This is a genomic window from Polaromonas sp. P4_F4, from assembly GCF_056401355.1.
The window spans coordinates 56,887-111,800 of sequence record NZ_JBFUJO010000016.1 but is presented as its reverse complement, the minus strand read 5'-3'; the positions used below and the strand labels follow the sequence as shown (position 1 = coordinate 111,800).

Below are 54,914 nucleotides of genomic sequence, written 5' to 3'. Positions count from 1 at the left end.
CCAGTGCCACAAGAGGCCGGCCCTGCAGCGCGGCCAGGGCGATCTGGCTGCCATCGGCAGCAATGGCATGGTCAGCCAGTTGCCGGCTGGAGGTGAATCCTTCAAAGGCCGGCTTCAGGCCGGTGTGCAGCACCAGGTCCAGGCCTTGCTGCTGGCGCTCTGGCCACGGTTCGCGCAGTGGGCCGGCCGGCAGCAGCCAGCCGTTGCCGACACCCCGGTCATCAAACACGGCAATTTCAATATCCCGCTGAAGGGCGTAGTGCTGCAAGCCGTCGTCGCACACCACGACGGCCGTGGAGGGGTATGCCGCCAGCAGCAGGCGCACGGCATCCGTCCTTTTTTTTGCCACAAAAACAGGAGCGTTTGTGGCACGTTTTATAAGGGCCGGTTCATCACCCGCCTGGGCCGCAGGTGTCCCGGCACCCACTTCCAGACTTTCATGGCCGGACCGTCCGTAGCCGCGTGACACCACGCCGACATGCAGGCCCTGCGCCTGCAAATGCCGCACCAGGGCCAGCACCAGCGGCGTTTTGCCCGCGCCACCGGCCACGACATTGCCGACCACGATCACCGGAACCGCAAAGCGACGGGATTCGAGCATGCCGCTGCGATACAAGGTCCGGCGCAGGCGCACGACCAGGCCGTGGAGCTGCGCCAGTGGCCAGAGCAGGCAGGCCAGCCAGCCTCGTGTGAGCCAGGCCCTCACCAACAGGTTTCTCACGCGTTTCTCGCCATTTTGTGAAGGGAGAGCCGGCCGCAAGCCCCGAAAGCTATTTCGCGCCGGCCATGGCGCTGCTTTGGGTGGCGAAGGTGATCTGCGTCAATCCCTGGCGGCGGGCCGCTTCCATGACCGTGATCACCGCCTGGTGTGTGGCGCTGGCATCGGCGCTGATGATGATGATGCTCTCTTTGCCGGCTTTTGCCGCTTCGAGCAGTGCCGCACCGAGCACCCCGATCCCGCGGCCTTCCACCAAAGTCTTGTTGACCATGTAGCGGCCATCGCTGCTGACCGCGACGATGACCTCTTTGGGGTAGTCACGCTGCTGCTCAGCGTCGGCCACTGGCAGTTTTACCTGCAGCTCGGTGAACTTGCTGTAGGTTGTGGACAACATCAGGAAGATGAGTACAACAAGCAACACATCGATAAAGGGGATCAGGTTGATCTCCGGTTCATCATGCGGATGGGGGCGGAAGTTCATGAGCCGCTGCCGCCGGCGAGGCTCCGCGCCTTGCCCGAAGTGAAAAGCAGGGTGGTCATGGCTATTTCCGCAGCGTATTGAGGTGGCGTACGAAGCGCTCTGCAGCCAGTTCCATGGTGAGCAGGTAGCCGTCAACCTGGGCCCGGAAATAGCGCCAGAAAATCAGGGACGGTATGGCCACCATCAACCCAAATGCGGTGTTGTAAAGGGCGATGGAGATGCCTTGCGCCATCTGTACCGGGTTGGCCCCGCCAGAACTGCTGACGCTGCCGGCGCTGGCCTGGGCGCCGAAAATCTCGATCATGCCGATGACGGTGCCCAGCAGCCCCAGCAAGGGCGCCGCAGAGGCAATGGTGGCCAGGGCGGCCAGGTACCGCTCCAGCTTGTGGGCTGCCTGGCGACCGGCTCCCTCCAGGATGGAGCGCAAATCGTCCTCGCTGATCCGTGGATTGGCATTCAAGGCACGAAACCCGCTGGCCAACACTTCGCCAAGAACCGAGTTTTGTTCCAGCTGCGACACCACATCGGGTGCGGGAATGGCGGAACGGGAGACTGTGATGGCTTCGTCAAGCAGTCTGGGCGGTGCCACTTTGGGGGTTTTAAGGCTGGTAAAACGCTCAATGACCAGCGCAAGTGCCAAGACGGAGCAGGCAACCAAGGGCCAGATCGGCCAGCCTGCGGCTTGTATGATCGAAAACAATGCACATCTCCAAGCAAGTAATTTGTCTGGATTATGGCCTACCAAAATCAGGCCGCAGGTTTTACGTGCGGTCTGCGGGCCTGTTTCAAAAATGGTGTTCCTGTAAGACTTAACTCACAGAACATGTGGATAACTTTGTGAGCAAGTGGGCGCCATGGGGTTCGCGAGCCGCGCCAAATCGTGCTTGTGACAAAACGATGAAAATTTGAGCAGAATTAAGTTATTCAAAATCAATGAGTTACACGAATTCATCGCGATGTCCGAGTGCAGTTGCCGCTTTTCTCCGCGCCAGGCCGTGCGCTGTGGAGTATTGCCCCCGCATTTTCAAGGGGTTTGGCCATGTTTGAGGTGTCGCCCCGTCCTGAAAAACCGCCCGTCACCGGGCGCGAGCCCGGCATGCGGGTGTGGCCGGTGGGCTCGTTGTTGCGGGCCATTGCGGACAGTCTGGAGGCCCGCTTCAATCCGGTGGCCGTGCAAGGCGAAATCAGCGGCTTTTCGCGCGCGGCCAGCGGGCACTGCTATTTTTCCCTGAAGGACGAACAGGGGCAGGTTCGCTGCGCCATGTTTCGCCGCGCCGCCAGCTTGCTGGACTTTTCGCCGCGCGACGGCCAACTGGTCGAGCTACGGGGCCGACTCGGTGTATATGAGCCGCGGGGCGAGTTGCAACTGGTCGTCGAATCCATGCGGCAGGCGGGGCAGGGCAACCTGTTTGAGCAGTTCCTGGCGCTCAAGGAAAAACTCGAAACAGAGGGCCTTTTTGACGCGGGCCGCAAGCGGGCGTTGCCGCTGCTGCCCCGCGCCATTGGGGTAGTCACCTCTCTGGGCGCCGCGGCCCTGCATGATGTGGTGAGCGCTTTGCAGCGCCGCGCCCCCCACATACCGGTGGTGATCTATCCGGCCAGTGTGCAGGGCGGGCAGGCCGCAGGGGAGTTGCGCGAAGCGCTGCTCAAGGCCTACCGGCGTGACGAGGTGGATGTGCTGCTGCTGGTTCGCGGAGGCGGGGCCATGGAAGATTTGTGGGCCTTTAACGACGAACAACTCGCACGCACGATAGTGAGCTCGCCGGTGCCGGTGATCAGCGGTGTGGGGCACGAGACGGACTTCACCATCGCCGATTTTTGTGCCGATGTCAGGGCTCCCACCCCGACTGCGGCTGCGGAGTTGTGCGCGCAGCCGCAAACTGTCTGGCTCGACACCCTGGGCCTTGTACTGAAGCGTTTGCAACGCGGGGTGGATCGGCACATGCAGTCGCATGCCCAGCGTCTGGACTGGGCTGCGGCCCGTGTCAGCCGGCCCTCTCATCTGGTGACCCGCCAGCAGGCTCTTCTGGCCGGGCTCGCGCAAAACCTGCGGCACGCCATGCGGTCCGCCCTGATGCGCGAAACGCTACAGGTCCAGGCGTTGGACACGGAGCTACCCAGGGAAATCGGGGCAAGTTTGCAACGCAGCCGGGAACGGATTGAGCGTGCACAATTGCGACTCGAATTGCTGGATCCGAAACTGGTGCTGCAGCGCGGCTATGCCTGGCTGGCGGACATGCAGGGTCACCCTGTCACTCGCGCAAAGGCAACGTATGCGGGGCAGCCTCTTCGCGCTACCCTTGCGGATGGCGAGGTCGATTTGACCGTATCTGCACCTCGACTTATTTAGTTTTTACAATGACCCGGACAAGTTTTTAACCACCACGAGGAAAATCATGGAACATAAGCTCCCCCCGCTCCCCTACGCGCTTGACGCACTTGCCCCGTATTACAGCCAGGAGGCTTTTGAGTATCACCACGGCAAGCACCACAACGCTTATGTGGTGAACCTCAACAACCTGCAAAAAGGCACTGAGTTTGAATCGATGACGCTGGAAGAGATCATCAAAAAATCCAGCGGCGGCGTGTACAACAACGCGGCTCAAATCTGGAACCACACCTTTTTCTGGAACTGCATGAAGCCCGCGGGCGGCGGCGAGCCCAGTGGCGCACTGGCAGCAGCCATCAATGCCAAGTTCGGCTCTTATGCTGCGTTCAAGGAAGCATTCGTCAAATCGGCCGTCGGCAATTTTGGTTCCGGCTGGACCTGGCTGGTGAAGAAAGCCGATGGTTCGGTAGACATCGTCAATACCGGCCCGGCAGGCACGCCGCTGACAACCGCTGACAAGGCGCTGCTGACGGTGGACGTCTGGGAACATGCCTATTACATCGACTACCGTAACCTGCGTCCCAAGTTCGTGGAAACCTTCCTGTCCAACATGGTGAACTGGGGCTTTGCGGAAGCCAACTTCGCCTGACGCGGAGAAGGAGGAAAAGGACTTCGGTCCTTGCATGAAAAAAGCCGACCTCGCGTCGGCTTTTTTGTTTTTTTAAATGAGGCGGCCTCAGCCTGCCGTTCTCAGCCTGCGGTTGTTCAGCGCCTGGCCTCAAAAAGTGTGCCATTCAGGCGGGCGCCGGCCTTGATGCCCTTTTTGGCGAACCAGCCCTTGTTCATCTCAAGCACATAGCGCACCGGCTGTACCGAGCAATGCGATTCAGTCGTCTGGGGCTTCATGTCTGCAAGGTTCACGATGGTGCCATCGTCGGCCACAAACGCGGCGGTCAGTGGCAGCAGTGTGTTTTTCATCCAGAAACACTGCTGGGAGGGCTGTTCAAAGATAAAGAGCATGCCTTCGTGCTGGGGCATCGCCGTACGGAACATGAGTCCGATTTGTCGTTGTTGTGGAGTCGACGCAACCTGGGCGTCTATCTGGTGCATGCCGGCTCCCAGCGTTACCCGTGGGAGGTCGGTTTGGGGGGCATCCTGGGCGAACACACCGCCTGAGGTCACGAGGGCGCAGCTTATCAGTGCCTGGGTCACACTTCGGGCGACCTTGCGCGCGGCAAGTTTTATAAACATGGGTTCATGATAAGTTGAGTTGGCTGGCAGCATAAACGACGCCCATGAAAAATGCCCGCACAGGGCGGGCATTTTGACCGAAGTCCCAGGAATTACTTCTTGGCTTCAGAAGCTTTGGCAGCAGGCTTTTCTGCTTTCTTGGCGGCAGCGGCTGCAGCTTTTTCTTCTTTAGCTTTCTTGGCTGCAGCAGCTTTTTCGGCTTTGGCAGCTTTAGCGGCAGCGGCTTTTTCGGCTTTGGCAGCTTTAGCGGCAGCGGCTTTGTCTTCCTTGGCAGCTGGGGTTGCAGGGGTGGCTGCGGTTGCAGGCGTAGCTGGCGATGCGGCGGTAGCTGGCTTGGAGGCGGCAGCCATAGGAGCGCCGGCGTGGCTGGCGGCGAAAGCGCCAGTAGCGAACAGGGCGGAAATCAGTACAGCGAGGAGTTTGTTCATTTGGAGTTTCCTGAAATAACGTTATTGGAAGAATGCCCCCGAAAAAACTCGTGGACTGTACCGTAACGAAAACGCTTTCCCGCCGGTTGACACGCAGCCCGCATAAATTTCGGAATATTGTTTTGCGGCTAGAATTTAGGGGTTTTTACCTAACTGCTGAAAGCGGCGTTTCTTGTTGACGCCATCAGCGCTCACCGGAGACTTCTTAAACATGTACCAGCACATCAAGGTGCCCGCCCAAGGCCAGAAAATCACCGTCAATGCCGACAATTCACTGAATGTGCCTGACGAGCCGGTCATTCCGTTCATCGAGGGCGACGGCACCGGCGCAGACATTACGCCGGTCATGCTGAAAGTGGTCGACGCAGCCGTGGCCAAAGCCTACGGCGGCAAGAAGAAAATCCACTGGATGGAAGTGTTTGCGGGCGAAAAGTCCACCAAGGTGTATGGCCCCGACGTCTGGTTGCCGGAAGAAACGCTGCACGCCGTGCGCGACTACGTGGTGTCCATCAAGGGCCCGCTGACGACCCCCGTGGGTGGCGGTATCCGCAGCCTGAACGTAGCGTTGCGCCAGGAACTGGACCTGTATGTCTGTCTGCGCCCCATCCAGTATTTTGCCGGTGTGCCTTCCCCCGTGAAAGAGCCACAAAAGACCAACATGGTCATCTTCCGTGAAAACTCGGAAGACATCTACGCCGGTATCGAATTCGAATCGGGCAGCGACAAGGCCAAAAAACTCATCAAATTCCTGCAGGATGAACTGGGCGTCAAGAAGATCCGCTTCCCCAACACCTCCGGCATCGGCATCAAGCCGGTCTCCAGCGAAGGTACCGAGCGCCTGGTGCGCAAGGCCATCCAGTACGCGATTGACAATGACAAACCCAGCGTGACCATCGTTCACAAGGGCAACATCATGAAATTCACTGAAGGCGGTTTCCGCGACTGGGCCTACGCCCTGGCGCAAAAGGAATTCGGTGCCGAACTGATCGACGGCGGCCCATGGTGCAAGTTCAAGAACCCGAAAACGGGCAAGGACATCGTCGTCAAGGACAGCATTGCCGACGCCTTCCTGCAGCAGATCCTGTTGCGTCCGGCCGAGTACAGCGTGATTGCCACGCTGAACCTGAACGGCGACTATGTGTCCGACGCACTGGCCGCCCAGGTCGGCGGCATCGGCATTGCCCCGGGCGCCAACCTGAGCGACACCGTTGCCATGTTCGAAGCCACCCACGGTACCGCGCCGAAATATGCCGGCAAGGACTATGTGAACCCCGGCTCCGAGATCCTGTCCGCAGAGATGATGCTGCGCCACATGGGCTGGACCGAGGCCGCTGACCTGATCATCAGCTCGATGGAAAAGTCGATTGAATCCAAGAAAGTCACCTACGACTTTGCCCGCCTGATGGAGGGCGCGACCCAGGTCAGCTGCTCCGGTTTCGGCCAGGTGATGATCGACCACATGTAAAGCCAGCCAGGCTTGCCCCTGCAAACCGCCCGGGAGCGATTCCGAGGCGGTTTTTTCATGGGCGCAGAATAGTCAAATATGTCACGCTTGAATGTCGCGTTCCCGCCACCAATTTCCCCATTGGGCGCACTGGACTATATCGGTCGCTAGAATGAATTCCATGGCCAGCAAATCTCCCAAATCCCCGGCGCAGCCGCCGGCACCTGTCGTCAGACCCGATGATGTCAATGGCGGGGATTCGGTCGTTCTGGAGCGCCGCCCCCAAAAGACCAAACCGCCCCAGATGTACCAGGTGGTTCTTCTCAATGACGATTACACCCCGATGGAGTTTGTCGTGGTGATCATCCAGGAGTTTTTCAACAAGGACCGTGAAACTGCCACGCAGATCATGTTGAAGATCCATCTGGACGGCAAAGGCGTGTGCGGCGTGTTTTCCAAAGACGTGGCCGCCACCAAAGTCGACCAGGTGACCGAAGCAGCCCGAAAAAACGGGCACCCGCTGCAATGTATTAGCGAGCCCATTGAATAATGACAAATCCGGCCAATATTCCATTCAGAAGTCAGTGAAGTAAAACGTCAGCAAGCCGAAAGGAAAATCAATGATTGCCCAGGAACTAGAAGTCAGCTTGCACATGGCCTTTGTCGAAGCGCGGCAGCAACGTCACGAGTTCATCACGGTTGAACACCTGCTGCTTGCCTTGCTGGACAACCCCAGTGCCGCTGAAGTGCTGCGCGCCTGTTCAGCCAATGTGGATGATCTGCGCAAGTCGCTTGCCAATTTCATCAAGGACAACACGCCGCAGGTGGCAGGCACCGACGACGTGGACACGCAACCCACGCTGGGTTTCCAGCGTGTGATCCAGCGCGCCATCATGCATGTGCAGTCCACCGGCAACGGTAAAAAGGAAGTCACCGGTGCCAATGTGCTGGTCGCCATTTTTGGCGAAAAGGATTCCCACGCGGTGTACTACCTGCACCAGCAGGGCGTGACGCGCCTGGACGTGGTGAATTTCATCGCCCATGGCATCAAGAAGAGCGATCCGCCCGAACCCGCCAAGAGCGGCGAAAGCGCTGCCGAGAATGAGGAAGGCAGCGAAAAGAACGAGAAGGCTTCTCCGCTGGAGCAGTTCACGCAGAACCTGAACCAGCTCGCCAAGGATGGCAAGATCGATCCCCTGATCGGTCGCCAGTACGAGGTCGAGCGGGTGATCCAGATTCTCTGCCGCCGCCGCAAAAACAACCCGCTGCTGGTCGGTGAGGCCGGCGTAGGCAAGACTGCCATTGCCGAGGGTCTCGCCTGGCGCATCACGCAAAAAGACGTGCCGGAAATCCTGGCCGAGGCGAACGTGTACTCGCTCGACATGGGTGCCTTGCTGGCCGGCACCAAATACCGCGGTGACTTTGAACAGCGCCTCAAAGGCGTGCTGAAAGCGCTGAAGGACAAGCCCAACGGCATCCTGTTCATTGACGAAATCCACACCCTGATCGGTGCCGGTGCGGCCTCGGGCGGTACGCTGGACGCGTCCAACCTGCTCAAGCCTGCGCTGAGTTCCGGCCAGCTCAAGTGCATTGGCGCGACCACCTTCACGGAATACCGCGGTATTTTCGAGAAGGATGCGGCCCTGTCACGGCGCTTCCAGAAAGTGGATATCGTCGAGCCCACGGTGCAGGAAACGGTCGAGATTCTCAAGGGTCTCAAATCGCGCTTTGAAGAGCACCACAGCGTCAAATACGCCGTGGCCGCACTGCAGGCCGCGGCCGAGCTGAGCGCCAAGTACATCAATGACCGCCATCTGCCCGACAAGGCGATTGACGTCATTGACGAGGCGGGCGCCGCCCAGCGCATCCTGCCGGCCAACAAGCGCAAGAAAACCATCACCAAGACCGAGGTCGAGGAAATCGTGGCGAAGATTGCCCGCATTCCGCCCGCCAACGTCTCCAATGATGACCGCGGCAAGCTCAAGACCCTGGAACGCGACCTCAAAAGCGTGGTGTTCGGCCAGGACAAGGCGCTGGACGTGCTCGCGTCGTCTGTCAAGATGGCGCGTTCCGGCCTGGGCAAGGACGACAAGCCGATTGGCTGCTTCCTGTTCTCCGGCCCCACGGGTGTCGGCAAGACGGAGGCCGCCAAGCAGCTGGCCTACATCATGGGCATTGAGCTGATCCGCTTCGACATGTCGGAGTATATGGAGCGCCATGCCGTGAGCCGCCTGATCGGCGCGCCTCCGGGCTATGTCGGTTTTGACCAGGGCGGTTTGCTGACCGAGGCCATCACCAAGAAGCCGCATGCGGTGCTGCTGCTCGACGAAATCGAGAAGGCGCACCCCGACATCTTCAATGTGCTGCTGCAGGTGATGGACCACGGCACGCTGACGGACAACAACGGGCGCAAGGCCGATTTCCGCAATGTGATCATTGTCATGACCACCAACGCCGGTGCCGAGACGATGAACAAGGCGACCATCGGCTTCACCAACCCGCGTGAGGCGGGCGACGAGATGGCGGACATCAAACGCCTGTTCACGCCCGAGTTCCGCAACCGCCTCGATGCGGTGGTGAGCTTCAAGGCGCTGGACGAAGTCGTCATCCTGCGCGTGGTCGACAAGTTCCTGCTCCAGCTGGAGACCCAACTGGCCGAGAAGAAAGTCGAAGTCACCTTCACCGACGGGCTGCGCAAGTACCTGGCCAAGAAGGGCTTTGATCCGCTCATGGGCGCTCGCCCGATGCAGCGCCTGATCCAGGACACGATTCGTCGTGCGCTGGCCGATGAGCTGCTGTTCGGGCGCCTGATTGACGGCGGCCGCCTCACCGTCGACATGCAGGTCACCACGGACGAGAAGGGCGTCGAGACCGGCGAGGTCCAGCTCGACATCCAGCCGCTGCTGAAGAAAGAGGGCAAAGCCAGGCCCGAGGCAGAGGCCGCAGAGACCAACTGACGACGCGACGACGCGGATTTTCAGCGTACCCCCAAAAGGCCGGTAGCATCATGCTATCGGCCTTTTTCATGGGCCTTTTTATGATCCTTTTCATGGCGCTATCAAAATAATAGCTACCCGCGACCAAGCTATCTGGGTCAGGGCTCAATTTCTCCTATAAATATTCCAAGCATCAATCCATGGCGCCGCACACCTTCCTCTGGCACGACTACGAAACCTTTGGTCTGAATACCCGGCGCGACCGGCCTTCGCAATTTGCCGGCATCCGGACGGACGCCGAACTGAACGAGGTGGGCGAGCCGCTCATGCTCTATTGCCAGCCCGCCAACGACTACCTGCCCGACCCGGCCTCCTGCCTGATCACCGGGATCACGCCTCAGCTGTGCCTGGAGCGCGGGATCCCAGAGCACGCGTTTGCCGCGCAGATCGAACAGGTGCTGGCCGAGCCCGGCACCATCGGCGTCGGCTACAACACCATTCGTTTTGACGACGAGGTGACGCGCTACCTGTTCTGGCGCAACCTGATTGATCCCTACGCGCGCGAGTGGCAAAACGACTGCGGCCGCTGGGATTTGCTGGACGTGGTGCGCATGGCCTATGCGCTTCGCCCCGAGGGCATTGTCTGGCCCGTCAAAGAGGACGGCAAACCCAGCTTCAAGCTGGAAGACCTGGCGCGCGCCAACGGCCTGCTGCACGAAGCCGCGCACGACGCGCTGTCGGACGTGCGCGCCACCATTGCCCTGGCCCGGCTGATTCGCACGGCCCAGCCCAAGCTGTTTGATTTTTGCCTGGGACTGCACAAAAAGGACCGGGTGGCCGCTGAACTGGGCCTGCCCGCCAGTCGGCAAAGCGCCATGCCGTTTCTGCATGTGTCGGGCATGTTCCCCCCGGAGCGCGGTTGCCTGGCCGTGATGTGGCCGCTGGCGACGCACCCAACCAATAAAAACGAGTTGCTCGCCTGGGATCTCGCGCATGACCCGAGCGAACTGCCGATGCTCGACGTGGCCACGCTGCGCCAGCGCCTGTTTACCCGGGCCGCTGACTTGCCTGAAGGCGTGCTGCGCCTGCCGCTGAAGTCGGTGCACCTCAACAAGTCGCCCATGGTGGTGCGCAAGCTGCAAACCCTGACACCCGAGATGGCGGCGAAGTGGGGTGTGGACATGGACGCGGCGCTGCGCAATGCCGAAAAAGCGGCCGGCCTGCCCGACATGAGCGCCATCTGGCCCGAGGTGTTTCAGCGCCCGAAAGAAGCCGCGCCCGACGTGGACGAAGACCTCTATGGCGGTTTTGTCGGCAATGCCGACCGGCGGCGGCTGAACCAGCTGCGCGCGCTGTCTCCTGCCGAGCTGGCCCACAGCCGCACCGGCTTTGACGACGACCGCCTGCAAGAGCTGCTGTTTCGCTACCGGGCCCGCAATTTTGCGGACACCCTGGCGCCGGAAGAAGCCGAGCGCTGGGAAGCGCATCGGGTGGCGCGCCTGCTGGAAGGCGAGGGCGGCGCGCGCAATGTGGATGCGCTGTTTGCCGAAATCGACACGCTGTCAGAAACGGCCGACGAGCGCGGCCAGGCGATTCTGGGTGCGCTGTATGACTACGCCGAGGCTATTGCGCCGGAGTTGTAGCCCAGGTTCGTTTGTCGCAATCGATGGCTGGATTCGGGTTCAGCCCTCACCCCAGCCCTCTCCCAGGGGGAGAGGGAGTAATTCGCACAACACCATACAACCAAGCCCTATAACCAACTTTTTGCAAGAGCTGCAAGGCTGCAAGAGTTGAAAGAGTGCCCCTTCTTGCTCCTTCTCCCTCTGGGAGAAGGTTGGGATGAGGGCCGTTCCCGCTTCGGTATTTGTCTTTTTCCCCAACCGGTGCCTTGTTTCTCTGGAGTCAAATAGACATATAGCCCAATGAATACCAAGGAATGAGGCTATTAAATTAATAGCATCACTCGGTCGCAGCCCGCCAGGGCGCATGTTTCTCCATCACGCCTTGATAGAGCGCACTCGCTTCAAACCCCGCTAGCCAGACCTGCAACCGCGGCCAGGGCTGCGCTGCAAACCATGCGGCATCGGTGTGCGCAAACTGCCGCACGAAAGGCAGCAGGGCCATGTCGGCCAGCCTGGCGGTGGGGCCAAACAACCAGCCTTTCCCGGGCATACCGGGCACACCGTGCAGCATTGTTTCCAGCTCACCCAGCCAGCGCCCAGCCGCGGCACGGTGAGCCTGTGCAAACCCTTGGGCGTCACCGGCTGACTCCTGCGGGTACCGGTTGGGGTATTTGTAGCGGTCCAGGTGCTGCTTGAATTCATCATCGTTCTGGCTGATCAGTGCCTGCATGTCCGCCATCGAACCGTGTTGCGGTACGAGCCAACCCTCCGGGTCGTTTTGCCCCAGCGCCCACAGCATGATGTCCAGGCTTTGCTCGATCACCTGACCATCCGGCAGAACCAGCACCGGCACGGTGCCCTTGGGCGATGCGGCCAGCATTTCGGGCGGCTTGCTGCGCAGCACCACCTCGCGCAACTCGCAGCGCTGGCCACTCACGGCCAGCGCCAGCCGTGCGCGCATGGCGTAGGGGCAGCGGCGAAAGGAATACAAAACCGGCAGGGGGCGGTCTGCCGGGGCGGTTGAGGCGGGCGTCACGGCCGGGTTCAGGACTTGTCCTGCTGCCGCACGCCAATATGCGGCTGCTGGCGCGCCTCGGCCAGCTCGACCTGGCGCTGGCGCTCGCGGTAGCCCTGCTTTTGTTGCTCGGTTGTGGTCGCGTGGCAGCGCGCGCAGCTCACCCCCAGCTCGAACAGCGGGGAGGCCCGGTCTTCCTCGCTCAGCGGATCGCGGCAGGAGCGGCACAGCGTGTAGTGGCCCGCGTGAAGGCCGTGGCCTACCGAGACGCGTTCATCGAACACAAAACACTCGCCCTGCCAGTAGCTTTGGGCTTCAGGCACGGTCTCCAGGTATTTGAGGATGCCGCCTTCCAGGTGGTAAACCTCGTCAAATCCCCTGGAGCGCAGGAAGGCCGTGGATTTCTCGCAGCGGATGCCGCCGGTGCAGAACATGGCCACCTTGGGCTTTTTGCCGTCCACCGGGGCCAGGCGGCCGCCTTCGGCCATCTCGCGCTCCACCCAGCCCGGCAGTTCCGAAAAGCTGAGGGTGGCCGGGTTGATGGCGCCCTGGAAGGTGCCAATGGACACCTCGTAGTCGTTGCGCGTGTCAACCAGCACCACCTCGGGGTCGTCGAGCAGGTGGTTCCAGTCCGCGGGCTTGACGTACTGGCCGGCCATCAGGGCGGGGTGCACCTCCGGCACGCCCAGTGTGACGATCTCCCGCTTGAGCCGCACCTTCATCCGGTAAAACGGCATGTGGGCTGCCCAGGCTTCCTTGTGCTCCAGCGTGGCCAGGCGCGCATCCTGCCGCAAAAAAGCCAGCACGGCATGTACCCCCTTGGCCGGGCCGGCAATCGTGCCGTTGATGCCTTCTGCGGCCAGCAGCAGGGTGCCTTTGACACCATGGGACTCGCAGCAGGCGAGCAGGGGCGCCTGGAGCTCGGCAAAGTCGGGGAGCTCGACGAATTTGTAGAGGGCGGCAGTCAGGAATTCAGGCATGGGAGGTGAAATAAAGCTGCGCCTCACAGCGCTGCAGCTTCAATCGTAACGGGTTCGTGCCCTCCATTGGGGCGGTGGTGTTGTTGGCGAAGTGACTGCGAGCGCTTGAGCGTTCAGCTCACCCCAAGTTCACCCAAAATCTGCTCTTTCATCTGCTGCATTGCCGGACTGGACAGTTTGCGCGGGTGCGCAAACGGCACCTCGAAAGTCGCCTGGATGGTCGCCGGGCGCGGCGACAGCACCAGGATGCGGTCGGCCATGAACAAGGCCTCTTCCACGTCATGCGTGATGAGCAGCACGGTATGTCGCTCTTCCGACAGGATTCGCATCAGCTCGGTGCGCATGCGCAGGTTCATCAGCGCATCCAGCGCGGAGAAGGGCTCGTCCATGTACAAAATCTCGGGCTTGACCACCAGCGCACGCGCCAGCTCCACCCGCTTGAGCATGCCGCCCGAGAGTTCGTGCGGGTAGCTCTTTTCAAAGCCCTTGAGGCCCACCATGTCGGTGTAGTGGTCGGCCAGCGCGGCCTTGTCGCCATGGCCGTTGCCGTTGAGCCCGAACATCAGGTTTTGCTGCACCGTCAGCCACGGAAACACCGAGCCGTGCTGCGAGATCACAATGCCCTTGGGGCTGGGCCCGTTGCGCTGCGCGCCGTCGATGCTGATGCTGCCCGAATCCGCGTGCTCAAAGCCCGCGATGATTTTTATCAGGGTTGATTTGCCGCAGCCCGACGGCCCGACGATGGCCACAAACTCACCGTCGGCAACCGACAGGCTGACGCCATCGACGACGGGCAGCGCCGCCTTGCCCGGGGCAAAGCTCTTGCGGATGTCCCTGACTGAAATCTTGGCGTCTTTAACGTCCATAGCGCCACCTGATCGATTTGAGGCCTTCCAGGCGGCGCATCGTGCCGTCCAGCAAAAGTCCGATGACGCCAATGATGACCATGCTGGCGATCACCAGGTCGTAGCGGTTGCCTGCGTTGCGTGAGTCCATGATGAGGTAGCCCAGGCCGGAGCGCAGGGCGATCATTTCTGCCGCCACCACGACCAGCCACGCCACGCCCAGGCCAATGCGCATGCCAACGATGATTTCGGGCAACACGGCGGGAATGATGACCTGGCGGAACAGGGTGTAACGCGACACGCCAAAATTGTCGGCCGCCCGCAGATAGCGCTTTTCGATGGTGTGCACGCCGGCAGCGGTTTGCACAATCATCGGGAAGACCGACGCGATAAAAATCAGGAAAATCGGCGAGACATTACCCACGCCAAACCACAGGATGGCCAGCGGAATCCAGGCGATGGGTGATATGGGCCGCAGGATCTGGAAGATCGGGTTGAGCGTGCGGTAGGCGCCCTCCACACGGCCCATCCACAGCCCCATGGGCACGGCGACCAGGGTGGCGCTCAAAAAGCCGATGCCCACCCGAAACAGCGACGCGCTTATGTGCTCCCACAGCGTGCCGTCTGCGACCAGCTCCATGGTGCCGGTCACTACCTGCAGCGGCGTGGGGAAAATCACGCTCTCGGTCTGCAGCACGATCACCCACCAGCAGGCGATCAGCGCCACCAGCACGGCCAGCGGCGCGAGGATATTTTTTAGTTTTTCCACCCAAACCCTTCGCTTACAACAATTGGTTTCTTAGCGCCGCATACGCTGCGGCCGCACGCCACTGCAGGCGCTCCCAGGCGGTTTCCGGCTTGGGCACAACCACCACGCTCATCTGCCCGCTGGCATGCGCGGAGCAGGCAAACTGATAGTTTGACGCCACCTCAAACGGCAGGCGGAAACTCTGGCCGGGCATGATCAGCACCGGCCCGAATGCCTGCGGTACATCGTCCAAATTTTTCAGGAGCAGCACGTCGTTCAGGCCCAGCGTGAGGCGGACTTCGGACGGAAGAATCGCGAGCTTGTCGCCGGCCATCCGGCGCGCCCAGGTGCCCTTGGGGATTTCGAACAATTCGACCCTGGACATGGCGGAGACGGGGGCAAGCGCGGCCCATCCGAATGCGCCCAGCGTGCAGGCGGCAAGCATCAACAGCAGCAGCCAGACGCGGCGCAGGGACTTCACTTGTCTCGGCACGCTTATTTCTTGAGCAAAATTCTGGCGTCATGCACGATGTCGTCGGCACTGCGCCCGAAAGGCATTAGCCCGCGCAGGCTACCCTGGCGGTCTACAAAGTAGAGGTAAGACGAGTGGTGCACCGCGTAGTTGGTCTTGCTGCCCTCGACCATTTCTTTTTTTGCGGTGATGCCGTAGTCCTGGCGCACCTTCTCCATCTGGGCCGGCGTGCCGGTGACGCCGACAAACGTGGGGTCAAAAGCCGCCAGGTACTTGCGCAGGAGGTCCGCCGTGTCCCGCTCGGGATCGACCGTAACGAAAACCACCTGCACTTGATCGGCAAGCGTGCCCAGCTTCTGGCGTGCCTGCGCCAGCATCGCCAGCGACTCCGGGCAAACGTTGGGGCAGGAGGTGTAGCCGAATTCAAGAATGACCAGCTTGCCGCGGTAGCGGCTCAGTTGCAGGTCGGTGCCGGCTGTGCTGCGCAAGCTGAAGTCCGGCGCCATGCGCGGCGGCTCGAACACGCCGGACTTCAGGCCCGAACTGGCAGCCGCGCCAGCTGTGGCGGCGAAAAGAAGCAGCGAAAAAAAGACGGGTAGTGCGCGATTCAAGGGGTGTCCTGAAGTCAGAGTGTGATGGTGACGGGCTTGATGTTTTTGACAAAACTCTCGTCCACATAGGATTCGTAAGCGACCGGGCGCTTGATGGTGCCGGCTTCGAGCGACAGCTTCATCAAATCGTCAAACTCCGCCTTGATCATGCGCAGGTCGCCATAGGTCACACGGTCCGCCGGGTTTTCCATGACAAAGCGGATGATGTTCGGGTCCTGGTTGAAAAATTTGCGGCCCGCAGCAATATCCACGGCCTTGTTGCGGCTGGCCGGCCCCAGGTCAAGCCAGGTGCCGGCCGCCTGCACGTAGTTCACCAGCTCCTGGACCAGCGGGCGGTTGTCCTTGATCAGTTCTTCGCGCACCGTGAGCACGCAGCAGATGTAGTTGCGCCATTCGTCGCGTGTCATGGACAGCGGACGGGCATAGCCCGCGCGCTGCGCCGCCGCCCCGAAGGGCTCGCCGGTGCAATAGGCATCCACCGCTTTGGCGTACAGGGCGGCAGGCATGTCGGGCGGAGCCATCTCGATGATCTCGATGTCCTTGGGCGTCATGCCCTCTTTGGCCAGCATCTTGCGCAGGAACAAAAAATCGACAGCAAAGCGGCTCGGGATGGCGATTCTTTTGCCTTTCAGGTCGGTAAATCGCTTGTGCGCGGAATCGGTGCGCACCATGATGACCGCGCCCGAGCGGTGCCCCAGCGAGACGATCTTGAGGGGAATTTTCTTGTCGGTCAGGTCCATCACCAGCGGCGCCAGCATGTAGGCCGCCTGGATGCGGCCCGTCATCAGGGACTCCTTGATCTCCGGCCAGCCGCTGTACTTGCTGTATTCAAACTCAAACGCCGGGCCGCCGCCCTTGGCATTGCTGGCGGCCTTGGCCATGCAGGCGACTGGCAGGGTGAGGTTGCAGGTAACAGGCAGGCCGCCGACCAGAATCGACTTTGCCGCTGCAGCCGAGGAAACGGCGGGCAGGCAGGGCAGCGCTGCCGCCATGGCCCCGGCCAGCACCTGTCTGCGTTGCATGCCCTGTGGGCTTGCCTTATGGATTGGGTTCATCGCCGGTACCTTGCTGTCATTGAATGGTCAGTGCGCAAGGGATGGAAGGCCAGTGGCCGATGCGAACATTCATTTATTCATTGTAGGTTGGCAGCCCTTGACGAGGTCCATAGCAAGCCCCTGGCAAGTTTGTTCAGTAGTTCTTCATGGTAAACGAGGCACGGCCTCCAGTCAGCCGCCGGCCAGCCGGGATTGTGAGCAGAAGAAGCTGCGGACCCGGCCGTGTATCTTGTGCCGGGCGCCAGCGCATTGACTTCAGCTGAAATGCACAAGGTTGAGAATTGGCAGCGGGCCGCCGGGAAACTGCGCCAGGCGCCCACCCACAGCCAAAGAGCCGAGGTCGATTCCCGAGAATCCGAGCTGGCTGATCAGTGCAGCCACGGTCGCCTTTGCCTTGACGTCGTCGCCCGAGAAAAACAGCACGCGTTTGCCGCCCTGGTCGGYGGGGTCTGTGGCCAGCAGTTGCGCGACAAGGTGGTTAAAGGCCTTCACCACGCGCGCGCCGGGCACCAGCTCGGCAAACACTTCGCTGGAAACGCGGCCGTTCAGGTCTACGGGCGTGAGCGAAGGTATTTCGACCGCGTTGTTGGCATCAATGACGACACGGCCGCCAAAGTTGGGCAAACCGGCCAGCGCGGCAGGCAGGCGGCCCCAGTTGACGGCTACCAGCACGATGTCTTTTGAGGCCGCCTCCTTGACGGTGCCGGCGTGGATGGTGGGGCCAAGTTCGCGCACGATGTCCTTGAGCGAGTCCGGGCCGCGGCTGTTGGACAGCGTGGCATGGATGCCCTGGCGGGCCAGGGCTTTGGCAAATGCCGAGCCGATGGCTCCGGCGCCGATGATCCCGATGGTGGGGGTGTTGCTTGTGGTTGAGGGGGTAGACATAAATTCACTCCTTGGTTGTTGATGGGTGAATGATGGGTTTTTGATTGCCTTTTGATAAGCCGGTAATTGGTTGAATTATTTTCAAGCATTGCTTTAAGATGGCGAAATGGAAACCCTGGCCAACCTCGAATCGTTTGTTCGCAGCGCCGAAGGCCGCAGCTTTTCCGTGGCGGCGCGGCGCCTGGAGCTGACGCCTGCCGCCGTGAGCCGCAATGTGGCCATGCTGGAGCGAAACCTGGGCGTACGGCTGTTTCAGCGCTCAACCCGCAAACTCACGCTGACCGAAGCCGGTGAACGCTTCCTGGCGTCGATTGGCGGCAACCTCATCGCACTGCAGTCCGCCATCGCGGCCGTCTCCAGCGACAGCGGCGACCCCGTCGGCTCGCTCAAGGTCAGCATGTCGCCTACCTTTGGCATCGACTACATCGTGCCGTTGCTGCCGGCTTTTCTGGACCGTTATCCGCTGATTCGCCCTGACTGGCACTTTGAAAATCGCCCGGTCGACCTGATCGCCGAGGGGTATGACGCAGCTATCGGCGGCGGCTTCGAGCTGTCGCCGGGCGTCGTGTCGCGCGCCTTGGCCCCGATCCACCTGGTCGCCGTGGCGTCGCCCGCCTATATGGCAGGCCAGCAGGCCCCAGCCGACCCTGCGGGCCTGGCCGGGTTCAAAGGTATCGCTCTGCGTTCCAGCGGAACGAGCCGGGTTCGCCAGTGGGTCATGCGCGATGCGGCCGGTGCTGAGGTTCCAGCAATTTTTATGGAGTCAATGGTCATGAACGACCCGACCGCCATGCGCGCCGCGGCGCTACTGGGCCTGGGCGTGACGCTGCTTGCCGTGCCCGACGTGCTGCCGTGGCTTGAACGCGGCGAACTCGTCAGGCTGCTGCCGCGCTGGTATGTGGATGCCGGCGCGATCTCGATCTATTACGCCACGCGCAGCCTGATGCCTGCCAAAACCCGCGTGTTCATCGATTTTGTGGTCGCGGCTTTCGAGCGCGATCACCTGGGCCGGCGTTTTGCCGGAAGCCTCGGCTAAGCGGCCTGACGGCCTGCAAACACGGCGGACTTGACCCACAATCCTTGTCTTCGCATCTCTCTGAAAGCCACCTCATGACCCAATCCCTCAAAGTCGCCGTGATGGGCGCCGGCGCCGTCGGTTGCTACTTCGGCGGCATGCTCGCTCGCGCCGGGCACGAGGTGGTGCTGATCGCCCGGCCCCAGCATGTGGAAGCCATCGCCCGCGACGGCCTGCGCATGGAAACCAAAACCTTCGACGAGCATGTGCGCCTGGCCGCCAGCGCAGACCCGGGCGCGGTGCAGGGCGCCAACCTGGTGCTGTTCAGCGTCAAGTCCACCGACACCGAATCGGCCGGCGCGCTGATTCGGCCGCACCTGCCGGCCGATGCCCTGGTGCTGTGCCTGCAAAACGGTGTGGACAACGCCGACCGCCTGCGTACCGTGCTGCCGCAGCACGCCGTGGCCGCCGCGGTGGTGTACGTCGCCACCGAAATGGCCGGCCCCGGCCACGTCAAGCACCACGGCCGCGGCGAGCTGGTGATCGAGCCGGCTGTTTCCAGGTCCTTTTCCAGCGAAGGTGTGGCCCAGGCCCTCATTGCCGCCGGTGTGCCGACCGAGATTTCTGACAACGTGCGCGGCGCGCTGTGGGCCAAGCTGATCCTCAACTGCGCCTACAACGCCGTCTCGGCCATCGCCCAGCTGCCGTATGGCAAAACGGTGCAGGGCGAGGGCGTGAAAGACGTGATGAGCGACGTAGTGGCCGAATGCCTGGCCGTGGCCAAGGCCGAGAGCGTGCAGGTGCCCGGCGACGTAGACGCCGCCATCCGCAAGATCGCCGAAACCATGCCCAGCCAATTTTCATCGACCGCGCAAGACCTGGCGCGCGGCAAGCGCAGCGAGATCGACTACCTCAATGGCCTGATCGTGAAGCGCGGCGAGGCGCTGGGGATCAACACGCCGGCGAATCGGGTGTTGTGGGCGTTGGTGAAGTTGATGGAGTCGAAGAGACCTTAGGACCCTTAGGGCCCGCGTTCTCGCGCGCCTTCGAAGGGAGGGGGCAATCTCTTCGCTTCAGCGCTCCGGGTTGCCGAGCAGTGTGGAGATCACCCGCCAGTGCCGCGCTTCCCGGCTGCCAATTCAGACCTGCTCTGCCGCCGCCTGCGCAAGCAGCCAGGTGCGAAATACCTTGAGCGCTTCGAGCCCGGACGATTCTTCCGGATAGACCAGGTAGTAACCGCGTGTAGACACCCATTGCTTCCTTGAAAGCCGGCGCAACCGGCCGGTCGCTACCGCATCGTTGGCCATGAAGTCAGGCAGCAGCACTGCGCCCAAACCTACCACCGCAGCATTCAGGGCCATCGACATCAACTCGTAGCGTGGCCCCTCTTGCCCGGTACCGATTTCGATGCCGGAGTGGTCGAACCATTTTTGCCACGCGTCCAATACCGTCGTGTGGTGCACCAATGCGGACAACGGTGTCCGGGACGTTAGCGATTTTCCGTTTTTGGCGATCCATGCCGGTGAGGCATACGGTGACATCGCCAGCGGCAAAACAAAATCGTTGTGCAGCCCGGCACGCTTCCCGTCGCCAAATTCGAGTGAAGCGTCCACCGGCGTGCTCTTGAAATCAACCGACCCTACTCGGGTGGCGAAATTCAGGGTGATCTCGCTGTACGCGCGCGTGAAGTCTGGCAGGCGCGGAATTAACCAATAGCTGCCCAGCGACGCGCCGACCGACAGCGTGAGCGAACCCCCGCGTCCCTTAAGGGCCATAACATTGGCCGTCGCGCGTTCGAGGCGCTGGAGAATGGTGCTCACTTCGTCCAGGTAATAACGGCCGGCTTCGGTGAGGATGACCGCATCCCGGCGCCGCACAAACAGCTTTACGTCAAGGCGGCTTTCAAGCGCCATGATCTGACGGCTGACTGCGCCCTGCGTCAAGTGCAGCTCTTGCGCGGCTGCAGTGAAGGACCGCAACCGTGCGCTAGCCTCAAGGCATACCAGGGACATAGTGGAAGGTGCGCGCAACATCATGGTGCATGAGAAAAAAACATGGAAGACGCACAAATTGTCGTTTGTAGCTAAAGATTTGTCCAAGCATCATTCAGTTTTCTCATTGCCCAACCTTAAAGGCAGCCCCCATGACCGAATTAAAAGCGAACCGGCGAACGCTCCTCAAACTAGGTGCCATCGCGATGGCCTCATCGCCCCTGCTGGCACGCGCTGCCTGGCCAGACCGGCCCATCCGGCTAATCGTGCCGTCTGCTGCAGGCGGCTCGCCCGACAACATTTGTCGCATCCTGACTAGCGAGTTGATGAAGACGCTGGGGCAGCCTTTTGTGATCGACAACAAGCCTGGCGCAAGCGGCAACATTGGCATGCAGGAGATTGCACGCGCCGCGCCGGATGGCTACACCCTGGGCTACGGCAATGTGGGCACGCTGGCGATCAACAGATCCCTTTTTGCGAAGCTGCCTTACGACCCCGACAAGCAACTGGTCCCGGTAGCGCTTATCGGCTATGTGCAAAACGCGCTCGTCGTCAGGAACGACCTTGGCGTGAAGAACGTGACCGAGTTGATCGCACTGGCCAAATCCAGGCCCGGCAAACTCAGCATGGCTTCTCCAGGCAACGGCACCACGGGCCATCTGGGTGGTGAGTTATTCAAGAGCATGACGGGCACCTTTATGACCCACGTGCCCTATCGTGGCAGTCCGCAGGCCATTCAGGACCTGATGGGCGGTCAGGTCGACCTGATGTTCGATAACCTGTCGTCCATCGCACCGCACATCAAGAACGGCCGTATCAAGGCACTCGGCGTTTCAGGCCGGGCGCGCAGCCCGCTGTTTCCCGACGTGCCGACCATTGGCGAGTTCATCAAGGGCTATGAAACTACTGCTTGGGGCGGTATCGTGGCGCCCGCCGGCACACCGCGCGACATCGTGATGCGGCTCAACGGCGAAATCAACAAGGTACTGGGTAACGCCGCGATCAATGAGCGCTATGCTGCCATTTCCTTCGAGACAACCATCGGGCCGCCCGACCGCCTGTTTGATCGCGCCCTGCGGGAGACACGGATGTGGGCGGAGGTCGTCAAGCGCGCCGGCGTTCAGGTGGATTGAAAGCGTATGTTCGATTTCATCATTGAAGGCGGCGAGGTCATTGACGGGACTGGGGCGGCCCGGGTGCGTGCCGACCTGGGTGTGTCCCAGGGAAAAATCGTCTCCATCGGCGACCTGTCGTCTGTGCCGGCGAGCGAACGGGTAAGCGCACACGGGCGGATTGTCGCGCCGGGCTTTATCGATGCGCATACCCATGATGACCGCTTGCTGCTCATGCCCACGGTGGGCCCCCACCCCAAGCTGTCACAGGGCGTGACGACGGTTGTGTCCGGTAATTGTGGGGTCAGCCTTGCCCCGCTGGAGACTGAAAATCCGCCACCGCCGCTGGACATCCTGGGAACGGACGGCTGGGTATACCGGAGTTTTTCGGCATATCTGGATGCGCTGGCCCAGTCCAGTCTGGCCGTCAACGTCGCCTGCCTCGTCGGCCATTCCACGCTACGGGTCAAGTATGTGGCGGACCTTGAAAGGGCAGCGACGCCTGCGGAATCGGCGGGCATGGCGGCCGAGCTCACTGCCGCACTGGCTGCAGGGGCTATCGGGCTGTCGACGGGTTTGTACTACCCACCGGCAAAAGCCGCGACGGCCGAAGAAGTGATGGCCGTAGGCGCGCAGCTCAAGGCAGCCGGGGGCATCGTGACCATGCACATCCGCGACGAAGGCGATGCCATCGACGAGGCGCTGCGCGAGGCACTGCACATAGGCCGGGAACTGGGTGTGGGCACCGTGATTTCCCATCACAAACTGGTCGGCACAGCCAACCACGGCCGGTCCGTGCAGACATTGGCCATGCTGGAGCAAGCGGCGCAAGGGCAGTCGGTGTGCTTTGACTGCTACCCCTACAACGCTTCGTCCACCATGCTGCTGTCGTCCCGTGTGAAACAGTCGAGCGATGTGCTTGTGACGTGGTCCCAGCCTGAGCCTGGCGTTGCAGGACGCTCCCTGAAAGATCTTGCGCGCGAGAGAAATCAATCCGCAGAAGAGGTGGCGCAAGCATTGCAGCCGGCCGGAGCCATCTACTTCGCAATGAGTGAGGAAGACGTCAGCCGTATCCTGAGCCACCCGATGGCGATGATCGGCTCGGACGGCCTGGCACATGACGTGCGGCCGCATCCGCGCTTGTGGGGGACCTTTCCCCGGGTGCTGGGACACTACGTGCGCGAGAGAAAGCTGTTCCCGCTTGAGGCCGCCATCTACAAAATGACGGGACTCACCGCACGGCGTTTCGGCCTCGCCGGCCGGGGAACCCTGGCAGTGGGAAATCACGCGGACATCGTTATCTTCGATGAGCACCGTGTGAGCGCCAACGCCAGTTACGAGCATCCCACCGAAGTAAGTTCGGGGATCGATGCAGTTTTTGTCAATGGCCGCCTCGCCTGTCGCGATGGCCTCACCGTCTGCGTGGATGCAGGCACGGTGCTCCGCAAGCAGGGTGCTTTGCCATGACCGCGCCGCATGTTGTTGGCATTCTGGGGGGCATGGGTCCGGCGGCCGGCAGTGACTTTTCAAGACTCTTCGTCAATGCCTGTGAAGTTGTTCTGGTCGCGCGGGGCGAGCCCGTCACCGACCAGGCGTTCCCCGAACACTGGCTGGCCCAAGTCCCCCTGCCAGACCGCACTGAAGCCCTCTTGGGAGAAAAAGAAACGCCGCTGCCAGGAATGCTCAAGGCCCTGCGGCAACTATCGGCGTTAGGGGCCAGGTCCGTCGCGGTGGCCTGCAACACCGCACATGCCTGGCATGAGGAACTGCAGGCTCGCTGTCCCGACATTGAACTGTTGCACATCGTCAGGGAAACGACCCGGCAACTGGCTATCGAGGGGGTAACCGCTGTCGGGCTGATGGCCACGGTGGGAACGCACCGCCTCGGCTTGTACGAGGCCTCTCTTGGTCGCGCGGGAATTCGCCATTACGTACCGACCGCTGAAGAGCAGGCGCTGGTCATGCGAGGAATCGTTCAAGGCGTCAAGGGAGGTGACCTTCCCTTGGCGCGGGCCTGTTTCGAAGAGGTCGCCGGGCACCTGGCGCTTCGGCATGGTGTCAAGACCCTTGTCCTCGCCTGCACGGAAATCCCCCTGGCGTTGCAATCCGTCCCAGGCTACCCGGAGGTGCGCCTGGTGAATCCGGCTGATATGCTGGCGAAGGCGTTGGCAGAACGTGCGTATTCGCAAGCAGGCTTCTTTGGCTGACCAAGCAGGCTGATTGGAGAAGTCTCCGTTAGTCGCTTCAACGTGCTGAGCCGTCCAACAGTTCTGAAATAACCCGCCAGTGCTGCGGCTCGACTGGCGTGATCGACAAGCGGTTGCCCTTGCGCAGCACCACCAGATCCTCAAGGGCGTCATTCGCGCGCAGCTCGGGCAGGGTGAGTTTGCGGGTCTTGTGCAGCATCTGCACATCCACCAACAGCCAGCGTGGTTCGTCTGGCTTTGATTTAGCGTCGTAATAAGGCGACTTCGGGTCGAACTGGGTCGGGTCAGGGTAGGGCGTGGACGCTACCTGTGCAATGCCGACGATGCCGGGCTCGGCACAACTGGAGTGGTAGAACAGCACGCCATCGCCCACGCGCATCCCGTCACGCATGAAGTTGCGCGCCTGGTAGTTGCGTACGCCGACCCAGGGCACTGTGGCCTTGGGGGCAGCCAGCGCATCGTCCACCGAGCATTCCTCGGGTTCGGATTTCATGAGCCAATAGCTTGTCATGGGGTTTGCCTTGGTGGGTCATTTTGGGAAGGAGTTGAGCTTAGCGGACGAACGAGGCAAAGAAAAGCTACCTTCCGGACGGTGACCGGGGGGGCGTGGCGAGATCGACTACCTCAATGGCCTGATCGTGCAGCGCGGCGAGGCGCTGGGCGTTGCCACGCCGGCGAACCGGGTGTTGTGGGCCTTGGTGAAGCTGCTGGAAGGCAAGCAATCCGCCGCGGGGTCACCCGCTCGTTAGTGCAGTGCCGATCATCTCCTTCCCCCGCTGGGAGAAGGCCGGGATGGGGGCTCACGGCGTAGGCGTCGGGCAACCATGCTGACTCGGTCGCCGCTGGCCCCCACCCCAACCCTCCCCCGGAAGGGGAGCGAGCTTCAGAGCTTAGCCCGCCAGGCCCACAAACACGTTCTGCACATCGTCGTTCGCGTCGATGGCGGCCAGGAAGGCTTCGACTTCTTCCAGGTGTGCGGGGTCAAGGCTCGCGGGGTCAATCGGGTTCTTGGGTTTGTAGCCCAGCTTGGCGGAAATGACCGTGAAGCCCTGGGCGGGCAGGGCGCGGCTCACCAGATCGAGATCGGTGGGGGCGGTCAGGAACAGCGTGGTGCCCTCCTCGTGGCCCGGCTCAAAGTCCTCGGCGCCCGCTTCAATGGCCGCCACTTCGGGGTCGCTGCCCGCAACCACGGGCTCGGCCTCGATCATGCCCACATGGTCAAAATCCCAGGCCACCGAGCCGGAAGCGCCCAGGTGACCCTTGCGAAACAGTACACGCATTTCAGGCGCGGTGCGCTTGACGTTGTCGGTCAGGCATTCCACCATCACCGGCACCTGATGCGGCGCAAAGCCTTCGTACATCACGTGCTCGAAATGCACCGCCTCGCCCGTGAGCCCCGCGCCTTTCTTGATGGCCCGCTCCAGCGTGTCCTTGGGCATGGACACCTTGCGTGCCTGCTCCACGACCAGGCGCAGACGCGAATTGGAGGCCGGGTCGGCCCCGCCGCGCGCGGCGACCATGATGTCCTTGGCCAATCGTCCGAACAGCTTGCCCCGGGCATCGGCGGCCTGCGCCTTGCCTTTTGCTTTCCACTGTGCACCCATGATTCATGTTCCTTAAAGTTGTAGCGTCTTCGACGTGTATTTAGTATTTATATAGATATAGGGGCTGGCCAGGAATGCATCATTCATCTGCGTCTTCGCGTCCCCGCACCCACCGAAGCAAAGGTCATCCGCAGCTTGCTTTTAGCGCTACGGGATGCCCAGCAGTTTACAGATGACCCGCCAGTGCTTCGGCTCAACCGGCGTGATCGACAGGCGGTTCCCCCTGCGCAGCACCACCAGGTCTGCAAGGGCGTCATTGGCGCGCAGCTCGGGCAGGGTGAGGTTGCGCGTCTTGTGCAGCACCTGCACATCCACCAGCAGCCAGCGCGGCTCCTCTGGCTTTGACTTGGCGTCGTAGTAAGGCGACTTCGGGTCAAACTGCGTCGGGTCAGGGTAGGGCGTGGACGCCACCTGCGCAATGCCGACGATGCCGGGTTCGGCACAACTCGAGTGGTAGAACAGCACGCCGTCGCCGACGCGCATCCCGTCGCGCATGAAGTTGCGCGTCTGGTAGTTGCGCACGCCGACCCAGGGGATCGTGGCCTTGGGGGCCACCAGCGCATCGTCCACCGAGCATTCCTCGGGTTCGGATTTCATTAGCCAGTAGTTCATGGTTTGATGAGGTGTCAAGGCTTCACGATCTGCACGGATAAGGGCGCCACCCCTACGCATCAGTGGCGCGGCGGGGGCGTTTCAGCCCCCAGCTTAGCCGAACACCGGCCCGGTGTCAGCCGGTGCGGCGCCTTGCCGCTGCCTGGRCAATATCCGGCGGCAGGCGCCTGAGCATCCAGCGGATCGCCAGCGGCACCAGCACCAGGTCATCAACCGCGCCAATCACGGGCAGCACATCCGGGATGAGATCAATGGGCGAGAAGAGGTACAGCACTATCAGCGCGGTGCCCAGCTTCAGCCAGCCCGGTGCGTCGGGGTGGCGCAGCGCAAACCACAGCTGCCGCGCGTCGCCGCGCAGCACGGCCCACAGCAGGGTCAGGCGTTTCAACATGACAACTCCTCGATGACCGGCCCCGGCGGGCCGTGTTCAGCCTGGTTGGTGTTGCATGCTTGACGGATAGCGTGCAACACCACACTAGATGGCGCCGGCCGTGCCCGCTGCAAGGGCTTGTTCACCGGGCGTTACATTCCGCTCATCGAGCCGTGTGCGGAGCTCAAGCGTGTTCGAAATCGATATAGCTTTTTTCTGCATCCACCGCCACCAGCCTGACGCGCACCGTGTCGCCCACGTCCAGCCCTTCAAAACCGCGCACCACCCGGCCTTCCAGCATGGGGCTGCTAATGCGCACGTAGGTACCTTTGGCCGCGGCGCCGGTGACGATGGCGTCGAAGACCTCGCCAATGCGCCGCTGCAGCAGCCAGGCCCCTGCGGCCTTCAGCACCTGGCGCTCGACCTTGCTGGCGTTGTCTTCCTGCAGCGTGCAATGCCGGGCGATCCCGGTGAGCTGTTCGGCCGAATAGGGCGGCGCCTCGCCCGCGAGGGAGGCCTTCAACAGGCGCTGCGTCACCAGGTCGGGAAAGCGCCGGTTGGGCGCGGTGGAATGTGCGTAGTCGTTCACCGCGAGCCCGAAGTGCCCCAATCCGTTGGCCTCCGCTGTACCGGTGGTAGCGGGTGCGGCCGCGTACTCGCCCGAGCCCAGCATCTTCACCACCGCCAGCGACAGATCGGCGAAACCGGCTGGGTCGGCCAGGCGTCGCGTGCACAGGAAGCGGTCGAGCGCCAGAGCATCGGGCGCCGCGGGCAGCTGCACCCCATGGCTAGAGGCCAGCGCGACGATGCGGTCCCAACGGCGCGGCGCCTGCAGCAAGCGGCGCAGCGAGGGGAAGCCCTTGTCGACCAGAAAGCGGGCCGTCGCGCCGTTGGCCGCAATCATGAGGTCGGCGATCAGGTCCTTGGCGCGGTTTTTCTCGTCGGGGCGCAGGTCCGTCAGTTGCCCGTTCTTGAACACCGGGCGGGCGGACACCGTGTTGACATTCAGCGCGCCGCGCGTCTGGCGCCATTGCCGCAGCTGGCCGGCCAGTGCGTCGTGCAAACGCACCTGGTCCTCCAGTCCCGGGACGCTGGCGATCTGCGGCGGTGGCGGCCCCACATCGTCGAGCCACGCCGAGACGGCGTCGTAGGTGAGCTTGGCGCGATTGAGCACCGCCGCCCGGTAGATGTTTGATTCGGACACCGTGCCGTCTGCCGCTACCTGCATGTCGACCACCACCGCCAGGCGCTCCTGGCCTTCGTGCAGCGAGGTGAGGTCGGTAGACAGGACCTCCGGCAGCATCGGGAACACGCCCGCCGCCGTGTACACCGAGGTGGTGTTGACGGCCGCATGGCCATCCACCGCGCCGCCGGGCCGCACCATGGCATCGACATCGGCCACGGCCACCCGCAGGCGCGTGCTGCCAGCGGCCAGCGGCTCGGCCACGCTCAGCTGGTCGAGGTCGCGCGTGTCGTCGTTGTCAATCGAGAACCAGGTCAGATGGCGCAGGTCGTGGATGGTGCCATTGCGTTCAGGGCCCGTCCGGCGCGCGGCTTCGGCCTCTTGCAAGGCCTGCGGCGCAAAGGCGGGCAGCAAACCTCGGGAGCGCATCGCCTCGACGGCGATTCGGTGCAGATTGATGGTGTCCATAAGGTGCCAGTGGGTGATTTGTAGCAATGTACCCGCTGGTGATGACCGGGACGGCGTTGTCGGGGCCAGCGCACCTCGACAAGCTCGCGCAATCAGTTGCCACCCCTGAACTCACCCCTGAACCGCTGAAAAAGTTTTAAAAAAGCTGCTGAAATTGCAATAAGCAGGGCAGCTTCTGTCACAAAACGGCACCGCCAGCCGTCTTGTAGGTATGTGCATCTCAATTCCGAGTCACTTAAACCCGAAGGAAACACATGACCGAAGCTCGACTCCCCTGGACCCAACTCGCACCCAAGGCCTACCAGGCCATGGCCAGCGTGGGAGCCGCAACCGCCACCTCAACCATGGGCATGCCCCTCATCGAACTGGTGAAGACCCGTGTGTCGCAAATCAACGGCTGCGCCTTTTGCGTCGATATGCATGTGCGCGATCTGCGCAAGCACGGGGAAACCTGGCTACGCATCAACAGCCTCTCGACCTGGCGCGAAGTCGGCTTTTACAGCGAGCGCGAGCGCGCCGCATTGGCCTGGGCCGAAACCATGACCCGGCTCGCCGACGAGCATGGCGACCACGACACCGCCTTCGCGGCGCTGCAGGGCCAGTTCAGTGAACAGGAAATTGTCGATCTCACCTGGGTTGTCGCGCAGATCAACGCCTGGAACCGCATGGCGGTGGGCATGCGGCAACCGCCGTCCGGCAAGCCGCTGGAGTGACCGGAATCCCTTGAGCCGCAACCGGCATCTGCAATTCACCCCCGTCGGGAGCGGGCTCGCGTGCATGCGCGTGGGCCCGGTCTCGCCAACAAACTTGAAGAGTCATCCATGAAAAAAATCTGCATCCCCCTGTTTCTGGCAACAAGCGCGCTGTTCGCCCAGCCAGCCTTGGCCAGCGGCATCGAGGGCGTCAGCGTCACGCCGCTCATGTCCAAAGACCTTTCCGACCTGCCCGGCAAGGAAGGCCTGGTCATCACCGTGGACTACGCACCCGGCGCTGCCGACCCTGTGCACCGCCACCGCGCACACGGTTTTATCTACGTGCTCGAAGGCTCCATCGTGATGCAGGTCAAGGGCGGGAAAGAAGTCACGTTGACACCTGGGCAGACTTTTTATGAAGGCCCCAACGACATTCACACCGTTGGCCGCAACGCCAGCACCACCCAGCCCGCAAAGTTCCTGGTGATGCTGATCAAAAAGAAGAAGGCCGAGGTCCTGGAACTCGTGAAGTGAAGTGACGTGAAGTGAGTTGAGCAGGGCCGGAAAATCGGGCTCAAAAAAGCGGTACGGGGTCCGGATTTTTGGTCACCAAACCTGAACCGCCTGGCGGTCAAGGCAAGTCCAGGACAACGTTGCCCACCACCTTCCCGCCTTCAACGGCCTCGTGCGCGCCAGCAATATCGTCCAATGCAAAGCGGGCGCCTACCGTGTGCAATAGCCGCCCCTTGGCCAGCAAGTCGGTCAGGTTTTTGATCGCCATCTGCCGGTCGACCGGGGTGAGGTCATAGACCAGAAAGAATCGCAAGCTGATCGAGCTGAACAGCAAAGTGCGAAACGGAACCGGCGCGTCGCCATACGCATTCGAGCCATAGCAAACGAGCGTGCCATGAGGCGCGAGCGCGCCGTCGGGCAGTAACTGTAGGGTGGACGAGAAATCCATGTCGACGATGGCGTCCACGCCGCGGCCGGCAGTGAGCTCCTTCACCCGCTGCGCGACAGGCTCGGTCTTGTAGTTGATCGTCGCTTTGACGCCGGCATCCAGCGCGTGCTTTGCTTTCTCTACCGACCCGACGGTGCCTATCACCTCCGCACCGCCAATGACTGCCAGCTGCGCAGCATAGTGACCAACCGCAGACGACGCGCCGATCACCAATACGGTTTTTCCGGAGATGTCGCCCAGCAGGTGGATCGCCTGACAGGCGGTCATCGCCGGGATGCCGAGGCAGGCGGCAGCCGCAAAATCCGTCGTGACCGGCAGCCTCACGGCCTGCGCCTCGGGCAGCGCAATGTATTCAGCGGCGGTGCCCATCGGTCGCTGCCATTGCCCATTCCAGATCCAGACGCGTTCGCCAACTCGGCTGGACGACACACCGTCGCCCACCATGTCAATCACGCCGGCGCCGTCGCTGTGCGGCACGATGCGCTCGGTGCCCAGCGGCCGGCCAAGCCTTGACTTGACATCCGAGGGGTTGACGCCCGACGTCGCAAGTTTGACGCGAACTTCTCCCGGTGCGGGCATCGGCGTTGGCAGTTCGCCAACCACCAGGACCTCACGGGCCACACCGTTTTTTGAATACCAGGCAGAACGCATGATGACTTTGTCCTAATTTGTTGTCTTCATAAGCACAGATTGATTGAAGAGAAAGCCGCTAAAAGCCAAATTGAGGATACAAGAAAATATGGGAACTGGGTATCGCCTCATTGGGGGTTGGTTGCGACTGTCAGGGTAGGGCGTGGACGCCACCTGCGCAATGCCACCATCGCCAGGCGTTCCTGCCCTTCGTGCAGCGAGGTGAGGTCGGTGGACAGGACCTCCGGCAGCATCGGGAACACGCCGGCCACCGTGTACACCGACGTGGTGTTGACGGCCGCATGGCCATCCACCGCGCCGCCGGGCCTCACCATGGCATCGACATCGGCCACGGCCACCCGCAGGCGCGTGCAGCCAGCAGCCAGCGGCTCGGCCACGCTTAGCTGGTCGAGGTCGCGCATGTCGTCGTTGTCAATCGAGAACCAGGTCAGATGGCGCAGGTCGTGGATGGTGCCATTGCGTTCAGGGCCCGTTCGGCGCGATTTGTTTCTTGCCCAGTGCGACACCGAAAGTCCCAACGTATCATCTCCGGCACCCAGAACCTGAACGATGCCGCAATCCGACTGATCGCCATGATCGCCATGATCGCCATGATCGCGAAGGTGCTGACCGTGGGTTCTCGCTTTTTGGTCGTAACCATCCGCCAGAAGCTCGAACCACGCAGAACCCCTAGTTGCGGGCGCTCTGCGCCATGTCAGGCATCTGGCCCACATAGCGGCCCCGTGGGCGGATCACTTGCGCCACGCCCAATTGTTCCAGGCTGTGCGCCAACAGTCCCACGCTACGCGCCGTTGCGAACAGGCCAAAGGCCGCATCGGCGGGCAGTCGATGATGCGCAACCAGGGCCGCCAAGGCTACGTCTATGTTGGGCTGCAAACCGGTCAGCATGGTCACCTTTTCTATGAAGCGCGCGATCACGTCCGGGGGCTCGAACAACGCCAGCAAGGTGGCTGCGCGCGGATCACCGTCGGGATAGAGGTGGTGGCCAAAACCTGCCAGAGGCAGGCCGGTCGACAGGTAGTGGGCGAGCACCTGGTCCTCCCCTAGCCGTTCCACTTCGCTGAACAGCGCCTGAACTCGGCCTGAGGCATCGCCATGCAAGGGCCCCGAGAGGGTGGTCAATCCAGCCAGGAGGCAAGCCGGCAACGAGGCACCTGTCGAGGCCGCAATGCGTGCGACAAACGCTGAACTTGTCAACTCGTGGTCGACCAGCAAGACCATGGCCGTTCGCAACAAATCGGCCACCTGCGTCGATTGCTTCCACGCTTGCGCAAAGCGCAGATGCAGCGGTTGGCTCCCGTGCCGGGCACCGAACGCATTGGCCAGCTGACCCACCAGACTCTGGCCCTCGCTGTGCAGCACCCGGGTCAAACGTCCACGGGTCGAATGCCCGGTGGCGGCCAAACTGGCCAAGGCCGTGAAAGCAGCGACTCGCCCAGGCGGGCCCGAGTGCATCTGCGCAGATGCCGCAGAGGACGAAAAGTCGAGGGGTAGCTCGGCGGCCCACAACAGTTGAGCCACGTCTTCCAGGTTGGCCGACCGGGCCAGGTTCACCGCATCCTGGCCCCGGTAATACGGGCGCCCGCGAAAGAACGCGCACAGGGCCGTAGGGATGCTGGGCTCCGAGCCGAAGAGCGTGTTGGCGGCCAGGGTTTCATGTTTGCGGCCGGCCTGTTTGCGTTTGGCCAGGCCGGCAACATCCTCGGCGCGGTAAAGGCTACGGCGCGTATCGGCCGGATCGGGCATGACCTCCAGCTTGCCGCGGCTCACGTAGGCGTAAACCGTTTGAGGTCGCACACCAAGTAGGTGGCACGCCTCATTCATCGAAATCCAGGAAGCCATGGTCGAGCTTAAGAAATTTATATATATTGATTTTATACATCAATATTGACCAATTTATCAATCATTTACTAACATGCCCACATCTTTGAAAAAGCACCTTGAACACATGGGCCTCGTCTGCCCCCACTTGAATGAATTGACATGAAACCTCAGCTCCTCCAGCTCAATCCCATCCTGATCCCTGCGATCAACGACAAGCTCGCATCGCTCTACACCGTCCACAAATTCTTCGAGGTGACGGACCAGCAGGCCTGGCTGCGTGAACATGGCGCATCCATCGCCGCCGTGATCACCGGCGGGCACACCGGCATTTCGCAAGCGATGCTGGAGCAGTTGCCTGGCCTCAAGGTGGTGGCCGTCAATGGCGTCGGCACCGATGCGGTGGATCTGGCCTACTGCCGAGGCCGTGGCCTGCCCGTCACCGCAACCCTGGGTGCGCTGACCGAAGACGTCGCCGATCTGGCCATTGGCTTGCTGATCGCTGCCTGCCGAAACCTGTGTGCCGGCGACCGCTTCGTGCGCGACGGCCAGTGGGAACTTCGCCCCCAGCCCAGCGCCATCCCTCTTGCTCGCCGGTTCAGCGGTATGCGCGTTGGTATCGTCGGTATGGGTCGGGTTGGCCGCGCCGTCGCGGTTCGGGCGGCGGCCTTTGGCTGCCCGATCAGCTATACCGACCTGCGCCCCATGGACGACATAGCGCACCGGTTTGTGACTAACCTGGTGGACCTCGCGTATGACTCCGACGCGTTGGTGCTGTGCGCGGCGGCAGACACCGCCGAAGGCATCGTCGACGCGGCCGTGCTCGAAGCGCTCGGCCCACGCGGCTTCCTGGTCAACGTCGCCCGCGGCCGCCTGGTCAATGAGGCCGACCTGACAGAGGCGCTGGCGGCCGGCCGCATCGCCGGTGCGGGCCTGGACGTGTTCGTTGACGAACCCCGCGTTCCCCTGGCGCTGCGCCAGTCCGACAGCGTGACCCTGCAGGCGCACCGCGCCAGTGCCACCTGGGAGACCCGGACCGCCATGGGCGAGATGGTGCTGGCCAGCATCGCGCAGGCCCTGGCCGGCGAGCGCCCGGCGATGAGCCTGACCACCTGAGCTGGCAAAAAAAAAGAACACCACAGAACACCCAGGAGACAAATCCATGCATTTCCCCCGGTTCAGCCGATACTTCCCGCTCAGCCTGGCCATCGCCCTCGGCCTGATGGTGGCCGCGCCCGCCTTCGCGCAGGCCTACCCTTCCCGGCTGGTGACGCTGGTGGTGCCTTTCCCGCCCGGCGGCGGCACCGACACGGGCGCGCGCATCATCGCCGAGCAACTGGGCAGGCGCTGGGGGCAAACCGTCGTCATCGAGAACAAGGGCGGCGCAGCGGGGCAGATCGGCGCAGACCTGGTCGCCAAGGCCAAGCCGGACGGCTACACCCTGCTGCTGGGCAACATTGGCACGCAGGCGATCAATCCATCGCTGTATCCCAAGATGCCCTACAACCCGGACACGGCGTTTGCGCCCATCTCGCTGCTGGCCGAGCTGCCGCTGGCCATGATGGTCAACCCGGCCGTCCCGGCGAACACGGCCGCCGAATTCATCACCCTGGCCAAGTCCCGGCCGGGGCAGCTCAGCTACAGCAGCGCGGGGGCCGGCGGGGCACCGCACCTGGTGGCCGAGATGTTCAAGGAGCAGACCGGCTGCTTCATCCTGCATGTGCCTTACCGGGGCGGCGGTCCGGCCATCGCCGATCTGCTCGCCGGCCATGTGCAGTTGTCCTTCATGACGGTGCTGGAAGCGTCCGCGCATATCAAGGCCGGCAAGCTGCGCGCCCTGGCCGTGACCGCTGACAAGCGCGTGTCGGCGCTGTCCGACGTGCCCACGCTGTCGGAAACCGTGCTCCCCGGCTTCAATGCCATCTCGTGGCTGGGCTTGCTGGCCCCCGCCGGCACGCCACCGGCCATCGTGGACAAGATCGCGGCCGACGTTCGCAGCATCCTGGCGGACGAAGCGGTCAAGGCGCGCTTCGTGTCGCTGGGCGGCGTGCCGCGCGCGACCACCCCGCAGGAATTCACCCAGCTGATCGCAGAAGACAGGCGGCGCTACGCCCAGATCATTCGCAGCCGAAAAATCTCCACGGAATGAGCGCCATGACGGAGCTTGTTTTCCCCGCGCCTGCGCCGACGACCCTGGCCGTGACTGGCAGCACGGCGGTTTTTCCGGTGGGCCGCGTGTTTTGCATCGGCCGCAACTACCGCTGGCGTCAGGACGAGGCCACGCCCCTGGAGATGCCCGCCTGGTTCATGAAGCCCGCCAACGCGGTGGTGCCTGCGCACGGCGTCCTGCCTTACCCACCGGAGACAGACGACTTTTGCCATGAGATCGAGCTGGTCGTGGCCATCGGCCGTGGCGGCCGGAACATCGCCCCGGCCGATGTGGAGCCGCATCACATCTGGGGCTATGCCGCCGGGCTCGATCTCACGCGGCGCGACCTGCAGCAGCAAGCCAAGCGTGCCGGTGGCCCTTGGGAGGCCGCCAAAGCCTTCGACCACTCGGCCCCCTGCACACCCCTGGTACCGGCTGCGGCTTGCGGCCATCCGAGGCAGGGGAGCGTGTGGCTAACGGTCAACGGCATCGAACGGCAGCGCGCCGACCTGTCCGGCCTCTTGTGGCCGGTGCCCGAACTGGTGGCGATGCTGTCGCGGTCGGTGACGCTCGCGCCCGGCGACCTGATCTACACCGGCACACCCGCGGGCGTGGGCCCACTGCAACCTGGCGATGTTGTCCAGGGCGACGTGGCGGGCATCGGCCAGTTTTCCATGACCGTGGGCAGCACCAGCCCCGGAGATTCAACACCCATGACAGGAGACTCCCTTTGAACACCACCACCCCCAAGAAGATCGCGCTGGTCACAGGTGCAGGCAGCGGTATCGGCCGCGCCGCGGCCCTTGGCCTGCTTAACGACGGCTGGAGCGTCGTCCTGGCCGGCCGCCGTGCCGAGCCCTTGCAGGCGTTGGTGGCCGAGGCCCAAACGCGTGGCCAGACGGCGATGGCCGTGCCCACTGATGTGAGCGACCCGGTCAGCGTGGAGGCGCTGTTCGCCGCCATCGAGCACCGCTTCGGCCGACTCGATCTGCTGTTCAACAATGCCGGCGTGAACGCCCCGGCGGTGCCGATGGACGAGTTGCCGCTGGACAAATGGTTCAGCGTGATCAACACCAACGTGACCGGCGTGTTCCTGTGCGCGCGCGCCGCTTTCGGGCTGATGCGCCGCCAGTCGCCGCAGGGCGGACGAATCATCAACAATGGCTCGATCTCGGCGCACACGCCGCGCCCCTTCACCGCGCCCTACACCGTCAGCAAGCACGCGGTGACGGGCCTGACCAAGGCCGTGGCACTGGACGGGCGAGCCTTCAACATCGTGGCCAGCCAGATCGACATCGGCAATGCGCTGACCGAACTGTCCGAGCGCATGACCCGCGGCGTTTTGCAGGCCAACGGCACGGTCGCGCCTGAACCCATGATGGACGCCAACCACGTGGCCAACGCAGTGCGTCACATCGCCGCGCTGCCGCTGGACGCCAACGTGTTGAACATGACCATCATGGCCAGCGCCATGCCCTACGTCGGGCGCGGCTGAGAGCCAGGTGCAGAGCGTGTAGCGCGAAGGTATTTCATTGATTCCGCCGGCGCTTGATGACGATTGACCCAACCACAAAAGGAGACTTTCATGCAACTCACATCCCTGTTAAAAATCCTTGCCGTCTCGGCATCCCTGACCGTGGTTCCGACCCTGGCATCGGCCCAGGCCTATCCGACCCGCACCATCAAGATCATCGTGCCCGCCCCGCCGGGCGGCGCGATCGACACCATTGCCCGCGTCGTTGGAGACAAGATCGGGGCGGCTATGGGTCAGCCGGTGATCATCGAAAACAAGCCTGGCGCATCCAACAACCTCGGCACGGATGTCCTGGCCAAATCAGCACCCGATGGCTACACGATCGGCATCGTGGGCGGCAGCCACAACACCAACAAGTTCCTGTTCAAAAACCTGGGCTGGGACCCGGAAAAAAGCTTCGAGCCCATCATCTACACCCACGAGGTCCCTCTGGTGTTCGCCATCTACCCGCAGATTCCCGCCAAGACACTGCCCGAGTTCGTGGCCTGGATGAAAGCCAATCCAGACCAGGCTAAGGTAGCCACCTCTGGCCGCGGCAGTGCACAGGAAATGGCGGCCGAGATGTTTCGCATGGCGAGCGGTGCGCCCATGCTGCTGGTCCCCTACAAGGGCTCTTCCGCCGCCCACCCGGATCTGCTGGCCGGGCGCACCGCGCTCTACATCGACACGATCAGCGCCATCCAGTCGCAGGTAAAAGCCGGCAACGTACGAGCCGTTGCGGTGTCAACCCAGAAGCGAAGCATGTCTCTGCCGGACGTGCCGACCGCGAACGAACAGGGGCTCAAAGGCTATGATGCCAACACGAATGGAGGGTTCCTGGCGCCGGCCGGAACACCCAAGGCGATTGTCGCCAAGCTCAATGCCGAGATCAACGCAGCGCTGAAGCTGCCTGACGTGCGAGCCAAGCTGGAGGCTGCGGGTATCGAGATCCAGGGCGGAACGCCGCAGGAGTACGCCGCGGTGATCAAGTCCGACCTCGCCAAGTGGGGCAAGGTCGTCAAGGAGGCGGGCATCCAGCCGGAGTGAGTCAGGGGCTATGGCCGGATTCTGTCCAAGGCGACTCGACGCACCATGTGTTGGCGATGACCGTTTGGACGAGACGGCGCCATCGCAGATTGGCCAGGCTGGTCACCTCAAAGGAGTGAGCGTGTAACCGTCAGCTCAAAGACGCTCAACAGTGCCATGGCATGTATAGGCAAAATCGCGGAACAGAAGACGCCGTTCATGCCAGCCATTGTTGGTGCACCGGCCCGGACTTTTCGCGGGCTACGCAGAGCTGGTTAGAACTGGTGTTAGAGCTGAGTATCGGCTTTGGCCAACTCCCGGCTGCTTCCGTCGACGCAATCATCGCCACATTGCTGGCGGCCAGCCTGTAAATGCGACCGTCCAGTTTGGAGCGAGCAGTTCCGACAGGCAAAAGTCAGCAGTCAGTCCTGACCTTCCCCCTGGTGCAAACGCGCAAATGACTGGAGCCGCCCAAAGCAGCCGTTACGACTCATCCTGTTAGGCATTCTCATTGATGTGAGAAACCAACCTCGTTCGGACGTCCTGCCAACTGCAACCTAGCCACCACCTCCGCCGTCTCCGCCACCAGCTTCCCCTTCCTCCAGACATTCAACCGGATCGCTTCAACAGGGTCCCGCGCCTGCAAGAGCACAAAGCTCGCATCGCATCCCACTTCCAGCCCATAGCCCTGCAGGTGCATCACCTTCGCGGCATTGGTCGTCACAGCGTCGAAGCATTGGCGGATGCCTTTCTGGCTCGTCATCCGCGCCACATGCAGGCCCGTGTGCGCCACTTCCAGCATGTCGCCCGAGCCCATGCCGTACCGCGGGTCCATTACGCAGTCCTGGCCGAAGGCGACGTTGACGCCTGCGGCCATCAGCTCGGGCACGCAGGTCATGCCGCGGCGCTTGGGGTAGGCGTCGCGAAGAACCTTTATTGATTTCGTTCAGCTTGCGTTCACCTAGCCCTTTGTAAGCTGTGCTCCATATCAACCAAGGAGCCTCTTCATGAAACGTTCTGCCATTCTTTGCCTGACCACGCTGCTGGCAGCGGGCGCCCAAGCCCAGACCTTCAACGACACTGCCCGCGTGCGCAATGTCAACCCCCAATACGAGAACGTCTCCGTGCCGCGCAACGAGTGCACCAGCCAGTGGGTGACCGAGCAGCAACCCGTGGCCGCTTCGCGCAATTACGGCGGGCTGGCGGTTGGCGGTGTGGCCGGCGCCGTGCTGGGCAACCAGGTCGGCAAGGGCCACGGCCGCGAAGCCGCTACCGCGCTCGGTGCCGTGGTCGGCGCGCTGGCCGGCGAGCACTTTGCCAACCAGAACGGTTGGGGTGGTGGCTACCAGCAGGCATCCCAGCCGCAGCAGCGCCAGGTGCAAACCTGCAACACTGTCAACGACGTGCAGTCCCGCCTCACGGGCTACCAGGTCGAGTACGAGTACCACGGTCAGGTCTACAGCACGGTGACCCGCGAGAAGCCGGGCCGCACCTTGCCTGTGCGCGTTTCGGTGGCCCCGGTGGAGCCGGTGGCGTCGGTGGGGCGCGAGTCCCAGGGCGCAAGCGAATACCAGGGCAGGCGCGATGACCGTGGCGGTCGCGAGTACTATGGTGCTTACAACCGATGAACGCACGATGAACGCATTTGCCAAACTGCTCTGCGCCACCTTGCTGGTGGCATCCAGCCTGGCCTGGGCCGACCTGAGCCGTGACGACGCGGCCGCGGCGGCCCAGCGGGCCAGTGGCGGCCGCGTGCTGTCCGTCGAAAAGTCCGAGTCTTCGGGCCGGCCGGTATGGCGCGTCAAGGTGGTCACGCCGGCTGGTGAGGTCCGCGTGATCCAGGTGGACGTCGCCACCGGCCAGGTTCGATAGTGTGGTGTTGCACGCTATCTGGCACATAAAAATGCGTCTTTTCGGCCATGGCGGCGTTGCAAATCCGCGCGATACCTACGGGTATCGCTGTGGTTTGCGCCTTGCCCTGACCAAAAATCCATCATTTTTATTTGTGCCATCAAGCATGCAACACCACACTAGGGCCGCCTGCGGCAGCTTTAACCCATGCGCTTGTTACTGATCGAGGACGATGCCGCGCTGCGGCTCACCCTGGCCCGCCAGCTGGAGGCCGATGGCTACCGGGTCGACCAGGCCAAGGACGGCGAAGAGGGCCTGTTCCTGGCGCGCGAGTACCCGGTTGACCTGGTCATCGTCGACCTGGGGCTGCCCAAGCTGAGCGGGCTGACCATCGTGCAGCGCCTGCGCCAGGAGGGGCGTGCCATACCCATCCTGATCCTCACCGCACGCGGCAGCTGGCAAGACAAAGTGGTGGGGCTGGAGGCCGGGGCCGACGACTACCTGGTCAAGCCTTTCGAATACCCGGAGCTGGCGGCGCGGCTCAAGGCCTTGCTGCGGCGCTCGCTCAAGACGGCCTCTGACGTGCTGACGCTCGGCCCCCTCAGCATCGACCTGTCGGCGCAGGCGGTGCGGCTCAATGGCGCGGTGCTGGAGCTCACGGCGTTCGAGTACCGCCTGCTCGAGTATCTGGTGCGCCAGCGCCCGGGCATCGTCACCAAGCAGGCGCTGTCGGACTACCTGTACCCGCACGGGGAAGACCGCGACAGCAACGTGCTGGAGGTGTTGGTGGGTCGGCTGCGGCGCAAACTCGACCCGGACGGCAGCCTCGGCCCCATCGACACCGTGCGGGGGCGGGGCTACAGGTTCACCCTGGAATGAAGGCCGGCTACTCCATCCGCGCCCGCCTGCTTCTGGGGGCTGCGCTGGTGCTGCTGGCCTTCATGGCCGGTGCGGGGCTGGCGGTGCAGCGTGCCCATGAGGACAGTGTGCGCACCGTCCACTTTGGCCGGCTGCAGAGCACCGTCTACCTGCTGCTGGCAGCTGCCGAACTTGATGCCGGCGGTGCGCTGGTGATGCCGCCCGAGTTTGCGGAGCCGCGCCTCTCGCTGCCGGGGTCTGGCCTGTACGCCGGTATCTACAACGTGTTGCGGGGGGATCAGTGGCAGTCAGCCTCGACCCTGGGCTTTCCGCCGCCGTTCCGGCGCAGCCTGCAACCCGGTCAATGGCGCAACGAGACGGTGGATGGGGCCGGTGGGTCCTTCCTGTCGGTCAGCTATGCCGTCACCTGGAAGGCCTCCGCGCGTGAGGCACCGCTGGTGCTCACGGTGCTGGAAGACCGCGCGGCCTTCGACCGCGAGGTTGGCGCCTTTACCCGCACCCTGTGGCTCTGGCTGGGCGGCGCCGCCGTGCTGCTGTTGCTGGCCCAGCTGTGGCTGTTGCGGTGGGGCTTGGCACCGCTGCGGCGCGTGGCCAGCGAGATCCGGCGCATCGAAGAGGGTGAGCAATCGCGCATCGAGGGCCGCTACCCCACCGAAATCTCGGGCCTCACGGACAACCTGAACACCCTGATCCAGCAGGAGCGCGAGCGCCAGACCCGGCATCGCGACGCGCTGAGCTTTCTGGCCCACAGCTTGAAGACTCCGCTGGCCGTGCTGCGCAGCGCCCTGGCCGAGCCGGCGCAACTACCAGCAACGGTGGCCCAGCAGGTGAGCCGCATGGACGACATCGTGCAGCACCAGCTGGGGCGCGCCATTGCGGGGGGCGCCGCGCGCTTTGCGCCGCCGCTTCTGGTGGCGCCGATCCTGGAGCGCATTCGCGACGCGCTGGCCAAGGTCTATGCCGAAAGGGCGTTGGACTTCAGCGTCGAGTGCCCGCCCGACCTGGCCTGGCGCATCGACGAGGGCGACTTGTTCGAGATGCTGGGCAACCTGCTGGACAACGCGGCCAAGTGGGCGCGCAGCCGCATCATGGTGCGGGTGTGGCGCGAAGCAGGGCGCCTGTGCATCCGCATCGAGGACGATGGCCCCGGGTTCAGCGACACGGAGTCCGCCCTGCGGCTCCACGTGCGGGGAGACGAGCGCGTGCCCGGGCACGGCGTCGGGCTGGCCGTGGTGAGCGACCTGGTGGCCAGTCACCAGGGGGAACTCAAGCTCACACGCGGCTCGATGGGCGGCGGGCGGGTCGACATCGTGTTGCCGGTGGCTTGAGAACCTGAGAAGCATGCTCTTCAAGGTGAAAGCTGGAAGTTCTTAACTTACCTTGAAGAAGGCGGTCTTGGCGGGTCGGTTGGCGACGGTCAAGCTCGCCACCATCTCTGCCGTTTCGGCCACATGCAGGCCCATGTGTGCCACCTCCGGCATGTAGTCGCAGCACGCCGCATCACAGGTCCATCCAAACCGCCCCTCGCGCCATGTATCCAGGCAGAAAAATAATGGCTTGACTTCGAGTGCACTCGAAGTTTTACAGTAACGGCATGAGCACATCTCTGAGCATCGCCGAGGCCGCCAAGGCCACCGGCTTAACTGCCTACACCCTGCGCTACTACGAGCAGATCGGCCTGATTGCGCCCGTGGACCGCCGCGGCGGCGCGCGCCGCTACAGCGACACTGACATGCGCTGGCTGGAGTTCCTGGTGCGCCTGCGTGCCACCGGCATGTCCATGCGCGACATGCAGCGTTACGCGCAGCTGCTGCGCCAGGGGCAGGCGCCCCACAGCCTGGCCGAGCGGCAAACCCTGCTGGAAGAGCATGCCCGGCGGGTCGAGGAAGACATGCGCGCGCTCGGTGAAACGCTTCAATACATCCGCAAGAAGATTCGCATCTACCAGGAGCTGCGAACAATGCCCAAACGTGCCTGAAACGCTGGCCCTTCCCATTTTTTTGACATTCCCCAACTCAATATTTTCAGAAGGAACACCATGAAAACCCGCACCCTCGGCCGCAACGGCCCCGCCATTTCCGCCATCGGCCTCGGCTGCATGGGCATGAGCGACTTCTACAGCAACCGCGACGATGCGGAGTCCGTCGCCACCATTCACCACGCACTGGACCAGGGCCTCAATTTCCTCGACACCTCCGACGTCTATGGGCCGCACACCAACGAACTGCTCATCGGCAAGGCCATTGCCGGACGCCGCAAGGATGTGTTTCTGGCGACCAAGTTCGGCATGTCGCGCGACCCGGCCAACGAGGCGGCGCGGGGGGTCAATGGCCGCCCCGAATATGTCAAGGCCAGTTGCGACGCCAGCCTCAAGCGCCTGGGCATTGAGCAGATTGACCTCTATTACCAGCACCGCGTCGACAAGACCGTGCCGATCGAAGACACCGTGGGCGCGATGGCTGAACTGGTGCAGGCCGGAAAGGTGCGCTATCTTGGCCTTTCCGAGGCATCGGCTGCCACTATCGAGCGTGCCTGCAAGGTGCATGCCATCGCCGCCTTGCAAAGCGAGTATTCGCTGTGGACGCGCGACCCGGAAGTAACCGGCACATTGGCCGCTTGCCGCAAGCATGGGGTGAGCCTGGTAGCTTATTCGCCGCTCGGCCGTGGCTTCCTCACCGGCGCGTTCTCAAAGCCGGAGGATATTCCTGCCGACGACTACCGTCGCCGTTTTTCGCCGCGTTTCCAGAGTGAAAACTTCAACCGCAATCTCGAGCTGGTGGAAAAGGTGAAGCAACTGGCCGGGGCCAAGGGCACGACGGCGTCACAAGTGGCTTTGGCCTGGGTGCTGGCTCAAGGCGAGGACATCATTCCCATCCCCGGCACAAAGCGGCGCACGTATCTTGACCAGAATATCGCCGCTCTCGACCTTGAACTGAGCAAGGCAGAACTGGCCGAGCTGGACCAGGCATTTCCGCCCGATGCCGCTGCGGGCCTGCGTTACCCGGAATCGTTTATCGGCTCAGTCAACGCCTAGTTGTAGTGGCAGTGGCGTGGCCGAAGGCGAAGGTGACGCCCGTAGTCAGATTTCTTCAATGTAAAAGTGTAATTTAATGAATTTAGCTTGAAGTTTAAGACTCTTCAAGGTAAATTGGAAGAATCAATATTTACATTGAAGACGCCCTTGAATTCCTTTTATGAGCTGAACGAGCAGCAAAAACGGCAACTCATCGATGCCGAGATGCTTTTCTCCGCGCTGGAGCAGGCGGAGGCGGAGGCTATTCGCCACAGGGGCTCGATGTTCTGGCGGGAGCAGGATGGCGGCCGCTACCTTATTTCGCTCTCGGCTCACTCCAGGCAGCGGTCTCACGGACCCGCTTCACCCGAGAACGAGTTGAAGTATGAACGGTTCACCACAAGAAAAGCCGAGGTTGAGGCTCGGCTAAAGACTCTGCGGGAAAAGGCGGAGGAATACAGGCGCATGAACAAGGCGCTGCGTCTGGGGCGAACGCCGGACATCCTGATTGAGGTGCTCAACGCGATGATGCGCTACGGGGTGGCTGAGCATTTTCTGGTGGTGGGAACCCACGCGCTGTTTGCCTACGAGACCGCCGCGGGTGTGCGTTTCCCAAGCGATGTGATGGCCACCCAGGACGCTGACCTGCTCTTCGACACCGTCAGGAGAGCGGCCTTTATGGAAGTGATGAAGGACCGCAAGATGTCCTTCCTCGGCATCCTGAAGAAGGTCGACAAGACCTTTGAGCGTGATGAACTGGACAACTCCACCGCGCGCAACGCCTCAGGCTACGAGATTGACCTGATTCGCCGATTTCCGCCGGATCCGGAAGACATGACGGAACACCCGCTTCAGCTGACACCCGACGAAGGGGATCTGTGGCCTGTTCGCGCCTCCATGGGGCAAAAGCTGTTGTCTGTGCCCCGTTTCGATCAGGTTGTGGTCGGCGTGAATGGCGCCATGGCGCGCATGCGCACTGTGCATCCACTGGACTTTGCCCGGATCAAGCGCGAGCTTTCCAAAGATATCCATCGCGAGCCCCTCAAGAAGTCCAAGGACCTGGCGCAGGCGGACATGGTGGAGACGCTGGTTCGGGAGTACCTGCCGCACCTGGCCAAAGATCTGGCCAACAAAGCCCCGGGCAGCGAAGACACTACCGGGAAGGCATAAAGCTGGTTGCTGGTGATCGCAGTGTCATCCGCAACTGCGCCGTGGCCGCTGGCGTCTCGGCCAGCAGCGTTCCCTTCTTCCATACCTTCAATCGATTCGCCCGCAGCCGAATCGCCTCAATCGCGTCCCGCGCCTGCAGCAGCACAAAACTCGCATCGCAGCCCACCTCCAGCCCATAGCCTTGCAGGTGCATTACCTTGGCCGCATTGGTCGTCACCGCGTCGAAGCATTGGCGAATGCCTTTCTGGCTGGTCATCTGCGCCACATGCAGGCCCATGTGCGCCACCTCCAGCATGTCACCGCTGCCCATGCCGTACCACGGGTCCATCACGCAGTCGTGGCCGAAGGCAACGTTGACGCCTGCGGCCATCAGTTCGGGCACGCGGGTCATGCCTCGGCGCTTGGGGTAGGTGTCGTGGCGGCCTTGCAGGGTGATGTTGATGAGCGGGTTGGCGATGACGCTGACCTCAGACTCGGCTATCAACGGAATCAACTTGCTGACGTAGTAGTTGTCCATGCTGTGCATTGACGTGCAATGCGAGCCGTTGACGCGGCCTTGCAGGCCCAGGCGCTGGGTTTCAAAGGCCAGCGTTTCGATGTGGCGCGACAGCGGGTCGTCGGACTCGTCGCAATGCATGTCTGTCAGCAGGCCGCGCTCGGCGGCGATTTCGCAGAGCAGCTTCACGCTCGCCGCCCCGTCGGCCATGGTCCGTTCGAAGTGGGGGATGCCGCCGACCACGTCGACGCCCTTGTCCAGCGCGCGCTTGAGGTTTTCAACACCGCCTTGGGTGCGCAGCACGCCGTCTTGCGGGAAGGCGACCAGTTGCAGGTCGATGTAGGGCGCGACCTGTTTCTTGACTTCCAGCAGCGCGTCCACAGCCAGCAGGCTGGGGTCGCTGGTGTCCACATGGCTGCGAATGGCCAGCAGGCCCTTGGCGACGGCCCAGTCGCAGTAGGTGAGGGCGCGTTCAATGATGGCGTCGGCCGTCAGCGTGGGTTTCAGCTCGCCCCACACGGCGATGCCTTCGAGCAAGGTGCCGCTCTCGTTGACACGCGGCAGGCCGTAGCTGAGGGTGGCGTCCATGTGGAAGTGCGGGTCCACAAAATGCGGGCTGAGCAGGTAGCCGCCTGCGTCTACCGTTTCATGGGCGGGGGCGCTGAGGCCAGGCTCCACCGCGGTGATGCGGCCGCCCTGCACGGCAACAGACATGCTGGTTCGGCCGTCCGGCAGCGTCGCGTTGGTGATCAGTAAATCGAGCATGAAACCCCCGAGGATGGAATGCGTCAGTGGTCAGTGGTCAGTGGTCAGTGGAACGGGAGAGCTGCTGCCAGCCAGCGCGCCACACCGTGCTGGTTTTATCGTCACCCTCGGGGCAGGGTTTCCTCAGCGCCTGCGCCATCGCTGGCGGACCACAGAGCAATGCCAAAAACGATACTACAGATCAAACAGCCTTTGCACCAGCCACCAGCTTGCGAGCATGGCCACCAACAGTGAGCCGACCTTGAGCACGCCCACGCGGTAGAACTTTGTGGCGCGCAGCCAGAACGCCAGCGGCAAAAACACGGCGACGATGGCCAGCTGGCCCACTTCCACGCCGGCATTGAAGCCCACCAGCGCCAGCACCAGCGCATTTTGCGGCAGGCCCAGGTCGGCCAGCACCGAGGCAAAACCGAAGCCATGGAGCAGGCCAAACACGAAGGCCATCACCCAGCGCCGGCCCTCAATCGTGCCGCGCAGATTGTTCAGCGCCGCCACGACCACCGAGGCCGCGATGGCTGACTCGACCAGCCGCGAGGGCAGGCTGATGATCTGCAGCGCCGCCAGGCTGAGTGTGATGGAATGGGCCAGCGTGAAGGCCGTGACCACCTTGACCACCTCTTTGACAGCGCCGCCCAGCCGGGGGGCGGGTTCCCATTGGCCCTGGCGCCGCATCAGCACGGACGGCAGCAGCAGCGCCAGCAGAAACAGGATGTGGTCGTAGCCGATCCAGATATGCCAGACGCCATCGAGCAGGTACTGGCGCAGGGTTTGCCAGGCGCCGGCGGGTTGCAGCGCCAGTGACTGCTCGGCCGAGTCGGTGCCGAAGACCAGCGCCTGGGCGCTCTCGGTGCCGGGCGCTATCCATTGCACCAGGCCCCGGTGGGACGGGTCCACGTCGAACAGCAGGGAATAGCGCGCCTTGAGCACGCCGGATAGGTTGGCACACTGCGCGGTGAGGCTGAGCACGGCGTAGGTGCCGTCGCTGTGCCTGTCGAGCGCGAGCGGGCTGCTAGTGACCCAGGCGCAGGGCTTGTCAGCCACGGTGAGCTCCAGCCGGTTGATGGCCAGCCGCGTGATCTCGTCGCTGCGCTGCCGGACTTCGCCCCAGGTCAGTTCGCCATTGCCGTCGCGGTCGAGTTGCAGCACATAGTCGAGGTCGCGCAGGGCGATGTCCCAGCGCACGGCAATATCGCTGCTGCCGGAGGCGGCGCGCAGGGTCAGGTAGCTGTCGCTAGGCTTGTGGGCCCAGGCCGTGCCTTGCAAGACTTGCAAAAGCAGGGCGGCCAGCAGCACAAGGAAGCGCTTCACAAGGCCGCGCTTCATCGTGTGGCTCCCTGGGCGGCCAGCTGCGTGGCGAGTTTGTCAAATGCCGGATCTTCGTAGCGGCTGGTGCGCAGCCAGTCGAGGGCGGGCTGTGCGGCCTTGGCCTGGCCGGCGGCGAGCGCGGTACGCATCAGGATTTCGGCATCGCGCGGCTCTTTCTGGACCAGGTAGTTGCGGGCCGCCAGTGCCAGCGCCTTGGCGGCGTTGTGTTCGATGTCAAGCTCGAAGCGCGCCGCCTCCTGCTCGTGCAGCCGGTCGCCGCGCTGCGCAGCCGCTTGGAAGCGCTCGCGCAGCTGCCCGGCCCAGTCGCCAGCGCGCGTGTCGCCTGCGGCGGCGCCTGCCAGCGCCAGCCGCAGCAGCAGGACGTCGGAGCGTTCCCACCCGGCCAGCAGTTTCAGCACCTCTGCCGGTCGCTGGTGTGCCAGCAGGAAGTCTGCATAGGCTCCCAGCAGAAACTGGTCGGTGATGCCTTGCTTGAGTGCATCCCGGAAGTAGCCCTCCGCGGCGTCGTGGCGCTGCAGCCGCCACGCCATTTCTGCCAGCCGGGTGTCAAGCCACAGCAGCAACTCGGGTGAGGTCTGCGGTGCGGCCTTGCCAGCGGTGGCCAGTTGCCCGAAGGCGGCCTCGAGCTGGCCGGTGGTGGCACGTACATAGGCGATGCAACCCGCGCCCAGCAACGGCTCGGCCAGCGGCGTCAGCCGCTCGCAGTCGGCCAGGGCTTCAGCGTAGCGCGCCTGCACCATGAAGACGGCGGCCCGCCAGGACAGGGGCTCGGGCGAGGCGGGGTCCAGCTGGCTGGCTTTGGCCAGGCTGGCCAGAGCGCCTTCGAAGTTGTGGCTGTATTGCTGGATCAGCCCATGCAGCAGCCAGTAGCCGGACCCGGCCGCAGCCGGCGGAGCCAGCGGAGCGATCGTCGCAGAGGCGTAACCCACGTAGCGCGGGTCGCCCTGGGCCATGGCCATGTCGAAATAGCGCCGCGCGATTTCTACCCGCAGGATGGCGTCTTCCGGCCGCGCAGCGAGTTGCCGGCGCAGCGACTCGACACGCCTGAGCGCCGGATCGCTGGCCCGGCCGGGCAGGCGCTCGACGACTTCTGAATCACTGGCGGGGGTGTAGGGGGCGGCCTGAATAGCCGGGCAAAACAGGCTGGCAAGGCCCAGCAGCGCGGCGCCGGCGGCGCGCCGTGCAAACGTAGGTAAAAACATGCGGGGAGTGTAGCGGCTGCCTGACGGTTGCCTGGCGATTGCTAGCGGTTGCCTGACGGCTACTTGGTGCCGAAGATACGGTCGCCCGCATCACCCAGACCGGGCAGGATGTAGCCGTGGTCGTTGAGCTGGCGGTCGATGGCCGCGGTGTAGATGGCCACGTCTGGGTGGGCTTTTTGCAGGGCGGCGATGCCTTCCGGGCAGGTCAGCAGGCAGACGAACTTGATGGACTTCGGGTTGAGTTCCTTGAGCCGGTCGACGGCTGCAATGGCGGAATTGCCCGTGGCCAGCATGGGGTCGACGATAACGACGTCACGTTCCTGCATGTCGTGCGGCATCTTGAAGTAGTACTCGACCGCAGTCAGCGTTTTCGGGTCGCGGTACAGGCCCACATGGCCAACGCGCGCGCCGGGCACCACGCTGAGCATGCCCTCCAGGATGCCGTTGCCGGCACGCAGGATGGAAACGAAGACCAGTTTTTTGCCATCGATGACCCTGGACGTCATTGTTTCCAGCGGCGTTTCGATCTCGATCTCCTGCATGGGCATGTCGCGCGTGACCTCGTAGGCCATCAGCAAGCTCAGCTCGTTCAGCAGGGTGCGAAAGGTGTTGGTGGAGGCGTCCTTGCGCCGCATCAGCGTGAGCTTGTGCTGCACGAGCGGGTGGTCAATGACGTGGACTTTGTCGCTGCGAGTGGTCATGTTGTGATGCGCTTTATTCTTGATTCAAGCTATTGCTTCAAAAGACGGTGCCGTCGCTCTCGATGTTCAGGGGCGGCTGGCCGCCATGCAGTTGCTGTGCCAGTGCCCGCCCGGCGGCCCAGGTCCCCCCTTCAAGCACGCAGGCCAGCGGCATCTGCTCGGCAGTCAATCCTAACTGCTCGCGGACCAGCGGTGCAAGTTCGTCCAGCAGGGCCACCGTCAGTGCGCGCCATTCCACAATCAGCTCATCGCCGGCGCCATGCAGTTGCCCGGCCTGCGACTCATCCTTCAGGCGCAGCACGCCGGCGTCCAGGAAGAGGCCGCCGTTGCGGTATTCGGGCAGCCCGGTCAGCGCGTCCAGCCCTTGCACGCGAATGCCAGCCCATTCAAACGGCTCCAGCAGCGAGTAGGCGAGCCACTGCGACAGTTTGTGAAAAGGCATCCAGCCGTCGCTGAGGCTGGCCGGAGCGCTGCCGACCACACCACTGGCCACCCCGTTGGCCGCACTCTTGGTCGCACTACCGCCGCAAGCCGCGGCGTGCCGCCAGCAATCTCCCAGCGCAATGTTTTCAATGGCGTTCTGCGCGGGCCAGATGGGTGCCAGACCCGTCAGTAGCACCGACAGCAGCTCGTGTGCGTGAACGGCGGGCCGTTGTTCCTGATCTGTCTTTGTTTGTTCCGTCTCAACCTTGAACGATTGCTGTGGTTGTTGTTTAACCAGCAGGTCGAACAGGTGGCCGGGTCGCCCCGGCTGGCCAAACAGGGCCGGCTGATCCTGCAGTGCCTGGCCCAGGCGGCGCAGCAGCGCTGCACGCCCCTCCAGGCCCACCAGCGGATTGCTGGCTGTGACCTGAAAGGCCTGGCCCAGCCGTTCGGCCGTGACGGCTTTCAGTCCCTGGGTGTCGGCCTGCAATGGCAGTGATGGATCGCTGGAAAACAGGCCAGCCATGAAGGCATGAAAGCTGGCCACGCCCAGACCTTCCGACCGGCTGTATTCGTGCCCGGGGTGTTCCGCCTGCGCGGGCTCCCGGTAGGTCCAGTCGGGGCCGGCGCCGGCATCCAGCAGCACGCTGACCAGGGCCAGGTCGATTTGGGCGCGTGCCCGTTCAGCCGCCGAAACCTGTGCCAGCGCCGCGTTTAACTGGCCGGTCCGGTCCACGCCGCCGGCTTCAAAGTGCCGCCAGCGGCTGTGGTACGGAATCTTGAGATCCGGGTAGCGGGCGCGGGTCAGTTCGGCGACCAGTACGGCGGCGGTGTCCAGCGCCCCGTCGTTGACCGTGAACCAGGCCGACTCGCCGCGGCGTGCCCGTTCGAGCAGGGCGCGGGCCCGCGTCCGTATCGTTTCTGTAGAACGCAGTTCGGCCGCAGCCGACAGCAGTTGGGCGTCACCAGCTATTTTTTTCATGGCTGATGCGTCCGTAAAATTGGGGGCTCAGGTATCAAGTTCCCGTCCCTTGGCCTTTTTGAGCTCTTCGGCGTCGGGCACCGGCCCCGGCGTGAAATAGCCTGCGGCCATCTTGGCATCCATTTCCACGCGCGCATCTTCGGGAATCAGCGCGTCCGGAATATTCACGCGCTCGCCGATCTCGATGCCGGCCTTGATGATGGCATCGAACTTCATGTTGCTCATGGACACCAGGCGGTGAATCTTGCGCACGCCCAGCCAGCTCAGCACATCGGGCATGAGCTCCTGAAAACGCATGTCCTGCACGCCGGCCACGCATTCGGTGCGGGCGAAGTACTGGTCGGCGGTGTCGCCGCCCACCTGGCGTTTGCGCGCGTTGTAGACCAGGAACTTGGTGACCTCGCCGAGCGCCCGGCCTTCCTTGCGCGAATAGGCCACCAGGCCCACGCCGCCGCGCTGCGCACCCTGGATGCATTCCTCGATGGCGTGGGTGAGGTAAGGGCGGCAGGTGCAGATGTCCGAGCCAAATACGTCCGAGCCGTTGCATTCGTCATGCACCCGCGCTGTCAGTTCAATGGCGGGGTTGGCCAGGTCCTGCGGGTTGCCAAAGATGTAGACGGTCTGCCCGCCGATGGGGGGCAAAAACACCTCCAGGTCGCTGCGGGTGACGAGTTCGGGGTACATGCCGCCGGTTTCCTCGAACAGCACGCGGCGCAAGTCGGTTTCGCTGCAACCAAAGCGCCGGGCCACCTCGGGCAAATACCAGACGGGCTCGATGGCGGCCTTCGTGACCATGGCGGCGCCACCGTCAGTCAGGTACTTGCCGTCGGCCTTGAGGCGCCCCGACTGCAGCGCCTCAATGACTTCAGGCAGGATCACATGGGCCTTGGTGATGGCGATTGTCGGGCGGATGTCGTAGCCGGCGGCCAACTCGGCGGAAAACACGTCGGCCACCGCGGCGCCCCAGGGGTCCAGGGAAACGATGCGGCCGGGTTCGCTCCATTGGGGATAGGGGCCGATCAGGTCGGTGGGCGTGGTGTTGGTGAGGTCTGCCCTGTGCTGGCGCGACAGAGCGCCTGACGCGATGGCCAGCGCGCGGTAGACGCTGTAGGAGCCGCTGTGCGTGCCGATGACGTTGCGGTGGCTGCGCCGCGTGGTGGTGCCCACCACCGGCCCGCGTTCGGCCGCGCTGGCCGCACCCCAGTGAATGGTCAGGGCGCCCTGGCCGCCGGCGTGCGAGGTCAGGCGGATATGGCGGGGTGAGGTGGACGAATCGGAAGAAATGGATGAAGCGGACGAGGCGGACGAAATGGACGAAGTGGCGGATGGCGCAAGGGATGAGGCTGGCGCGGACGCGGCATCGACAGATTTCGCGGCAACTTCAGAGGGCATTGTGTGTCCTTCCAAAATCCCAATGTAGCGACGGCTGTTGAGCTTGACAAGCCCGGAACGCCTTGCCGGTCGCTAATTTGCGACAGGCGGCGCGGCGGCTACATGACGCAGGGGGAACAGGGCCAGAGCAGCGGGGCGGGCGGCATGCCCAGCAGGCGTCCGAGTACTGCCCGGCAGCATATCGCCGCCTGTGGCATTGCAACAGGGCCGTGATGAACGGCGATGTTGCTTTGGCGTCTTTTAGAGCCACTAACAAAACCCTCCTGGCGTCGTTGTGCCGCCTTGCCGTGCTACAGCACTGTCTGCGGCGGCACGCCTGGCCAGGACCACTGCGCTGGGTTTTGCTAGCGGCTCTTAGTCTTTTACTCTTTTATTTGGCTTAGCGCCGCTTGCCGCCAAAAATACCGCCCAGCACGCCCCGGATGATCTCTCGCCCGACGGCGGAACCCATGGTGCGGACGGCCGACTTGGCCATGCTTTGCGCCAGGCCTTCGTGCCGGCCGCCGCGTGGGCCGGTGCTGCCAAACAGCACATCGTTCAGGCCACCCAGGATGCCGCCGGAGGCAGACTCGCCCGCCGCGCCGCCAGCGGGGGCTTTGGCCGCCGCTTCGGCCGCGGCATCAGCGCGCCCCTTGATTTTTTCGTAGGCGGATTCACGGTCGACTTCCTTTTCGTAGACGCCCGCGACCAGCGAGTTTTGCAACAGCGACTGGCGTTGCTGGGGGGTGATTGGGCCGATCTGGCTACCGGGCGGCAGCACATAGACGCGCTCGGTGATGCTGGGGCGGCCCTTGCTGTCGAGAAAACTCACCAGCGCCTCGCCCACGGCCAGCTCGGTGATGGCCGTCTCGATGTCCAGCCCGGGTTTTTGTCGCATGGTCTGGGCGGTCGCCTTGACGGCTTTCTGGTCGCGCGGCGTGAAGGCGCGCAGGGCGTGCTGCACCCGGTTGCCCAGCTGGGCCAGGACGGAGTCGGGAATGTCCAGCGGGTTTTGCGTCACGAAATACACGCCCACGCCCTTGGAGCGCACCAGGCGCACCACCAGCTCGATGCGTTCAACCAGCACCTTGGGTGCTTCATTGAACAGCAAATGCGCTTCGTCAAAGAAGAACACCAGCTTGGGTTTTTCAGGATCGCCGATTTCGGGCAACTGCTCAAACAGCTCGGACAGCATCCACAGCAGGAAGGTGGCGTACAGGCGCGGCGAATTCATCAGCCGGTCGGCCGCCAGGATGTTGATCATCCCGTGCCCGGCGCCGTCGGTTTGCATGAAGTCGCTGATGTTGAGCATGGGCTCGCCAAAGAACTTGTCTGCGCCCTGGCTTTCGATCTGCATCAGGCCGCGCTGTATGGCGCCCACGCTGGCGGCGCTGACGTTGCCGTATTGCGTGGTGAACTGGCCGGCGTTGTCGCCCACGTACTGCAGCATGGCCCGCAGGTCCTTCAGGTCCAGCAGCAGCAGGCCGTTGTCGTCGGCAATCTTGAACACGAGGTTGAGCACGCCTGCCTGGGTCTCGTTGAGGTTGAGCATGCGGCCCAGCAGCAGCGGGCCCATGTCCGACACCGTGGCGCGAACGGGGTGCCCCTGCTCGCCGAACACGTCCCACAGCGTGGCCGGGCAGGCCAGGGGTTCGGGAGCCTCAATGCCGCGCTCCTTGAGGATGCCGGCCATTTTTTCACCGATGCTGCCAGCCTGGCTGATGCCGGTCAGGTCTCCCTTGACGTCCGCCATGAAGACGGGCACACCGATTTTCGAGAAATTTTCAGCCATCGTTTGCAGCGTGACGGTCTTGCCGGTGCCGGTGGCGCCGGTAATCAGGCCGTGGCGGTTGGCAAGCCCCGGAATAAGCTCACAATGGATAGACGCATTCTTGGCAATCAATAAGGGTTCGACCATGGCAGTGTCCTGGGGTGTAAGGAAGCTTGCAGCTCATCCCGATCCGGGCTACAGGGCCTCGCAGGGGGCTATGCAGGGCTTCCTAAAAGTAAAATGATGGACGTAGATTAAATCAATTACGAAGGATTTCCGTGGCTGGTCATAGCAAATGGGCGAATATTCAACACCGCAAGGGTCGCCAGGATGAAAAACGCCAGCGGGTCTGGACACGCGTGATGCGGGAGATCATGGTCGCGGCCCGTATGGGTGGGGGTGACCTGGGCACCAACCCGCGCCTGCGCCTGGCTGTTGACAAAGCCAAGGCTGCCAACATGCCGGCCGATAACGTGAAGTACGGCATCGCCAAAGCCACCGGCAGCCTTGAAGGCGTTCACTATGAAGAAGTCCGTTATGAAGGCTACGGCTTTGGCGGGGCGGCCATCATTGTCGATTGCATGACGGACAACCGGGTGCGCACCGTGGCGGAAGTTCGCCATGCGTTTGCCAAACACGGCGGCCACATGGGGACCGAAGGTTCGGTGGCTTTTCAGTTCAAACACTGTGGCCAGCTGATTTTTGCGCCCGGCACCAGCGAGGACAAGGTCATGGAAGTGGCGCTGGAAGCGGGTGCCGACGATGTGATCACGCATGACGACGGCGCCATCGAGGTGCTGACGCCCTACACCGATTTTGAAGCTGTCAAAAAAGCGCTGGAGGCTGCCGCGCTCAAGCCCGAGCTGGCCGAAGTCACCATGCGTGCCGATAACATGATCGAGCTGACCGGCGAAGATGCCCGGAAGATGCAAAAGCTGCTGGATGTGCTGGAAGACCTGGACGACACGCAGGAAGTCTTTCACAATGCCGCGCTGGACACATCTGAGTGACCATGGAGCAGAACACCGATACCGCGCAGCGGTTGGCTCGCATCGAAAACCTGCTGCAGGAAGGAAACCGCCTGCGCAGCCAGGCGATGGACCTGCAAAAGGAATCCCTTGCCATGCAGAAGTCGCTGGTCGATGAGACCCGCGCCAACATCGTGAAGGCCGGCACGGTCAATGACCAGGCGCTCGAATTGCAGCGCCGCGGCCGGGCCGTCGTCAAGATCGTTCTCGGTGTCGTCTTTTTTCTTATTTTGTACCTCAGCTATTTGCTGTTTTTTAGATTGAACCTCCCGTGAAAGTTCTTGTTATTGGCGGCGGCGGCCGTGAGCACGCGCTGGCCTGGAAACTGGCCCAATCGCCCAAGGTACAGGCGGTGTATGTGGCACCGGGCAATGGCGGCACGGCGCTGGATGCGCGGCTGGAGAACATCAGCATCACCGACGTCCAGGGGCTGCGCGCATGGGCCCTGGCCGAAAAAATAGCCCTTACCGTGGTGGGGCCGGAGCAACCGCTGGCCGCCGGCATTGTCGATGAATTCCGCGCCCATGGCCTCAGGGTGTTTGGCCCGACCAAAGCGGCCGCCCAGCTGGAAAGTTCCAAGGCTTTTTCCAAGGCCTTCATGAAGCGCCACGGCATTCCGACGGCTGAATACGAAACCTTTACCGATGCCGTAGCGGCGCACGCCTACGTCGACGAAAGGGGTGCGCCCATTGTGGTCAAGGCCGATGGCCTGGCGGCCGGCAAGGGCGTGGTGGTTGCCAT

At 62.9% G+C, this 54,914-nt stretch carries 57 protein-coding genes and 2 pseudogenes (2 of these 59 only partly in view); 29 read left to right on the top strand and 30 right to left on the bottom strand.

Going from position 1 to position 54,914, the window contains the following annotated elements:
• The 3 genes from lpxK to AC1DUR_RS17115 all read right to left on the bottom strand — a co-directional run.
• A protein-coding gene (lpxK, locus tag AC1DUR_RS17125) for a tetraacyldisaccharide 4'-kinase (RefSeq protein ID WP_477717334.1) crosses the window boundary here: on the bottom strand, positions 1-760 show its 5' portion. 311 nt of this gene lie to the left of the window's left edge; 760 of the gene's 1,071 nt are visible here — the first part of the coding sequence; the start codon lies at positions 758-760; its stop codon lies off the left edge, out of view.
• Positions 761-770: 10 nt separating this feature from the next.
• A complete protein-coding gene (locus tag AC1DUR_RS17120) occupies positions 771-1,199 on the bottom strand; it encodes an ExbD/TolR family protein (RefSeq protein ID WP_477717333.1) in 429 nt (142 codons plus the stop codon).
• 61 nt (positions 1,200-1,260) lie between these two features.
• A complete protein-coding gene (locus AC1DUR_RS17115; protein ID WP_477717332.1) occupies positions 1,261-1,899 on the bottom strand; it encodes a MotA/TolQ/ExbB proton channel family protein in 639 nt (212 codons plus the stop codon).
• Between the two features lie 339 nt (positions 1,900-2,238).
• On the opposite strand from AC1DUR_RS17115, the gene xseA reads away from it, so the two are divergent.
• Entirely contained in the window at positions 2,239-3,549 is a 1,311-nt protein-coding gene (gene xseA / locus AC1DUR_RS17110; RefSeq protein ID WP_477717331.1) for an exodeoxyribonuclease VII large subunit, read from the top strand.
• 46 nt (positions 3,550-3,595) lie between these two features.
• A complete protein-coding gene (locus AC1DUR_RS17105) occupies positions 3,596-4,177 on the top strand; it encodes a superoxide dismutase (RefSeq protein WP_477717330.1) in 582 nt (193 codons plus the stop codon).
• Between the two features lie 116 nt (positions 4,178-4,293).
• On the opposite strand, the gene AC1DUR_RS17100 is transcribed toward AC1DUR_RS17105, so the two are convergent.
• Together AC1DUR_RS17100 and AC1DUR_RS17095 are read right to left on the bottom strand one after the other, a co-directional pair.
• The gene (locus AC1DUR_RS17100; RefSeq protein ID WP_477721767.1) at positions 4,294-4,779 is read right to left on the bottom strand and encodes a DUF192 domain-containing protein; all 486 of its coding nucleotides are present in this window, start codon (positions 4,777-4,779) and stop codon (positions 4,294-4,296) included.
• A 92-nt stretch (positions 4,780-4,871) separates the two neighbouring features.
• Positions 4,872-5,129 carry a hypothetical protein gene (locus tag AC1DUR_RS17095; RefSeq protein WP_477721765.1) on the bottom strand — a complete coding sequence of 86 codons (258 nt, stop codon included), beginning with the start codon at positions 5,127-5,129 and terminating at the stop codon, positions 4,872-4,874.
• A 289-nt stretch (positions 5,130-5,418) separates the two neighbouring features.
• Between AC1DUR_RS17095 and icd the strand changes: the two genes are divergently transcribed.
• The 4 genes from icd (at position 5,419) to sbcB (ending at position 11,230) form a co-directional block, all read left to right on the top strand.
• On the top strand, positions 5,419-6,672 hold the full coding sequence (gene icd, locus AC1DUR_RS17090) for an NADP-dependent isocitrate dehydrogenase (RefSeq protein ID WP_477717327.1): 1,254 nt from the start codon (positions 5,419-5,421) through the stop codon (positions 6,670-6,672).
• Positions 6,673-6,832: 160 nt separating this feature from the next.
• Positions 6,833-7,201 (top strand): ATP-dependent Clp protease adapter ClpS, encoded by a 369-nt coding sequence (gene clpS / locus AC1DUR_RS17085; protein ID WP_477717326.1) that lies wholly within the window; start codon positions 6,833-6,835, stop codon positions 7,199-7,201.
• A 70-nt stretch (positions 7,202-7,271) separates the two neighbouring features.
• Positions 7,272-9,608: an ATP-dependent Clp protease ATP-binding subunit ClpA gene (gene clpA / locus AC1DUR_RS17080; RefSeq protein WP_477717325.1), complete on the top strand. Its 2,337-nt coding sequence runs from the start codon at positions 7,272-7,274 to the stop codon at positions 9,606-9,608.
• Positions 9,609-9,787: 179 nt separating this feature from the next.
• On the top strand, positions 9,788-11,230 hold the full coding sequence (sbcB, locus tag AC1DUR_RS17075) for an exodeoxyribonuclease I (protein WP_477717324.1): 1,443 nt from the start codon (positions 9,788-9,790) through the stop codon (positions 11,228-11,230).
• 316 nt (positions 11,231-11,546) lie between these two features.
• Here sbcB and AC1DUR_RS17070 read toward each other — a convergent pair whose 3' ends face one another.
• The 8 genes from AC1DUR_RS17070 to AC1DUR_RS17035 all read right to left on the bottom strand — a co-directional run bounded on the left by AC1DUR_RS17070 (position 11,547) and on the right by AC1DUR_RS17035 (position 17,820).
• Positions 11,547-12,170, bottom strand: coding sequence for a glutathione S-transferase (locus AC1DUR_RS17070; protein ID WP_477717523.1), 624 nt, complete (start codon positions 12,168-12,170; stop codon positions 11,547-11,549).
• Positions 12,171-12,253: 83 nt separating this feature from the next.
• Complete coding sequence (gene trhO / locus AC1DUR_RS17065; protein ID WP_477717323.1) at positions 12,254-13,204, bottom strand: oxygen-dependent tRNA uridine(34) hydroxylase TrhO; 951 nt, start codon at positions 13,202-13,204, stop codon at positions 12,254-12,256.
• A 113-nt stretch (positions 13,205-13,317) separates the two neighbouring features.
• Complete coding sequence (locus AC1DUR_RS17060; protein ID WP_477717322.1) at positions 13,318-14,070, bottom strand: ABC transporter ATP-binding protein; 753 nt, start codon at positions 14,068-14,070, stop codon at positions 13,318-13,320.
• A complete protein-coding gene (locus AC1DUR_RS17055; RefSeq protein WP_477717321.1) occupies positions 14,060-14,818 on the bottom strand; it encodes an ABC transporter permease in 759 nt (252 codons plus the stop codon). Before AC1DUR_RS17055 ends, AC1DUR_RS17060 begins: the two co-directional genes overlap by 11 nt.
• A 13-nt stretch (positions 14,819-14,831) precedes the next feature.
• Positions 14,832-15,290 (bottom strand): cupredoxin domain-containing protein, encoded by a 459-nt coding sequence (locus AC1DUR_RS17050; protein ID WP_477717320.1) that lies wholly within the window; start codon positions 15,288-15,290, stop codon positions 14,832-14,834.
• 2 nt (positions 15,291-15,292) lie between these two features.
• A complete protein-coding gene (locus tag AC1DUR_RS17045; protein ID WP_477717319.1) occupies positions 15,293-15,880 on the bottom strand; it encodes an SCO family protein in 588 nt (195 codons plus the stop codon).
• A gap of 14 nt (positions 15,881-15,894) precedes the next feature.
• Positions 15,895-16,902, bottom strand: a complete 1,008-nt coding sequence (locus tag AC1DUR_RS17040) for an ABC transporter substrate-binding protein (protein WP_477717318.1) — start codon at positions 16,900-16,902, stop codon at positions 15,895-15,897.
• Positions 16,903-17,190: 288 nt separating this feature from the next.
• Positions 17,191-17,820, bottom strand: a complete 630-nt coding sequence (locus AC1DUR_RS17035; RefSeq protein WP_477721764.1) for an NADPH-dependent F420 reductase — start codon at positions 17,818-17,820, stop codon at positions 17,191-17,193.
• 106 nt (positions 17,821-17,926) lie between these two features.
• On the opposite strand from AC1DUR_RS17035, the gene AC1DUR_RS17030 reads away from it, so the two are divergent.
• The gene (locus AC1DUR_RS17030) at positions 17,927-18,856 is read left to right on the top strand and encodes a LysR substrate-binding domain-containing protein (protein ID WP_477717316.1); all 930 of its coding nucleotides are present in this window, start codon (positions 17,927-17,929) and stop codon (positions 18,854-18,856) included.
• A 74-nt stretch (positions 18,857-18,930) separates the two neighbouring features.
• Entirely contained in the window at positions 18,931-19,851 is a 921-nt protein-coding gene (locus tag AC1DUR_RS17025; protein ID WP_477717315.1) for a ketopantoate reductase family protein, read from the top strand.
• Positions 19,852-19,974: 123 nt separating this feature from the next.
• Here the strand turns inward: AC1DUR_RS17025 and AC1DUR_RS17020 are convergent, their stop codons facing one another.
• Positions 19,975-20,847 carry a LysR substrate-binding domain-containing protein gene (locus AC1DUR_RS17020; RefSeq protein ID WP_477717522.1) on the bottom strand — a complete coding sequence of 291 codons (873 nt, stop codon included), beginning with the start codon at positions 20,845-20,847 and terminating at the stop codon, positions 19,975-19,977.
• 131 nt (positions 20,848-20,978) lie between these two features.
• Between AC1DUR_RS17020 and AC1DUR_RS17015 the strand changes: the two genes are divergently transcribed.
• Genes AC1DUR_RS17015 through AC1DUR_RS17005 form a run of 3 tightly spaced genes read left to right on the top strand, consistent with a single transcriptional unit; the run spans position 20,979 to position 24,145 of the window.
• Positions 20,979-21,959, top strand: a complete 981-nt coding sequence (locus AC1DUR_RS17015; protein WP_477717314.1) for a Bug family tripartite tricarboxylate transporter substrate binding protein — start codon at positions 20,979-20,981, stop codon at positions 21,957-21,959.
• 6 nt (positions 21,960-21,965) lie between these two features.
• Complete coding sequence (locus AC1DUR_RS17010) at positions 21,966-23,405, top strand: N-acyl-D-amino-acid deacylase family protein (protein ID WP_477717313.1); 1,440 nt, start codon at positions 21,966-21,968, stop codon at positions 23,403-23,405.
• Positions 23,402-24,145 carry an aspartate/glutamate racemase family protein gene (locus AC1DUR_RS17005; RefSeq protein WP_477717312.1) on the top strand — a complete coding sequence of 248 codons (744 nt, stop codon included), beginning with the start codon at positions 23,402-23,404 and terminating at the stop codon, positions 24,143-24,145. The genes AC1DUR_RS17010 and AC1DUR_RS17005 overlap by 4 nt, the downstream gene beginning before the upstream one ends.
• Positions 24,146-24,182: 37 nt before the next feature.
• On the opposite strand, the gene AC1DUR_RS17000 is transcribed toward AC1DUR_RS17005, so the two are convergent.
• Positions 24,183-24,656, bottom strand: coding sequence for an EVE domain-containing protein (locus tag AC1DUR_RS17000; protein ID WP_477717311.1), 474 nt, complete (start codon positions 24,654-24,656; stop codon positions 24,183-24,185).
• A gap of 88 nt (positions 24,657-24,744) precedes the next feature.
• On the opposite strand from AC1DUR_RS17000, the pseudogene AC1DUR_RS16995 reads away from it, so the two are divergent.
• Positions 24,745-24,894 (top strand): annotated as a pseudogene (locus tag AC1DUR_RS16995) (ketopantoate reductase family protein); the annotation flags it as partial.
• A 141-nt stretch (positions 24,895-25,035) separates the two neighbouring features.
• Here AC1DUR_RS16995 and AC1DUR_RS16990 read toward each other — a convergent pair.
• The 4 genes from AC1DUR_RS16990 to AC1DUR_RS16975 all read right to left on the bottom strand — a co-directional run bounded on the left by AC1DUR_RS16990 (position 25,036) and on the right by AC1DUR_RS16975 (position 28,382).
• Positions 25,036-25,749: a YebC/PmpR family DNA-binding transcriptional regulator gene (locus AC1DUR_RS16990; protein WP_011483840.1), complete on the bottom strand. Its 714-nt coding sequence runs from the start codon at positions 25,747-25,749 to the stop codon at positions 25,036-25,038.
• A 147-nt stretch (positions 25,750-25,896) separates the two neighbouring features.
• Positions 25,897-26,361, bottom strand: a complete 465-nt coding sequence (locus tag AC1DUR_RS16985; RefSeq protein ID WP_477717310.1) for an EVE domain-containing protein — start codon at positions 26,359-26,361, stop codon at positions 25,897-25,899.
• A 115-nt stretch (positions 26,362-26,476) separates the two neighbouring features.
• Positions 26,477-26,752 (bottom strand): YkvA family protein, encoded by a 276-nt coding sequence (locus tag AC1DUR_RS16980; protein WP_477721763.1) that lies wholly within the window; start codon positions 26,750-26,752, stop codon positions 26,477-26,479.
• A 163-nt stretch (positions 26,753-26,915) separates the two neighbouring features.
• Positions 26,916-28,382, bottom strand: a complete 1,467-nt coding sequence (locus AC1DUR_RS16975; protein WP_477717308.1) for an RNB domain-containing ribonuclease — start codon at positions 28,380-28,382, stop codon at positions 26,916-26,918.
• A 254-nt stretch (positions 28,383-28,636) separates the two neighbouring features.
• Between AC1DUR_RS16975 and AC1DUR_RS16970 the strand changes: the two genes are divergently transcribed.
• Together AC1DUR_RS16970 and AC1DUR_RS16965 are read left to right on the top strand one after the other, a co-directional pair.
• A complete protein-coding gene (locus AC1DUR_RS16970) occupies positions 28,637-29,095 on the top strand; it encodes a carboxymuconolactone decarboxylase family protein (RefSeq protein WP_477717307.1) in 459 nt (152 codons plus the stop codon).
• Positions 29,096-29,203: 108 nt separating this feature from the next.
• A complete protein-coding gene (locus AC1DUR_RS16965; protein WP_477717306.1) occupies positions 29,204-29,608 on the top strand; it encodes a cupin domain-containing protein in 405 nt (134 codons plus the stop codon).
• A 97-nt stretch (positions 29,609-29,705) separates the two neighbouring features.
• On the opposite strand, the gene AC1DUR_RS16960 is transcribed toward AC1DUR_RS16965, so the two are convergent.
• From AC1DUR_RS16960 to AC1DUR_RS16950, 3 genes are all read right to left on the bottom strand, one after another.
• Entirely contained in the window at positions 29,706-30,686 is a 981-nt protein-coding gene (locus AC1DUR_RS16960) for an NADPH:quinone reductase (RefSeq protein WP_477717305.1), read from the bottom strand.
• Between the two features lie 107 nt (positions 30,687-30,793).
• Positions 30,794-31,204, bottom strand: coding sequence for a ribonuclease catalytic domain-containing protein (locus tag AC1DUR_RS16955; RefSeq protein ID WP_477717304.1), 411 nt, complete (start codon positions 31,202-31,204; stop codon positions 30,794-30,796).
• Between the two features lie 151 nt (positions 31,205-31,355).
• On the bottom strand, positions 31,356-32,528 hold the full coding sequence (locus AC1DUR_RS16950) for a citrate synthase (protein WP_477717303.1): 1,173 nt from the start codon (positions 32,526-32,528) through the stop codon (positions 31,356-31,358).
• A gap of 141 nt (positions 32,529-32,669) precedes the next feature.
• On the opposite strand from AC1DUR_RS16950, the gene AC1DUR_RS16945 reads away from it, so the two are divergent.
• The 5 genes from AC1DUR_RS16945 (at position 32,670) to AC1DUR_RS16925 (ending at position 37,216) form a co-directional block, all read left to right on the top strand.
• Positions 32,670-33,623 carry a 2-hydroxyacid dehydrogenase gene (locus tag AC1DUR_RS16945; protein ID WP_477717302.1) on the top strand — a complete coding sequence of 318 codons (954 nt, stop codon included), beginning with the start codon at positions 32,670-32,672 and terminating at the stop codon, positions 33,621-33,623.
• A gap of 46 nt (positions 33,624-33,669) precedes the next feature.
• On the top strand, positions 33,670-34,656 hold the full coding sequence (locus AC1DUR_RS16940; protein WP_477717301.1) for a Bug family tripartite tricarboxylate transporter substrate binding protein: 987 nt from the start codon (positions 33,670-33,672) through the stop codon (positions 34,654-34,656).
• 5 nt (positions 34,657-34,661) lie between these two features.
• Complete coding sequence (locus tag AC1DUR_RS16935) at positions 34,662-35,390, top strand: fumarylacetoacetate hydrolase family protein (RefSeq protein ID WP_477717300.1); 729 nt, start codon at positions 34,662-34,664, stop codon at positions 35,388-35,390.
• Positions 35,387-36,151 (top strand): SDR family oxidoreductase, encoded by a 765-nt coding sequence (locus AC1DUR_RS16930; protein WP_477717299.1) that lies wholly within the window; start codon positions 35,387-35,389, stop codon positions 36,149-36,151. Before AC1DUR_RS16935 ends, AC1DUR_RS16930 begins: the two co-directional genes overlap by 4 nt.
• Before the next feature lie 90 nt (positions 36,152-36,241).
• Positions 36,242-37,216 (top strand): Bug family tripartite tricarboxylate transporter substrate binding protein, encoded by a 975-nt coding sequence (locus AC1DUR_RS16925; protein WP_477717298.1) that lies wholly within the window; start codon positions 36,242-36,244, stop codon positions 37,214-37,216.
• Positions 37,217-37,703: 487 nt separating this feature from the next.
• Here AC1DUR_RS16925 and AC1DUR_RS16920 read toward each other — a convergent pair.
• A pseudogene (locus AC1DUR_RS16920) lies at positions 37,704-38,117 on the bottom strand (amidohydrolase family protein); the annotation flags it as partial.
• Between the two features lie 85 nt (positions 38,118-38,202).
• Between AC1DUR_RS16920 and AC1DUR_RS16915 the strand changes: the two are divergent.
• The 7 genes from AC1DUR_RS16915 to AC1DUR_RS16885 all read left to right on the top strand — a co-directional run bounded on the left by AC1DUR_RS16915 (position 38,203) and on the right by AC1DUR_RS16885 (position 44,108).
• Positions 38,203-38,823: a glycine zipper 2TM domain-containing protein gene (locus AC1DUR_RS16915; RefSeq protein WP_477717297.1), complete on the top strand. Its 621-nt coding sequence runs from the start codon at positions 38,203-38,205 to the stop codon at positions 38,821-38,823.
• Between the two features lie 7 nt (positions 38,824-38,830).
• On the top strand, positions 38,831-39,067 hold the full coding sequence (locus AC1DUR_RS16910; RefSeq protein ID WP_477717296.1) for a PepSY domain-containing protein: 237 nt from the start codon (positions 38,831-38,833) through the stop codon (positions 39,065-39,067).
• A 186-nt stretch (positions 39,068-39,253) separates the two neighbouring features.
• The gene (locus tag AC1DUR_RS16905) at positions 39,254-39,925 is read left to right on the top strand and encodes a response regulator transcription factor (RefSeq protein WP_477717295.1); all 672 of its coding nucleotides are present in this window, start codon (positions 39,254-39,256) and stop codon (positions 39,923-39,925) included.
• On the top strand, positions 39,922-41,253 hold the full coding sequence (locus tag AC1DUR_RS16900) for an ATP-binding protein (RefSeq protein WP_477717294.1): 1,332 nt from the start codon (positions 39,922-39,924) through the stop codon (positions 41,251-41,253). The genes AC1DUR_RS16905 and AC1DUR_RS16900 overlap by 4 nt, the downstream gene beginning before the upstream one ends.
• 266 nt (positions 41,254-41,519) lie before the next feature.
• Complete coding sequence (locus AC1DUR_RS16895; protein ID WP_477717293.1) at positions 41,520-41,903, top strand: MerR family transcriptional regulator; 384 nt, start codon at positions 41,520-41,522, stop codon at positions 41,901-41,903.
• A 60-nt stretch (positions 41,904-41,963) separates the two neighbouring features.
• Positions 41,964-42,959 (top strand): aldo/keto reductase, encoded by a 996-nt coding sequence (locus AC1DUR_RS16890; RefSeq protein ID WP_477717292.1) that lies wholly within the window; start codon positions 41,964-41,966, stop codon positions 42,957-42,959.
• 147 nt (positions 42,960-43,106) lie between these two features.
• Complete coding sequence (locus AC1DUR_RS16885) at positions 43,107-44,108, top strand: nucleotidyltransferase family protein (RefSeq protein ID WP_477717291.1); 1,002 nt, start codon at positions 43,107-43,109, stop codon at positions 44,106-44,108.
• Here AC1DUR_RS16885 and AC1DUR_RS16880 read toward each other — a convergent pair.
• The 7 genes from AC1DUR_RS16880 to AC1DUR_RS16850 form a co-directional block, all read right to left on the bottom strand.
• Positions 44,092-45,369, bottom strand: coding sequence for an amidohydrolase family protein (locus AC1DUR_RS16880; protein WP_477717290.1), 1,278 nt, complete (start codon positions 45,367-45,369; stop codon positions 44,092-44,094). The two genes, AC1DUR_RS16885 and AC1DUR_RS16880, sit on opposite strands and share 17 nt — an antisense overlap.
• A gap of 174 nt (positions 45,370-45,543) precedes the next feature.
• Positions 45,544-46,692 carry a HupE/UreJ family protein gene (locus AC1DUR_RS16875; protein WP_477717289.1) on the bottom strand — a complete coding sequence of 383 codons (1,149 nt, stop codon included), beginning with the start codon at positions 46,690-46,692 and terminating at the stop codon, positions 45,544-45,546.
• On the bottom strand, positions 46,689-47,897 hold the full coding sequence (locus AC1DUR_RS16870; RefSeq protein ID WP_477717288.1) for a hypothetical protein: 1,209 nt from the start codon (positions 47,895-47,897) through the stop codon (positions 46,689-46,691). The genes AC1DUR_RS16875 and AC1DUR_RS16870 overlap by 4 nt, the downstream gene beginning before the upstream one ends.
• A gap of 59 nt (positions 47,898-47,956) precedes the next feature.
• Positions 47,957-48,598 (bottom strand): uracil phosphoribosyltransferase, encoded by a 642-nt coding sequence (upp, locus tag AC1DUR_RS16865; RefSeq protein ID WP_477717287.1) that lies wholly within the window; start codon positions 48,596-48,598, stop codon positions 47,957-47,959.
• Positions 48,599-48,635: 37 nt separating this feature from the next.
• Complete coding sequence (locus tag AC1DUR_RS16860) at positions 48,636-50,003, bottom strand: URC4/urg3 family protein (RefSeq protein ID WP_477717286.1); 1,368 nt, start codon at positions 50,001-50,003, stop codon at positions 48,636-48,638.
• Between the two features lie 27 nt (positions 50,004-50,030).
• Positions 50,031-51,395, bottom strand: a complete 1,365-nt coding sequence (locus AC1DUR_RS16855; protein WP_477717285.1) for a GTP cyclohydrolase II — start codon at positions 51,393-51,395, stop codon at positions 50,031-50,033.
• Positions 51,396-51,774: 379 nt separating this feature from the next.
• Entirely contained in the window at positions 51,775-53,292 is a 1,518-nt protein-coding gene (locus tag AC1DUR_RS16850; RefSeq protein ID WP_477717284.1) for a helicase HerA-like domain-containing protein, read from the bottom strand.
• A gap of 131 nt (positions 53,293-53,423) precedes the next feature.
• Between AC1DUR_RS16850 and AC1DUR_RS16845 the strand changes: the two genes are divergently transcribed.
• The 3 genes in view from AC1DUR_RS16845 to purD are tightly spaced (at most 2 nt apart) and all read left to right on the top strand, a layout consistent with a single transcriptional unit that may run on beyond the window.
• Positions 53,424-54,155 (top strand): YebC/PmpR family DNA-binding transcriptional regulator, encoded by a 732-nt coding sequence (locus AC1DUR_RS16845; RefSeq protein WP_477721762.1) that lies wholly within the window; start codon positions 53,424-53,426, stop codon positions 54,153-54,155.
• A 2-nt stretch (positions 54,156-54,157) separates the two neighbouring features.
• Entirely contained in the window at positions 54,158-54,448 is a 291-nt protein-coding gene (locus tag AC1DUR_RS16840) for a hypothetical protein (protein WP_477717282.1), read from the top strand.
• Positions 54,445-54,914 carry the 5' end (the start) of a phosphoribosylamine--glycine ligase gene (purD, locus tag AC1DUR_RS16835; protein WP_477717281.1) on the top strand. The gene runs 823 nt beyond the window's last position, so the window shows 470 of its 1,293 coding nt (coding positions 1-470); the start codon lies at positions 54,445-54,447; the stop codon falls past the right edge of the window. The genes AC1DUR_RS16840 and purD overlap by 4 nt, the downstream gene beginning before the upstream one ends.

What these genes read in the sequence shown, in the direction of transcription:
- AC1DUR_RS17120 (WP_477717333.1), bottom strand. Translation starts at nt 1,199, where the DNA reads ATGAACTTCCGCCCCCATCCGCATGATGAACCGGAGATCAACCTGATC.
- xseA (WP_477717331.1), top strand. Translation starts at nt 2,239, where the DNA reads ATGTTTGAGGTGTCGCCCCGTCCTGAAAAACCGCCCGTCACCGGGCGC.
- AC1DUR_RS17105 (WP_477717330.1), top strand. Translation starts at nt 3,596, where the DNA reads ATGGAACATAAGCTCCCCCCGCTCCCCTACGCGCTTGACGCACTTGCC.
- AC1DUR_RS17100 (WP_477721767.1), bottom strand. Translation starts at nt 4,779, where the DNA reads ATGTTTATAAAACTTGCCGCGCGCAAGGTCGCCCGAAGTGTGACCCAG.
- AC1DUR_RS17095 (WP_477721765.1), bottom strand. Translation starts at nt 5,129, where the DNA reads ATGGCTGCCGCCTCCAAGCCAGCTACCGCCGCATCGCCAGCTACGCCT.
- icd (WP_477717327.1), top strand. Translation starts at nt 5,419, where the DNA reads ATGTACCAGCACATCAAGGTGCCCGCCCAAGGCCAGAAAATCACCGTC.
- clpS (WP_477717326.1), top strand. Translation starts at nt 6,833, where the DNA reads ATGGCCAGCAAATCTCCCAAATCCCCGGCGCAGCCGCCGGCACCTGTC.
- clpA (WP_477717325.1), top strand. Translation starts at nt 7,272, where the DNA reads ATGATTGCCCAGGAACTAGAAGTCAGCTTGCACATGGCCTTTGTCGAA.
- sbcB (WP_477717324.1), top strand. Translation starts at nt 9,788, where the DNA reads ATGGCGCCGCACACCTTCCTCTGGCACGACTACGAAACCTTTGGTCTG.
- AC1DUR_RS17070 (WP_477717523.1), bottom strand. Translation starts at nt 12,170, where the DNA reads ATGCGCGCACGGCTGGCGCTGGCCGTGAGTGGCCAGCGCTGCGAGTTG.
- trhO (WP_477717323.1), bottom strand. Translation starts at nt 13,204, where the DNA reads ATGCCTGAATTCCTGACTGCCGCCCTCTACAAATTCGTCGAGCTCCCC.
- AC1DUR_RS17060 (WP_477717322.1), bottom strand. Translation starts at nt 14,070, where the DNA reads ATGGACGTTAAAGACGCCAAGATTTCAGTCAGGGACATCCGCAAGAGC.
- AC1DUR_RS17040 (WP_477717318.1), bottom strand. Translation starts at nt 16,902, where the DNA reads ATGCAACGCAGACAGGTGCTGGCCGGGGCCATGGCGGCAGCGCTGCCC.
- AC1DUR_RS17030 (WP_477717316.1), top strand. Translation starts at nt 17,927, where the DNA reads ATGGAAACCCTGGCCAACCTCGAATCGTTTGTTCGCAGCGCCGAAGGC.
- AC1DUR_RS17025 (WP_477717315.1), top strand. Translation starts at nt 18,931, where the DNA reads ATGACCCAATCCCTCAAAGTCGCCGTGATGGGCGCCGGCGCCGTCGGT.
- AC1DUR_RS17020 (WP_477717522.1), bottom strand. Translation starts at nt 20,847, where the DNA reads ATGTCCCTGGTATGCCTTGAGGCTAGCGCACGGTTGCGGTCCTTCACT.
- AC1DUR_RS17015 (WP_477717314.1), top strand. Translation starts at nt 20,979, where the DNA reads ATGACCGAATTAAAAGCGAACCGGCGAACGCTCCTCAAACTAGGTGCC.
- AC1DUR_RS17010 (WP_477717313.1), top strand. Translation starts at nt 21,966, where the DNA reads ATGTTCGATTTCATCATTGAAGGCGGCGAGGTCATTGACGGGACTGGG.
- AC1DUR_RS17005 (WP_477717312.1), top strand. Translation starts at nt 23,402, where the DNA reads ATGACCGCGCCGCATGTTGTTGGCATTCTGGGGGGCATGGGTCCGGCG.
- AC1DUR_RS17000 (WP_477717311.1), bottom strand. Translation starts at nt 24,656, where the DNA reads ATGACAAGCTATTGGCTCATGAAATCCGAACCCGAGGAATGCTCGGTG.
- AC1DUR_RS16990 (WP_011483840.1), bottom strand. Translation starts at nt 25,749, where the DNA reads ATGGGTGCACAGTGGAAAGCAAAAGGCAAGGCGCAGGCCGCCGATGCC.
- AC1DUR_RS16985 (WP_477717310.1), bottom strand. Translation starts at nt 26,361, where the DNA reads ATGAACTACTGGCTAATGAAATCCGAACCCGAGGAATGCTCGGTGGAC.
- AC1DUR_RS16975 (WP_477717308.1), bottom strand. Translation starts at nt 28,382, where the DNA reads ATGGACACCATCAATCTGCACCGAATCGCCGTCGAGGCGATGCGCTCC.
- AC1DUR_RS16970 (WP_477717307.1), top strand. Translation starts at nt 28,637, where the DNA reads ATGACCGAAGCTCGACTCCCCTGGACCCAACTCGCACCCAAGGCCTAC.
- AC1DUR_RS16965 (WP_477717306.1), top strand. Translation starts at nt 29,204, where the DNA reads ATGAAAAAAATCTGCATCCCCCTGTTTCTGGCAACAAGCGCGCTGTTC.
- AC1DUR_RS16960 (WP_477717305.1), bottom strand. Translation starts at nt 30,686, where the DNA reads ATGCGTTCTGCCTGGTATTCAAAAAACGGTGTGGCCCGTGAGGTCCTG.
- AC1DUR_RS16950 (WP_477717303.1), bottom strand. Translation starts at nt 32,528, where the DNA reads ATGGCTTCCTGGATTTCGATGAATGAGGCGTGCCACCTACTTGGTGTG.
- AC1DUR_RS16945 (WP_477717302.1), top strand. Translation starts at nt 32,670, where the DNA reads ATGAAACCTCAGCTCCTCCAGCTCAATCCCATCCTGATCCCTGCGATC.
- AC1DUR_RS16940 (WP_477717301.1), top strand. Translation starts at nt 33,670, where the DNA reads ATGCATTTCCCCCGGTTCAGCCGATACTTCCCGCTCAGCCTGGCCATC.
- AC1DUR_RS16935 (WP_477717300.1), top strand. Translation starts at nt 34,662, where the DNA reads ATGACGGAGCTTGTTTTCCCCGCGCCTGCGCCGACGACCCTGGCCGTG.
- AC1DUR_RS16925 (WP_477717298.1), top strand. Translation starts at nt 36,242, where the DNA reads ATGCAACTCACATCCCTGTTAAAAATCCTTGCCGTCTCGGCATCCCTG.
- AC1DUR_RS16915 (WP_477717297.1), top strand. Translation starts at nt 38,203, where the DNA reads ATGAAACGTTCTGCCATTCTTTGCCTGACCACGCTGCTGGCAGCGGGC.
- AC1DUR_RS16910 (WP_477717296.1), top strand. Translation starts at nt 38,831, where the DNA reads ATGAACGCATTTGCCAAACTGCTCTGCGCCACCTTGCTGGTGGCATCC.
- AC1DUR_RS16905 (WP_477717295.1), top strand. Translation starts at nt 39,254, where the DNA reads ATGCGCTTGTTACTGATCGAGGACGATGCCGCGCTGCGGCTCACCCTG.
- AC1DUR_RS16900 (WP_477717294.1), top strand. Translation starts at nt 39,922, where the DNA reads ATGAAGGCCGGCTACTCCATCCGCGCCCGCCTGCTTCTGGGGGCTGCG.
- AC1DUR_RS16895 (WP_477717293.1), top strand. Translation starts at nt 41,520, where the DNA reads ATGAGCACATCTCTGAGCATCGCCGAGGCCGCCAAGGCCACCGGCTTA.
- AC1DUR_RS16890 (WP_477717292.1), top strand. Translation starts at nt 41,964, where the DNA reads ATGAAAACCCGCACCCTCGGCCGCAACGGCCCCGCCATTTCCGCCATC.
- AC1DUR_RS16880 (WP_477717290.1), bottom strand. Translation starts at nt 45,369, where the DNA reads ATGCTCGATTTACTGATCACCAACGCGACGCTGCCGGACGGCCGAACC.
- AC1DUR_RS16875 (WP_477717289.1), bottom strand. Translation starts at nt 46,692, where the DNA reads ATGAAGCGCGGCCTTGTGAAGCGCTTCCTTGTGCTGCTGGCCGCCCTG.
- AC1DUR_RS16870 (WP_477717288.1), bottom strand. Translation starts at nt 47,897, where the DNA reads ATGTTTTTACCTACGTTTGCACGGCGCGCCGCCGGCGCCGCGCTGCTG.
- upp (WP_477717287.1), bottom strand. Translation starts at nt 48,598, where the DNA reads ATGACCACTCGCAGCGACAAAGTCCACGTCATTGACCACCCGCTCGTG.
- AC1DUR_RS16860 (WP_477717286.1), bottom strand. Translation starts at nt 50,003, where the DNA reads ATGAAAAAAATAGCTGGTGACGCCCAACTGCTGTCGGCTGCGGCCGAA.
- AC1DUR_RS16855 (WP_477717285.1), bottom strand. Translation starts at nt 51,395, where the DNA reads ATGCCCTCTGAAGTTGCCGCGAAATCTGTCGATGCCGCGTCCGCGCCA.
- AC1DUR_RS16850 (WP_477717284.1), bottom strand. Translation starts at nt 53,292, where the DNA reads ATGGTCGAACCCTTATTGATTGCCAAGAATGCGTCTATCCATTGTGAG.
- AC1DUR_RS16840 (WP_477717282.1), top strand. Translation starts at nt 54,158, where the DNA reads ATGGAGCAGAACACCGATACCGCGCAGCGGTTGGCTCGCATCGAAAAC.